Raw genomic sequence first — 44,173 nt, 5'->3', positions numbered from 1 at the left:
GCGCACCGTGGGCTTATGGCTCACGGCCGTCTACTCGATTACCTGCCGTTTTTTTTGTTCGGTTTTTTCAATACTCTATAGTTGCAAGCTTTGTTTTCTTCGTATTCTATTCTATGCTCCGAAAGAAGTTGAGAAATTATTTCCATTGTTTCTTCTTCATTTAGTCCAATTTTTTCTCCAAGGTCAATTTCATTATGTTTACCATTATCTTCTTTCAGTAAGTTATAATATCTGTTTTTGTTTTCCATAATTTGCTTGTTTTTTTGTTGCTATCATCATATGTGGGCTAAAAGGTAGAAGGTAAGGGTCATTTTCTGTTAACTGGATTAGCTCTAACAATGTGTTTTTTCGTTTTTCGTTTGACAAATTGATGAAAAAATCCTTGTCAAGCCAAGCTAAACCTTCAACAGCGTAAGTGTTGAGATGGACTAATTCTTGACTGATAAACTCTTTTTTGAGTTGTGATGGTTTGTAATAAAATGCTTCGGCTAACAGCCAGGGAAAATCATCTGGTGGATTATGAATTCCAGAAGTCAATTCTTCCTTGCACATTTCAAAAAATGTTTTTTTATGGATCAAACCATTTAAAAGTCCAACTAAAGTTGAGGCAGTATAATTTATTGCAAATGCCAGTATAACTCCGTCTATTTTCAAAACACGCTTCGCTTCTTGAATAGTTAAATCTCTATCTTCTTTTTTTTGAAGGTGGTAAAGCGGACCGTGTAGAATAATTAGGTCGGCATAATTATCAGGGAATTCCAATTTTCGAGATTCCCCCAAATGAATGGAAAACTTGTTTTTTAGTCTATTTGCTCTTGTTTTCGCAATCTTTATGTGTTTAGGAACTGGTTCTACTAAATGAACTAAATGTCCCTTTTTTGCAAGCCATTCTGAATATTTCCCTGTCCCACCACCAACGTCAATGATTTTTGAAGAAAAATTCGGAGTGTATTTTTCAATGAGTGACTTAATTCGTTCAAATTCAAATACTCCCATACCTTTTTCAAGTCTGGTTTCTTCCGACACTTTATTATAAAAGTTCTCTATATCTCTGCTTATTAACTGTTTATTATTCATTTTTAATTCATTTTTTTTATCACAGTTGAGCTATTTAGGTATAGCGCAAAGTGATAATGCAATTGATTTGAGGTCAATTGTTTTGATTAACATTCAAGGAAATTAAATGGTAATATTATCTGGGTATTGAAATTGGTAAACTTCAATAGAGTTATTACTCGGCTTCTTTACCGAGTTAGTCCTTTTGATAAGGATGCAGATAATATGTTATGAATAATAAAACAGGTTGCAAATATAAAAATAAAGAATTGATTTGTTGGTACAGTTGTCTTTTAAAATGGCAGGTAACTCGAATATCTCCATAAGTCCTATGAGGCTTATCTACCCAGATTAAGAGGGATAAACCTCACAAATAGTGAGAATTTATCAGGCTTATTTTTTCTTAAAAACATTTTCACCTGCCAAACCTTAATGATAAAGGCCTCTACTATTCAATGCTAATCATTCCTACCTTAAACACCAGAATCTCCTCCTCTGCATCCACCTCAGAGGTAAGGGTCCTTTTCACCTTCAATCTTTTGACGACCCACTTTTCCATCCAGCCGCTTCAGAACAATTCAAGTATTTCATAATCTTCGGATATACCGTGGCATTACCTACATGATTCAAGACCGGTCATAGAATTCCAGCGCCAATATCCCCACGTGCCCCAGCAAGGAGTAACTGATAGGAAGAAGCCCTCGTCATTCACCTAAAGACCATCCACTTTACCTCCTCCAAGATTAAGAAATTAATTACAATTTAAAAATACCGTGATTGGGGTAATTTTAGCTGTCCGAAGTCGGGATGTCCGATGTCGGATGGAGGGATGTTGGATGTTGGGTGCTGGATGACGGATGTCGGGATGGCCCATGTCCGAAGTCCGAGGGAGGGATGTCGGATTTTGGGCGCCGGATGGCGGATGTATAGATTTCGTGGTATCTTCGGGTGGCTCTGAAATCGGATCTCTGAAAAATTACCCCGATTAGGGTATTGCGGGTGGACATGATTTACAATAGTTTTGCAAAGACCTATTTATAATATCATGAATATCCGCAGTGATGCCAGAAGCCTGTATTTCTTTGCTATTTGGGCAGGAAGACAGAAGACCGAAGACCGAAGTGGCCTTAAATCTAGATTTTAGCCATTATTATAGTAGTCGAGGAAGCTAACTGGCAAGATAGCGGATAACCAAAATAAATATTCTAGAGAATTATGATTCTTTCTTTGTAACTTAACATATATGTGAATAAGTTTGCAACTATTACGCTGGAAAATCAGTTTATCTTTCGAAGGGTGAAATTCTACTCAGTGACGCTGGAAGGCGAAGTAAGTGAGGCGGAGAAATTTTTCGGGAAGATGGAAACATTTGCTGCGGAGGAGGATTCCAGCAGGTTTATTGCCGTTCTCGAGGAAATAGGCGATTATAGAGGGGCTAAGGAACGGTATTTTAGAAAAGAAAAAGCCTTTGAAGCTCTTCCCCCTAAGAATAAAGCCGTAAAGGAGCTTCAATTGGAGGAGTTTGAACCCGTTGAAAACTGGAGGCTTTATTGTCTTCGTTTGTCGGACAGTATAGTTATTTTGTTTAATGGAGATATTAAAACAGCCAATACCGCACAAGAATGTCCAAATGTATCTCCATTTTTTTATCAGGCGGAAAAATTTACTAGGTTAATAGACCAGGCTATACAGGAAGGAGATATCGAAATTCTTCCAAATCAATTAAGGATTGAACCAGGATTTGAATTAATGCAATGAAAGACACACAAAAGACTTCTGCATTTGAAAGGTTAAGGGCCAAAGTTAAGCCTCATGACAGAGAATTCGCTTCCCTTTCACTGGATATCGTGGATCAGATCCACGAAATATTGGATTCCAAAAACTGGAACCAAAAAACATTGGCGGACAAAATGGGGAAAAGAGAGTCTGAAATTAGCAGATTGCTAAGCGGAACCCATAACCTATCTATCCTTACATTAGCCAAAATACAAGTGGCTATAGGTGAAACCATCATCTGCACACCAAAAAGATTTGAAACCATTTCTTCTTCCCAGGTTTACTTTATTCCTGAAAACACTTCCATGACTTATGGAGAAAGGCCAGCAGGAGAAAGCAATTACGTAATGGTGGCATGAATGTAATACCGGACAAGATCCAAATTGTGGATGTAGAGCTTTTGGAGTTCTCGTTTAACCGAGTAGGTGAAACAAATAGCTCAATAAAACAGGTTCCAAGCCTGGAAATTGGAATGCACCATGAACTTTCGAAAGAGGACCGTATCTTGAAGTTTGTTTTTGATGGGAAATTGGAACTCAAGAACGAGGCACAAGATATCCTATGCAAGTGTAATTTCAAATGCAGCTTTGTCCTTAAGGTCGAGAATTTGGATGACTTTAAGAGAGAAGATGGGGAAACCATTAAGTTTGATCCCATTATCGGCTTAACCTGTACTGGGATTACTTATTCAACGCTCAGGGGCATTGTATTCTCAAAACTCTTAGGTACACCCTTAGAGCACTACATGCTGCCGGTAATAGATCCTAAGTCCTTGATGAGGTAAATACTCCCCTGCTTTCAAAAAAGGAAAAAATTTACGCTTTTTGTTACTTCTGGGATTCTTTTCTAATTTTCCAAATACTTCCCATTATGGAATAGTTTACATAAAAGATTAAACTTGCTATTAAAACATCCATCAAAATTATAAATGTCGCCTCTCCACTTTCCATTCCTAAAGCTTGCCAAATACCAAATAAAATTAAATGCCATAATCCTGGTCTGAAAATTAGCGCAGAAATTATTACAGTTAATATTAAGGCATAAACAGAATTGTCCATGAGGTGGTATATCTTTCCACATTTAATAACTCTATGGAATCTGAATTAGTATGTTTACCTTATAAACACATTAATGTCAATAAAATAAACACCTATATGGATGCATTGGAAAAAGATCTGCATGATCTAAAGAATGCTGTGAGACTAAGCCTAAAACACTCTCCCTATGCCACTCCAGATTAGCCGGTGATGAATCCGTTCATTGGGCAATTAGATNTGCATTGGAAAAAGATCTGCATGATCTAAAGAATGCTGTGAGACTAAGCCTAAAACACTCTCCCTATGCCACTCCAGATTAGCCGGTGATGAATCCGTTCATTGGGCAATTAGATCCGTTGCCCCCTTGCAGGGGCGAAAAATTTTTCGCCCCTGCAAGGGGGAATTCCGCATATACACTTCTTCCTCATCTCCAATTTTGACGGTGCCCACTCCCGCAGAAAAAGCGGGACAGGCTGTGGGTTTATGGCTCACGGCCTTCTACTCGATTATATGCAATTTCCTTCTTTCGATCAGGTCACCCGTTAAATTTTTATATTTAATTCAAGTTTCCCGCCAAAACCAAGCTCTATGATTTTTTGGAGTGTTGAAATTCGAGCTTCCTTAATATTGTTCTCAATTTTCGAAATGTAGGATTTTGTAGTTCCAACTTTTTCTGCAAGCTGTTCCTGTGTCATTCCCATTTCAATCCGAGTATCGTGAATTAAAGCTCCGATTTTGAATGCTTCATAACCTGCTTCCAGTTCGTCACGCTCTTTTGTCCCTCGTTTACCGTAGTTCTTTTCTTTAAACTCTTCAAGAGTCATTAAATTTTTATTTTTCGCTTTCATATTCTGATTTAATTTTAAGTGCCTTTTCTATTTCTCTCTTGGGGGTCTTTTGTGTTTTCTTGTGAAAACCGTTTGCTAATACAACCAATTGTCCTTGGTCAAAAAAACAGAAAATTCTAAAAATGTCGCTTCCTAACTGAACTCGAATTTCATAAAGACCATCGGTATTCTCTATGTGTTTGAGATATGTTTCCGAAATTCTTTGTAGGTCCTCAATCAAATCAAATGTCCAAACAACCTTTGCCTTTACTTTTTCGCTTTGTTTCGAAAAGAAGTCTTGAAAGTAATCCTTGTAAAACGTTATCTTCCTATGTTTCTGATTTTTACCCACAATACAAAGTTACAAAAGTTTCCCTAAAGTGAAACCACTAGTCTTAAAATTATTCCTTAAATCAGCTTTACAGAGCTTCTAATATTGCATATAACTCCAATATCTCCATAAGCCCTATGTGGCTTATTCCTCCAAATCCAGGGGCATAAGCCTCATAAATGGCCTGGATCTAGCAGGCTTATTTTTAAAGGATTACTTAAGGCAACCCGTCAATGAAAGGCAAATAGACCTCTCCTATTCATTGCGGTGCACTGTCCGCACGCAGCCAATCACATCCCTAACCCTCCCCGCAATGGCCATGGCCAACATGCGGGGAATCTACTTTCTACCATCTACCTATATGCACCCTTATCATAACCTTGATCTTCCAGCCGCCACTCCGAAATTCATATGGTGCGTCCCTCTGGGACTTATAGGAAGGCGGGTGTTGCTGCCTGCCGGTTGCCACCGGCGGTTATTATATCGGCCGCTCCTAGCGGAGCTGTGAACACCCTTTTCCCGTTGAGTGATTGTTTCAGACTTCGCACCCCACTGAAAGGAGAGTCTCCGAATGGTACTTTACCAATTTTCTTGTTATTTCTTTGGGACTTGGCGCTTTTGTGGCTAAAACCTGTAATGATACCTACCTGAGGTTTTTGAAAAAGGCAAAACATTGTACCTTTAGATGATTTAAGGTAAAGTTTACACTTTAAAAGAAACTATGAGCAATGACAAAGCAGTCATATTTGACATGGACGGGGTATTGGTCGACTCTGAAGGATTTTGGAAGCAGGCTGAAAATGAAGTTTTCTCCTCACTAGGAGTTGTATTAACGGAAGAATATACCAACCTTACCAAATCGATGACCACAACCGAGGTAGCAGAGTTCTGGTTTGAAAAATACCCTTGGAAGCAAAAGACTTTGAAAGATGTGGAAGAAATGGTGATTCTACGTGTCATCGAACTGATAAGAACCCAAAGCTGTGAAAATCAGGGGGTAAAAACCTTTATTGAAAAGCTAAAACCTGATCCAGCTATCTATCATAGAGCCGCCTCAAGTCTGAACATCGAACCTAGAAATTGCATAGCAATCGAGGATTCTCACACCGGTATGCTGGCTGCAAAGCGCGCAGGTATGAAGGTATTTGCATTTACAAATGGCGATTTGGAAATCAATTGTGAATTGGCAGATTGCCGTATCAATTTCTTTGAAGAAAACGGCTTTGAGTTGGTAACCAGATATCTTTAATTAAGAGTTAAATAAAAAATCACCCCAACCTGCAATTCCCTTTCAAATTCCGGATAGCGGTTTAGGGTAATTTATCCTTTTGTGAAAAAGGCTTTTAGATTGCCATTGGCATTGATAATATCATTCGAATTAATTAAAATCTCATTGAAATCACATAGGTTATCCGTTGGCACATATCTAAATCCCAATGGCATCTCTAAAATCAAAAACTCAAAATTAGCAGTTTGCCTAACTGAACTAAGCAAGAGATAAGCTATGGGATTATCAATAACATGTTGAAGGCTTGCCTGGGGTAACACCGTAAAGCTCATCCATCTATCCTTATCGATTTTAGAAAGCGTATCGATTCCTAACTTAGAGTCCATTCTTGGAGTCAAAAGTTTGATAGCAATGAGTTTGTCAATTGTATTTGGGACATAGAATTTGCTTAAAACATTGTTGAATTCATTTGCAGAGAGATTTACATACATTTCCCGGCATAATTCTCTTTTTGCTTCAAAATTCTCTTGGTCTTTATTATTGAAATCTGTCCTCGCTTTATTGTTGGTAAACAATTGTCCCATTTTGATCACATCCTGATCCATTTTTTTGGGTGACAATACTTTACAATTATTGGCCAACATTTCTTCCCATGCCAAATACCCAAACGCACCCCAGAAAGTTAAATATGATTTAAATTTCTTTTCTAAATCGGTATCACTATCGTCATGAATCCTTTTAATTACTCGATCTTGATAAAAATTATTTTCAAATATATTATACATTTTGATCAATCTTTCGGTGACTAAGCCATTGAACCATTAAAAATAATTTATGAATTGAAAGTACGTAACTCAAATTTACAAACCCCTACTTTTTAACAACAAAAGCCAAATCTAACAAACAAGATCACTAGTGCCCTACTGCTTCCCTTGGACTATGCGTTGAAACCAGGCTGCAAAATCACCGGGTCGTGATCCATTACTTGTCGATAGTCAAATTGGCAATGTAACTTTCAATATCTATGGTTCTATTTCTTGACAGGTTGAGTTTGGGCCGATCTGCAATCTGACGCCACATTGTGCCTTCCCTATGGTAGTTGAGTTGGCTTTGAGAATTCGATCTCTTTATCTCGATATTCCATCCATTCACTTTGAGCGATCCTTAGCTTTTCTTTATGCCTTGAAGCTCCTTGTCAATTTGGTGTGTTCTATCGACCTGTTGAACAACTCTCCTCCCTATCTTCAAGCTTTGCAAATTATTATAAACCCAAAATTTGCTTATTTGTCTCTTTATCAACTCCTCCCCCTGCAAAATCATCAAAGACCTTTGAAGTAGCTGTAATCAAATGGTTTTCAATGAAGGGGGCGCCTTCTGTAGCTCCCTGAACCGGATCTTTTAGACAACATTCCCATTCCAAAACTGCCCATCCATCAAAACCATACTGTGTAAGTTTCGAGAAAATAGCGTTAAAATCCACTTGACCGTCACCAAGGCTTCTAAATCTTCCTGCACGGTCCACCCAGCTTTGATAGCCTCCATACACCCCCTGCTTCCCGCTCGGGTTAAACTCGGCATCCTTTACATGGAACATCTTTATTCTTTCGTGGTAATAATCTATGAACTTTTTGTAATCCAGACATTGCAGCACAAAATGTGAAGGGTCGTAAAGTATATTGGCGCGCTTATGCCCGCCCACTTTGTCCAGGAACATCTCGAAGGTTACCCCATCGTGAAGGTCCTCTCCCGGATGGAGCTCATAGCAGACATCCACTCCGGCTTCATCGAAGGCGTCCAATATTGGCATCCAACGTTTTGCCAGTTCTTCAAAGCCCATATCCACCAAACCTGCAGGCCTTTGAGGCCATGGATAAATAGTATGCCACAGCAATGCTCCCGAAAAGGTAGCATGGCCGGTCAGGCCAAAGTTGGCCGAAGCCTTGGCAGCAAGCTTCATCTGGTCAACCGCCCAAGCGGTCCTGGCTTCCGGGTTGTTTTTGACACTGTGAGGAGCAAACCCATCAAAAACTACATTATAAGCAGGGTTCACAGCCACCAACTGACCCTGCAAATGAGTGGAAAGCTCCGTTATTTCAAGTCCTAATTCTTTTAGGACACCTTGTATCTCCTGGCAGTAATCCTTGGATTCGGCAGCCTTTTTCAGGTCTATACAGCGGGCATCCCAGGTGGGAATTTGCACTCCCTTGTAGCCAAGACCGGCCACCCATCTCCCTATGTTTTCCAAACTGTTGAAAGGGGCTTCATCCCCCATGAATTGCGCTAAAAATATAGCGGGACCTTTAACTGATTTCATCCGATTTCAATTTTTACTGTTCAAACTTTATCCTTTTGTTTTCCTTTCTCTACCACAGGGCTATTGCCCGATGAAGACTAGCACCACCCTTATCCCCCCCGCTGTGGCCATAGCCACCAACCGGGGAATCACCTCATTACCATCTACCCACACGCACCAGGCCGGAAGCCAAATAAACTCTTAAACTCCGCAATTAAGAAACTCTTTGCTATACTAAAGGAACCTTATAACCTCAAACCCTCCTACTTTGAACTTCCTCAATCAATTTAAGTAGAACTAGCGCCTTATCCAACCGGTCAAAAGGAAATGGTTCAGGAAAAGGCAGTTTAGAAGCCTGTCTGGCGCCAAAGGCAGGTTTATTTCCCGATAACCGTTTCGCGGATCGGGAATTGCATGTATAGCATTTGACACCAATGGTATAATAACTTATGTCAATGATCGATATAAAACCGGTCACCCAGATTTCTTCTGTATCAGCATATTTGGCCAATGAGGATATTTCCCAAGAGGAATTTCGTGATTTGGTAAATTATATGAGGAGTGCAGCTGATTCCATTGATACTTACACGCGTGAACTCAATGAAGTTTTAAGCCAATTAAAATGAGTTGCTCGGTTTTGAGCCTTTATAATCTGAGCAGAGAGTCTCCGACTTGAGGGAACGTTTGAAAATTACTGCGAAGTTCGCTTATTGAAGAGAATTGAAAAGGCCTTCAGACTTGGTCTACGCTTGAAGGGGTAAATTGGCATTCCGGAAATTCCATAGCCACCTCTACCCCCACATCAGGTAAATTTCTCATCGTAACAGTACCGCGGTTTTTGGAAATATAGGAACTTGCAAGTTTTAGGCCTATTCCCGTGCCGGTTTTGGACTCCCCTATCAATTGCCCATTATTGAATTTATCAATTATGGCTTCAGGTACAGGTTTGCCTTCATTCATTAGGATTATTATGACTCTGCCTTCAACTTTTCTACAAATAATAGAAATATACCCCCCTGCCGGGGTAAATTTCACTGCATTTGCCAGTACATTTCTAATTCCGATCATGACCATCTGTGTATCTGCCATGATATAGGCTGAAGTTTCTGCCTTAACATCTACTATTAAAGATTTTTCCTTGATAGCCACGTCCAAAAACTCGAGAACCGTGTAAATCAAACTGTCCACTTGGATGCTACTGGCATTAAGCCTTTCGCCGTCCATTTGCTCCATAGCCCAGTGAAGAAGATTTTCAAGTGACATGTTTAACTGCTTAGCCTGCAAACTTAGCTGGGGCAATAGTTCCTTGAGTTCCTCTAAGGTAAATTCATCCTGACTGGCCATTTCGGTGACCGTCGCGATGGATCTTACAGGTCCCTTGAGGTCATGGCCCAACACTTTGAAAATTTGCTGTTGGTGGATATTGAGCGCCTCGGTGTGCTGGGAAAGCTCATTGATTTCTTGGTTTCTTTTTTCCAGCAGGCTATAAAGAATACGCGTATTTTCCCATTTCTTTAAAATGAGATATACCAAGCCCAGGGAGGTAGCCAAAAAGACAAATAATAAGAGGATTATATAGCGCTGTTTGACTAAACTCCTTTCTTTGAAGTCCAGTTCTTGGTTATAAAGTGATTGCTGTTTATCCACAATTGCATTGGCCTCCAGTCGGGCAATCTCCAAACTATTCTCCTTTCTGCTTAGTGAATCTTTCAATACAGCATGTCTTTTAGTATAATTCAAGGCTTCCTTAAAAGAATCCATATACTCGTAAAGTTGGGAAATAGCATATAATGCATTAACCCTATTTTGCAAAGAGCCGGATTGATCCGCAAGATCAAGTGACCTTTTGGCATATTGTAAAGCTTGCCCATAATCTTTGGTATAGGTATAATAGCGGGTTTGGCTAACCAACGCATAGGAGAGCACATCGTAATCATCATCAAGCTCTGCTAGATACAGACCTTTGTCAAAATAAATTTTAACAGAATCCATCAAGCCCTCCCTGCCAAAATTATTTCCCAAGTTGAGATACAGGTTAGCCAAATCGGTAATGTTGCCCGCATTTTTCAGTATTTTGATAGCCTCATGATAAATGCTTAGGGTCTCTTCCAGATTACCTAATTGTAACTTAGCATTAGCTTGATTTAACATAAAATTGGCTATAACGACTGGCTCCTGGTTATAATCACTGGATTGAATCGCCCTTAGGTGATAATCAAGAGCGGTAGCAAAATCTTCCATCTCATAATAGACCAACCCCACATTGTTGTAAACACTCGCCAGTTTATTTACATCATTAAGCGCTTCAAAAACTTTGGCCGCCTGTAAATAAAAACTTATAGCTTCCGATAAATTCCCTTTTTGGTAATGATAAATACCCAAATAAGAATAGCCTTTGGCTATACCTTTGGAATAACTAATTGCTCTACTAGAGTTAAGTGTCCACTGTGCATAAAAAAGTAAACTGTCAAGATGGGAGCCCCTGAATTCATACGCCAGATCTGCAATACTGTCGATTTGAGTCGTATCTTCTAATAACTCTGAAGGGGATAGATCATTTTGAATCTGGTAGCTGAAGGAATGCTGGGCAGAAGTCAACGTTACCACCAATACCAAAAGAATGATTAAAGGTGCTAACTTAACCATAATTACACTGATGTAGGGTCAAATTAACAAATTAATAGAATTTAAAAGAAGAATAGTTGATTATTTTTTTTACAGAAACATTCACCTCCCCGTGCCCTTCATAGAGATGAATGAACCTGACTCTTACAAAGCCTATCCCATCATCTATATTTATATATGATTATTGGTTGCGGTCCAAACAAGTGGCCAATAAACTCCCTGGCTGACAAAATATCTGAGGATAGCAATCCGGTCATCGTCTCTACCTATGCTGAGCAATTAGAACTATACTGTTCACGAATTGGAAAAGTTAGGAGGTTAGGGAGTCTAATCTGCGTTTTAGTTTTTGTAGATTTTGCTGTTTCTTTTGCTCCCGATAATCCGTACCAAAGGCAGTATGGTAAATATGCCTCTTCAAAAAGTCTATTTGAATTTTAAGCCAGGTTGTCAAATTCAATTCTGGGTCAAAATGCCTCATTTCATTAAATAGCCTTTCGCTTTTGTCTTCAAACCCCTCAGTCCCCAGATAATCCAAGTCGGCATCTGCCAATATTTTTTCCATAATAGTAACTGGGGCTTGGGGTATTTTTGTAGCCATAATCATCCCGCAAACTTTTTCTACCTGCTCCGATGAAAAACCAAATTCGGGAAGGTCTTCCCTTACCATGCCACATCCTAGTTCCTCATGGTTTTCTCTTTGAATTATAAAACCTGCATCGTGATACACGGCTGCTGTTTGGATAAGCAAAAGTTCCTCCGGTCCTAAATTTTCATGGTTTGCTAACAGGAGGCAGTTTTGTAACACATCAAGGGTATGCCCGACGTTGTGATATAAAAGATAGGCTGGAAGATCCCGTTGAAGTTTGGGAATAATCTGGTCATAGACAGTTTTGAAATTCACCATTTTTAATGCTGCTCTGCCTTTCTTTTGATCAGTCCACCTTTTACTTCTTTAATGCTTTGTATGTAAAAAAAGGCCTCAGCATCTATCTCATTGACAGCCTCCTTAATCCTATGGATTTCCAATCGGGTGACAATAGTCATAATGATGTCACATTCATATTTTAAATGAAAGTTTTCAGGCAGATAGCCCCTTTCTCCTTTATACACGGAAATAGCTTTCCCGAAATTATTGACTATTAGACTTTTAATTTGTTCGTGTTCTTTGGAGATAATGGTCAGGGCAGTGTATTCCTCAAACCCATCCACCACATAATCGGAGGTTTTCATGGCCGTGAAGTAAACCAATATGGAATACATGGCGGTCTCTATACCAAACTTAAAAGCCGCTCCCAAGATGATAATCGTGTTTAAAGCCAAGATTATCTCTCCTGATGTGAATCCGGATTTTTTCTTGGTGTAATATCCTATCACTTCCAGCCCATCTATTACTCCTCCCCCTCTTATTACAAATCCAATCCCCATCCCAATAAAAAAGCCTCCAAATACTGCTATCAAAACCTTGTCTGTAGTGAATATGGGGATTTCAATAAAATACATTCCGGCTGCCAACAGCAATACCGCAATTAGAGCTTTCAAGCTGAATGTTTGGCCAATTTTACTATAGCCTATAATCAGAAAAGGAAGGTTGAAAACTATCAAAAGAATGCTGATATGTACATTGGCAAATCCTTTGACCAATATGGAGATGCCCGTGATTCCCCCATCTAGAAAATTATTGGGTACCATAAAACCCTGAAGTCCTACTACTGCAAAAGCAACCCCAATTATCGTAAAGGCTATCGATTTAAATGAAAAAATAGACTTCCAATTAATTTTTTTCAAATCACTCATTATTCTTAATTTAAATCTTTGCCCGGAACAGTCCCGATCATCCAAAACTCGGCTGGATTGCCATGATGTTTTTTAAATATAGACTCTTAATTTCCTACTCCAAAACTTCGTAGACCACCACAGGGTCCTTTTTATTCTTTAATTTCAATACATTGGATTCTTTGCAATTGAAAGATTCCTTTACCTTCTGATAATTGGATTCGGTAATGAGAATTTGGTTTTTGTCTGCAGCGGCCTGCAGCCTGGCTGCGACATTTACAATATCCCCTATAACCGTAAAGTCGAACCTTTTGAGGGTGGTGGAACCGATATTACCAGACACCATCTCCCCAGAATTGATACCTATAGACACCTGAGGCTTAAATTCAGCTTTACCTTGAAATCCCGGCAATCCATCCAAGGTTTGTCTAATGGCCAGGCAACTGTCAATTGCTCTATCCAAATGATAATCACCGGTAAACACCGCCATGATTGCATCGCCTATAAATTTATCTACCACCCCTCCTTCCTTGATTATCTCCTGTACCATGATGTCAAAATAGCAGTTCAACAGCTCCACTACCTTATCCGGTGACTCATTTTCACTGATGCTGGTAAAACTGCATATATCGATAAAGGCCACTGTTCCTTCCACACTTTCATTAAGAAACATGGCTTTTTCTATTTCCACCCCACCCATAAAATTTAAGACGGTTTCATCCACGTACATCTTGAGGATATTGTTTTCCTTAACAGCCTTAAGGGTTTCTCTAATCATCAACACATGCTTCAGGGTCCTATCAATAGTAAGTTCCAAATCCGCAAAATTCACGGGTTTGGTCACAAAATCAAATGCTCCTCTGTTCATAGCCAGGCGGATATTGTCCATATCCCCATAGGCGGATACAATCACGGATTTTAGGAGAGAATTCTGTTCATTGAGCTTGGAGAGCAGAGTCAGCCCGTCCATTTCGGGCATATTGATATCACTGAGAACCAAGTCTACATCTTTATGGTCTTTAAGCTTCTCCAAGGCATGTCTGCCATTGATTGCAAAAATAAATTCATATTCACTTTGTCGGATTTTTTGCCTGAATTTCTGTTTGATTAAAATTTCCAAATCCTCCTCGTCATCTACCACTAATATCTTTGCCATTTCTTTTTCCTTATCTTATTGCAGTAAATTGTTGATCTCTTTTTTAAGGGATTCAAAGTCTATGGGTTTGGTGAAAAATCCCGTGGCTCCTGAATCCATGGCTTTATCATGATTTTCTTGGTCGCCATAGGCTGAAATCATGCTTACCTGTAGCTCAGGGTAGCGAGCTTTTACTTCTTCCAATAACTCCAGGCCACTCATGCCCGGCATGTTGATATCGGAAAACATGTACATTACCTTTGGAGGGTTGCTTTCCTCGAGAATATCCAAGGCCTCCCTTCCGGAAAAAGCAAAAACAAGCTCTAGGTTGCCAGTTTTGATTTCCTTTCTGAACTTTTGCCTAAAAAGCGTCTCTACATCCTTTTCATCATCAACTATTAGTATTTTCATATGTCTTTATATGTTATCATAAGGTAGAGTAATTGTAAATACGGTTCCTCGGCAACTCTCTTCCAATCCGATTTCCGCGTTGAATTGATCGTTTGAATCATTGTGTCCTACTTCTAAATTACCTCCGTGTGCTTTAATGATATCATAACTAAGCGACAACCCAAGTCCTGTTCCTTCGCCGGTAGGCTTGGTGGTAAAGAAGGGTTGAAAGATTTTAGCCTTAATGGCCTGGGGTATACCTATGCCGTTATCCCTAATGGTGATCATCACATTCCCTCTGCCATGATCAGAATAAAGAGCGGTGGCTACTTCAACTTTAGGTGTATAGTCCTGTATTCCCTTTTCCTGGAGGTTTTTGGCTTGCTGATTGACGGCATAAAAGGCATTGTTGATAAGGTTAAGAAAGACTCTACCTATATCCTGGGGGACAATGTTTATACTTGGAAGATCTGGATGGAGGTCCAACTTAAAACTTGCATTGAAGGATTTATCCTTTGCACGTAAGCCATGGTAAGATAGCCTGAGATACTCCTCAGCAAGGGCGTTAATGTCCGTAAGGGATTTCTCTTCAGAATTATTCCGGCTGTGCATCAGCATTCCCTTGACTATGGCATCGGCACGTTTGCCATGGTGGTTTATTTTTTCCAGGTTTAGTTTGATATCTTCTACCAAAACCTTTACCTCCTCGATGTCCCCCTTCTGAAGTTCTTCTTTCATTTCATCAAGAAGTTCACTGCTTACTTCGGAAAAGTTATTGACAAAATTGAGCGGGTTTTGGATTTCATGCGCTATTCCAGCAGTAAGCTCTCCGAGGGAGGCCATTTTTTCGGCATGGATGAGCTGTGCCTGAGTGGATTTAAGTTCTTCAAGAGTTTTTTCAAGTTCTTCCTTTTGCTGGGTAAGTGCCGAGGTCCGTTCACGGACCTGTCTTTCCAACATTATTTTCATCTGCTCAGTGGCTTTAAACTCCTGTTCCCTAGCCAAGGATTTAATCTTTTCTCTTTCAAGGGCTTTTCTTTGCCTGTTGTTATTGATCCACATGGCAATGCCCCATGCAATAGCACAGAATATGGCCAAAAGGAAATAGTCATCCCAACGCTTGTAAAACTGTGGAAAAATAAATTCGACTACTTCAATTATTAGGGATAATAATAAAAGAGGCAACCAGGCGAATACAAGCTGTCTGCCTTTGTCCAATTCTTTAAACCGGAGAATAGCATAAATTACAGCCCCTACTAATAAAATTGAGAGCACTTTCCCAAATACATCCCCTAGCAAGGTGGAAACATCTAAAATCCATACCGTGATGGATACAATTAGCCCCCACTTTAGGGTTTTCTTCCATCTTAGTGGAACTTCATAAGTCAAAGAAGAAGTCCTGAGATAGGAAATAAGAATAATGGCGACTATAATTTCTACATTCATTATAACTTCCGATAGGGATATTAGCTTTTATATTCAATCTTCGCTTTGTTGCCTGTATTTGCTTTCTATCCCATCCTCCCTCTACAATCTAGCTTCGACACATTGAAGGAAGCCCCCTGGCATCATTGCTGATAATCCATATTTTTTTCTGTCGATAAATTTGCATGAAAATAACAAATAAAGCAATAGTTAAAGTTAAACAATCTATTACCTTTTGCGCTCATTGCCACTTTCCTTCAGTCTGGGATTGAGTGACACTTTCCTGCCTTCCGAATTTCTCCGCATTCTCATATTGACAAGTTCAACTGTCAGGGAGAAAAAAACAGCAAAATAGATATAACCTTTAGGTACTTCCACATGGAATCCTTCTATCAGTAACATAAAACCAATTAAGATCAGAAATGAAAGGGCCAAAATCTGCAAAGTCGGTTGCCTGTTGATAAAGGCACTTATTTTACCCGCAAACAGAATCATAATCCCCATAGCAATCACCACCGCTACAATCATAATCTGTACCTTATCCACGAGGCCCACAGCTGTCAAAATACTATCAAATGAAAAAACGGCATCCAATAGGATTATTTGGAGTATGACCCTAAAAACATTGCTTGTCACGTTAGTTTTAATCACCTCGGCTTTCCCTTCCATCTTATGATGGATCTCCAAAGTGGATTTGAAGATGAGAAACAGACCACCGCCAATAAGAATTAAATCCTTGCCACTGAATTGAAATCCCATCAGACCAAATAACGGGTCGTTGAATTTTATAATATAGGTAATTCCCAGAAGTAAACCTATTCTAAAGATCATGGCAAATACAAGCCCTATTACCCTTGCCTTTTCCTGTTTGGATTCAGGCAGTTTATTGGATATTATGGAAATAAAAATAATATTATCAATACCCAACACCACCTCGAGAAAGGTAAGCGTGGCCAAAGCTATCCAAGTTTCTGTGAGTAGATAGATTTCCATATGTGCAGATTAATTGCAAAGACTACCTATAATTACAAAAGGTTATTCTAATTCCCTCATCACTTTGCAGGGGTTGCCATAGGCTAAGACATTATCAGGAATATTTTTGGTAACTACACTTCCGGCTCCAATGGTAACGTTGTTTCCAATAGTAATACCCGGGCAAATAATTGAATTTCCACCTATCCATACATTGTCCCCGATATCAACTGGCCTGGTAAATGTTTTATATCTGCTTTTATTTCCTTCCTGCGCTATTCGTTCAGACGCTATTAGAGGATGGGAAGCCGTGTAAATCTGCACATATGGGGCAATCAATCCGTTTTTCCCTATACTGATTTTATTGTTATCTAAAAACATACAATTAGTATTAACAAACGTATTTTCACCAATCGAAATATTTTCTCCATAATCGCAATAAAACGGAGCCTCAATCCAAATACCCTTACCCACAAAATCAAAAAGCAGCTTTAAAATCTTCTCTCGTTCTTTAATGTTTTCCGAATTTAGGTTATTGTACTCCAATAATAATTTTCTTGCCTTATGGTATATCCTAATTAGTTCGGGATCCCTGGAATCGTAAAATTCTCCATTAAGCATTTTTTCCTTTTCTGTCATCTGGGTGATTTCTAATTATATAAATTCCTTAAATGGTGCAGCTTACTAAAGCTTGCCCTGTAAGAATGCAACCCAGGGGTTGATCCTAAAAATGCACTATTACTCAAGGTTGGATTTTTCCTGAATCGATACAATTTTGCCTTTCTTATTTCCCAAATATCTACTATCGGGTTCTCCAATCAGAAAGCCATAGGGCCGGGTGGTATTATTTTGATTGAGCAGTATTCTTAATGCTGCCATCATGGGTATGGCCAGTATAAGACCTGCCAACCCAAACAGTATGCCTCCCAGCAACAAGGATAGTATGGCGAAAAACGGGTTCACCTGCACCTGCCCCCCTACGATATTGGGTGTGATGAAATTTCCTTCTAAAAATTGTACCACCTGAAACCAAGCAATAATACCCAAGGCATACCAATAGTTATCCATAGTAGCCAATGCAAACAATGCTGGCACTATCGAACCGATAGCGATCCCAATGTATGGAATCAGTAATAGAATAGCAGCAAAAAACCCAAAAAACCATGCATATTTGATTCCCATAAACATCAACCCGAGGGAATTCAATACGGCCACTATACCCATTACTATCAGAAGACCCAATAGATAGCTTTGTATTACTTTATATATTTCTTGAATGACTCCCCTGGTATTTTCCTCAGGCTGACTGGAATTGGCTCGGATAATAAACTCTACAAAAAAATCCCTATAATAGAGCATGAAAAAAATAAAAATCGGCAGCAAAATGATATTGGCAATAGTGCCTCCTGCAGACCCAAAAAATGCCACCAAATATCCTCCTGCATTGGACGCGGCCTTTTGTCCCTCCTCACGTACCCGCAAGGTTAGGCTACCCCTCTGTATCCCAAAGGTAGATTCTACCCATTGGGTGATGGAATCATAGATCTCCACAAAGTTTTCACCCAAATCTTGCCCGTCTTGCCCAATCACTATGGCTTGGTTGACAAGCAAGACAAATAAACCTGTAACCATTAAGATCAATACCACTACTGATATAACCGCAGCCAGGGTTCTGGGAAGCCTCCATCTTTCCAGCCGGTGACAAAGTGGGAAAAGCAAAACCCCAAAAATGATTGCAAACAACAGGGGGATAATCAAGCCTTTTAAAATGTAAAGAATAGCCACGACCATAAAAAGTATGAGCAGGCTTGCGGCAATATTCAATGATTTGGATTTCATAGGTAGGTCAAGTAGCCAAAGCAAAACTTATCAGGAGAATCAAATGTTTACCAATATAAATCATATGTTAAGACATTACAGTTAATCCTTCAATATTTAATAATCCAACTAATCCAAAACATTGGATAAAATGAAAACAGCCATTATAGGAAGTGCTAATTTCAGGGATTGGGACGCTTTCAAAAATAGTTTAATAGGATTAAATATCTCACAAATTATTATAAACGGAGACAGGGGAGCGGCGAGGTTTGCAAAAAGATATGCCAAAATAAACAGGTTACCTTTGATGCATATAACCCATCACAAAAATTTGGGCCAGCTTGAAAAATCCCAAAACCATTTGGAGATTATCGATGCCTGTGAGTGTATAGTGGTTTTTTGCAACGGAAGTTCTTCTGAACTTTCCCCAATAATCCAGCTGGCAAGGCAAATGGGTAAAAAAATCAGCTTGGTTATCGTGTAATTCTGCCACAAATTCAATCAATATTTTCAGAAGGAGGCAGCTTTATACCCATTTTGGCCGCCCGGATTTTCCATTGGGTCCTGGCCAGATCCTGCATATCCTGAATGGCATCACTTTCATCCTGTATTTCCAACCCCAACAAAGTTTCCAAAATATCCTCCATAGTGACTATTCCACTCATTCCTCCATACCCATCCACCACCATGGCAATGTGCTCCCGTTTATTTAGAAGTAATTCCAATACATCAGGAATGGGATCAGTTGCCTGCACTATGGTGATAGGTCTTTTGAGTTGTTTGAGCTTTAGGTCAAACTCATCCTGCACCAGTTTTTCAAAAGCGTCGAATTTGAGGATATAGCCTGTAATGTTATCTATATTTTCCCTATATAATGGAATTCTAGAAAATGCCTTCATCTCTTTTTTTACAAAAAAATCTTTTAAAGTTGTCTCCTCATCCAACACCAGGGTGACCGTTCGGGGGGTCATTACATGATGGACCTGTATGGTTTTGAACATGATAAGGTTGTGAATTATTTTGGACTCACTTTCAGCAAACCACCCCTCTTTGGTGGCAATATGGGTCAAGGCAGCCACTTCTTCCCTACTGGTGGTACTTTCATTACCACCGCTAAAAACTTTCGTCATCTTCTCAGACATAATGACCACCGGATACAGGATCCAGATCATAGCGGCCAAAACCCCTCCCATGTAAGGGGCTATTTTCTTCCAATAAGCAGCCCCCAAAGATTTGGGGAATATTTCAGATAAAACTAAAATCAGGATCGTGAGGATTGCCGAAATAATTCCAAAAAATTCATTTCCATAAATTCTGACGGCCTCTGCCCCCACTCCGGCAGCCCCAACCGTATGAGCTATGGTGTTAAAACTCAATATAGCCGCCAATGGGCGGTCAATATTTGTTTTCAGCTCTTTTAATCTTCCAGCATAACTTTTTCCTTCCTGTATTTGGGTTTCAATATAGGATGGGGATATACTTAACAAACTTGCCTCTAATAAGGAGCAGACGAACGAAATCCCGAGGGCTAACAGCAAATAAAACAATAAGAGCGTCATATGTATCGATTACCATATAAATTTAGTAAATAATCGAGGTTTATTTCACAAAAAAAAGGAATCCCATACGCTCTTCGCTTGAAACCAAAGCTACACCCTCCACGTCGCTTGCGGTTTTTAAACCCTTAAACCAGGCCGAAGGCCGAATAACCTTCTGAACCGAGGTTTAGAAGCCTGCCAGGCTGCGAATGAATTGGAAAGTTTAGAAGGTTAGTATGAAAAGTTGAATGGCTAAATGTGGGTTACACTGCCTATCAAAATTGACTAGCAGCTTTTTTATTATAAAGGTTCTTTAGGTCATTAAACCTTTAAATCACAGAACGAGGACTTTTATTTTCATCTATGGCAACTAAGGTGAAACCTCCCTTTATGGCTAGGTGACGGCTATCGCTATACATTTCTTCCACAAAGATTTCCACTTCGACATCCAAACTGGTGGTGCCTACCCGTGTAACTCTGCCGATTAATTCTATCAGTGTATCAGCAGGGATGGGGTGGTTGAAATCTATCTGTTTGGAGGAAACGGTTACCATTCTTTTTCTGCTGAACCTTGTAGCAGCCATAAAGGCCACTTCATCCATTAGATACATGGCCATGCCTCCAAAGAGGGTATCGTAATGGTTAGTAGTATTGGGAAACACAACCTTGAATACCCTGGTTTCGGAGTCAGCAATCCTTCGAGCTAAATCCATCAGGCCACCTCCCTTTCCACAGCCAGAAAATGAGTGACATTACCTCGAAGCCCAATTAAGGGCAGGATGTGTACCAAACATTCATAGGCTTCACCGCTTTTGCGGTGGTTGGTCAGCTGCATTTCAAATTCGATTTCCTGATCCAGATTTTGTCTGAAATCCTTTATCCTTTCCTTCCTAGTACTCGGTCCCTGTAAAAATGAGGGTTTTTTCCCTAAAGCATAACTGGACGAATAACCTGTCATAATCTCAAAACCTGAACAGGTCCACATGATGTTGGTATTTACATCTGTGAGGACAAGAGCCTCATAAGGCATATGTAACACATTTGACCAATTCAGGTCCCATGCAAACCTATGGCCTAATCTTTTTAGCTCCTGGACATCTTGTTGTCTAACTTTTTCATTCACCCTATTCATGGCAATTACATCATAACAGTGTAAAAACGGGACCTTCCCCGAAGGAACATTGGGAAGTGCCTGTAGAGAAATATTATTGGAGTAGTCTGATTGCGCAAATACATCCAAACTTTGGATGGTCCTGCACTTTGGCCTAGCGGGAGGAAAGGGTTTAACTTTTTTGGGGCTATCAATCCACGAATAACCTAATTGGGATGTTGACATTGCTTTTCAAGTTGATTTTTGAAATAATTTTTCAAAATTCCGCAACGCCCTTTGGCAGATAAATAATAAGAGGATTTGGCTAGGCCAATCCTGACTATTACCCCAATCCACGAGGGCATATGTCAATACAAAATAGGCAAGTCTCCTGGCTTGTAACTTTTTGCCGGCCTTCTCATTCCAAATAAATGGGACAATGGCTGATTTCGGTCAAAAACACGTGTTACATTACAGTTGCGGGACAGCTCATGATTTGCACATGATTCCTTTTTAATCGGCATTTCTGCCAAACCTGTTTTGAGTTGATGAAATTTCAAAAGGAAAGTTATAGTTTTCTTTTCATTATACAAGAGGATAACAACGGAAATCTTGGTCTTGCGCCGAACCGGCACTCTTGTGAGAATATTTTCAGACTTCGCACAATTGAGTTGAGAGTTTCCGACTCGGAGGTAAGTTTCGAATTCACCCACTTTTACAAGTCTTATAATTTCTTTATACCTTGGGGTCTTTGTGGCCAAAAACTTGACAAAGAAACAAAGATGCGCTACACCTAACCACCATTCTAACCTTCACTTTTCTTAAAAGTCAATCCCTGCTCTTCGAGCGATTTTCGAAATGCAGGCAAGGAAGCCTTTCCAATGCCGTGGATTTTCAAAATTTCTTTTTCCGTAAATTCGGATAGTTTATGAATGGTATCAATTCCGTGATGAAGGAGGGCGTTTCGCGCAGGGTTGCTTAAAGACGCCAAAAACCCTGAAGCTGGCTCTTTGAGTTTTTCACAGGTGGGACACGTAGGACAGTCACTACTTTTATAGAAAGTGTGGCCATTCTTACAGGTCTTCTTTTGCTTCTCTGTTGCCATAACTTTCGGTTTTCTTAGTGATATTCATTTGCATCTGTCCGTTAGATTGGATAAGGGGTTTGAACCCTCCATAGACCATTCTACCCGCATCAAAAATCACCTTATCGGGATTAGTCAACGGGGCAATTAAGGCTGCAACTCTAGGGTCTTCAGGTACTTTTAAATTGGCAAAATCACGGACCTCCTTGGAAGGAAAAGCAACCCAACCGAATACTATTATCTCATCTTCTTTAGCTTCTACGCTTGTGACAAAAGATTTTGTTCCCTCAAAAGTCAAATCATCACCGACGAATTCCCAATAAGCAGTTGCTCCATACTCTTTCCATAAATCTGCTACTTTGCCAGCCACATTTTGGTATTCGCCCAAATGAACTTTGGGAATTGGAAGAACAAAGCCATCTATGTAATCCATAATTATATAATCTTTATATTTAAGTCTGTGAAATAGGTTGGCCGAAGGTCGAATAATCTTCTAAACTACGGTTAGGAGGTTAGAATCTTACTTAATTGAGTAGAAAGTAGATGTCCCGAGGAGCGCCAATGGAAAATTTACGAGGCGCTTCGGGACGGTAGAAATGTTTAGGGATGAAGGCACAGTGAATCACCTCTATCCCTAAACCTCCCCACGTGGTGGCCTAGGCCACCACGTGGGGAATCTACTCTCTACCATCTACCCATCTGCGCTCTCCCGATTCGCTTCACTTCTCGGGACAAGTTCTGCGTGTAGCCAACCCTAAAGCTGCGGCCTTTGCGCTTTCTCTTTGCGACCTTTGCGTGAAACTGCCGCGATGAAGCCGCCGCTTTGCGATTTTTAAACCTCTAAACCAGGCCGCAGACCGAATAAACACCTAACCGTACTATTCTATCGGCGCATGAAACATCCACTGTATTCCAAATTTATCCGTACAGCTGCCATAATGCTCACCCCAAAACATATCTTGAAGCTCCATGCTAACCTCCCCTCCCGATGACAAGGAGTCAAAATACTTGCGTGCCTCCTCCTTGCTATCCACATGGAGGCTGATATGGACATTGTTGCCTGTGTTGAGCTTAAACCCCATGGATTCTGGGGCATCAGTGCCCATCAGCAAGTGGCCGCCCACAATGGGGAGGGTCATGTTCATGATGAGGTGTTTGTCCTCCTCAGCTATTGGAGGGGCGCCTTCCGAAGGGGGCATGTCACCATAACGGTGGATCCCCTCGATGAAATCATTGCCAAATACTTCCTTGTAAAAATTGAATGCCTGCTCGGTCTCCCGCGCAAAATTCAGGTAAGTGCTAACTGCTGCCATATTAGTTTATTTAGTGGTTTCGCAAATGGTTTTCAATATCTGCAATGCCTTAGGCCAGGTTTCCTCAAAATAAGCCTTATATTCTCCGATCGTATCCACAGTCACCCTGACGGTGGTGGCAGAATCTCTCTCCTCAAAACGGTATTCCTCCACAGCACCCTTCCATGTCTCGATTTCGGGGCCTTCCGTCACTTCCACTCCTTTGTCCAGCATACCCAGCATCTCCACGCCCACAATTTCTCCTGGCTTGGCCTTGGTTACCTTTGCCACCATACCACTCTCCCTACCCTCGGCATCAGGTCCAATAAAATAAAGCGTTTCCCCAACTTCCCATTTGCCCTTATAATAGGAACCTGGATGGAAGGCGGCCGTCCATTCTCTATAGGTATCAGGGGCCAGCATAATTTCATACACTGCTTGGGCGGGGGCTTCGATTTGAACATCAAAATGCAACCTATGTAGTTTTGAAAGCGATTCAGTATATACTTTGAAGTTTTCCAAAATCGCCTGCCAACCCTGCCGCTGCATTTCGATCGAATGGGAGGATTCTGCCTCAAACTCCTCAACAATCTCCACATGGTCTTTCATCTGTTTGAAATGCACCTGAACCTTCCGTCCATCATCTAGGTGGAATTTGATCATTTGCATGGGGACTACTTCCTCAAATTCCCCCTTGAAATCAAATGCCTGACTGCCATCTTTTGCAGCCATGTGGTACGAAAATTCACCGCCTGACCTCAGTTCAAGCTTTGCCTTTGGACAGTGCCAGTCCTCACTGGCAAAATTCCAATTTACGATGTGCTCTGCCGAAGTCCATGATCCCCAGACCTGGCTCAAAGGAGCTTTGATTGATACAGTTAATTTAACTAGTGCAAGCTTTTCCATAGAAGTAATTATTTAAGTCAAACCAATCTTTCCAATTGCCCTTTCCTTTTGACGATGTTTTTGTAATCCCACTGAATATTCCGGGCCTTGATCAGCCAATGCTGCAGCTTTTCTGAGTCAATTTCAGTCACGGTGCGATACCGGCACTCTGCTGCTTTAAACTTGCCTTCAGGCTGAAGTCCTGGCTCTTCAAAACTCTGTCCGCTCCAAAAAAGCAAACGTACACAGTTTTTCAATTTAGAATAGCCTACTATGGGATTGCCCTTGAGAAACCATACCGGATGGCGATGCCAGATTTTGCTCTCCGCATCAGGTAATCCTTTTTGGATTTCCCTATGAAGGTGGTCGGCAATTATCCTGTCCTCTCCTTCCAATGTTTGGTTATAAAGCTCAATTTCAGTAGGCATAAAAGTAAAGGGGTTAATGTTATACCAAAGTTAAAAAGTATTGAATCGCCCAGTTCTGTGTCAATCCGACATTCTAGGGGGCTATTGCGACAAAATTTCTTAGACCAAATTCATCGCATTTTCGGCAACACCATACTTATGTTTGTAATCCAAGGGAGACAGACCCACATATTTTTTGAAAACCTCCCTAAAGGCTTTATTGTCAGAATAGCCTACATCATACATAATTTCACTGATGCTTTTTCGGGATTTTTCCAGATTCCGTTTTGCTGCCTCTACCCTCACCCGTTGTACGTATTCCAATAGGGTATTGCCGGTGGCATGCTTGAACCTCCGTTCCAGTGTCCTCCGGACAAGGTTAAACTTGGAGCTAAGGTCATTTACTTGGATTTTTTCGGTAAAGTTCTTCTCCACAAAATCCTGAACGTTCCTCACTACCTCATCGGCATGGTCCTTTTGTCCAGTGAAGATGATGAATTCGGATTGGGAATTCCGCCCCATATCTATTTGAAAAATTTTGGAACAGTAAATGGCTGCCTGCCGGTTAACGAACTTTTCAATGACATACAAAATCAGGTTGGCAGAAGAAAAGGCGCCGCCTCCGGTATAGATACCCTGTTCGTCTGTCATAAGGCTGTCTGGAGCGAGGTGTGTTTGGGGAAAAAGCTTTTGAAACTGACTGGCTGCTTTCCAATGGGTCACACATTTTCTACCATCAAGGAGCCCGGTGCTGGCCAAAATAAATGCCCCAAGGCAAAGGGAAACCACCTCTGCCCCCTCGCCCACCCTGGCTTGGATCCAAGGAATAAAAGCTTTGTTTTCCTGGATAGCCACTTGCAGGTCGCCCTGCACGGGTGGGATAATTATTAAGTCTGTATGCTCAAATTGATCAAGTGTTTTTTCAGCTTTAATAGTATAGAGCTCATTTTGGAGTTTGACCTCCTTTTCCACACCGACCAGTTTCACCTCAAAAGCCGGTGGCAGCTGCTGGCTTTCCAGGTAGTGGTTTGCCTCCAACAAACCCAATCTTGCATTTTCCAGACTGCCCAAATTGACTTGGTTTAAAAGTAAAATGGAAACTCTTTTCATACTGCTTATTGATTGACGGTCAGATTATAAAGTTAACATTTTATCAATTGGTTTAGAAGCCTGCCGGCAAAGGCAGGTTTATTTCCCTATAACCGCTTCGCGGATCTATGAATAGGTTGATGGGTTTAACGGATTAAGGGATTAACGTAAGGTACTTCCTCTCCTTAATCCTTTAATCAGTCCAGAAGGGAATCCAGCGCAGCTATTCCCTTCTGGACATTAAACCTATCAACCAACCCGTGGTTGTCAAGTGTCCAGTGAGGCTGAGAAAAACCAGTAGAGCCAATCTAAGCATTGCGTCCTTTGCGCTTTATCTCTGCGCCTCCGCGTGAAACTACCGCGTGAAACCAACGCCTCATCCTCCTCGCCGCTTAGCGATTTCCAAACCCCTAAACCAGGCCGAAGGCCGACTAACCTCCTAAACTACGTAGTTAAGAAACTAGGGCAATTCAACTGGTACAAACCTCCCAAACAATTCTTCCTGAAACCATTGTTGATTTACTTCGAGGTATTCCTGGTGGCGTGTGCGGTAGGCATAGTTTTCCATACATTCAGCATTCTCCCAAATTGAAAATGTAGCTTGTTCCACTAAGGGAGTTTGCCCGATCCCTTTGGTATATATAAGCCCAGGCGTATTCTGAAGTGCTTTGACTGTTACCTTCACGGCTTTTAGAAAACTTAGCATATATTTCCAGCTTATACGGGCCCGCGTGATAGTTATGATGGGGCCGCCTTGATATTCAGCTGAGGGAAAAAAGGGGTTGACTCCATTCCAACTGCCATGTACCCGTGCACATTGCATCCAATGTGTTTCATGTGATTCAGACATATCGGCTAATTCACGGAAAGTGGGGTGTTGTTCCACATTTTCTGCTGCCTCAAGATCCGTCCAGTGTATTAACAAGGCATAAGAGGAAAAGTCCGGCCAGATTTCAAAGCCAAAACCTGCTCCTGTTCCCATCAAACGAACAAAATTGGTCCCATCGAATTTGCTTTCCAGCTTTTTGGACCTACCAATTTGCTTAAAAATCCAGAAGCGGTTTTTTGGGGGAAATTTAAAAAATGTGATTGAAGCAAGGTTAATTTTTTGGCTCTCCATGAAAAATCAACACCTAAAACACAATTTGGTTTTCGTTATTTTAGAAGGGTTTTTTCCGGATAACCGCTTTGCGGATCGGGAAGTATAGAACCTGCCTGGCGCAGACTGGGTTTAAGGTATACCACGACAATACCCTCAGGCTTCCCTTCGATTTCGCTCAGGGACCGCCGTAAGCAATCACTATTACATTGCGGTCTTTGCGCTTTTCCTTTGCGCCCTTCGCGTGAAACTTCCGCGATGCAGTAAAGCCTCATCCTTCTCCCTTCTTGCGATTTCTAAACCCCTAAACCAGGCCGAAGGCCGAATAAACTCCTAAACCATAACCTACCTTTAACCTTGATATTTATTGCCCCTATCTTTAAAGCCTTATCTTTGAAAAAAAAAAGTCAAATGAGAAAGTTAATTTTTGCTTCCCTGCTGGTGGCAGCTATTGGCTGTAAAAATGACTCTGACGTGAGTCATCTTTCAGCAGAGGAAGAAACCACAAATCCTAAAAACATCATATTATTAATCGGCGATGGAATGGGTGTTACCCAGATTTCCTCCCTTTATGCTTTTGAGGATAAGATTGCCAGCTTTGACCGGTTTAAAAACATAGGGTTTATTAAAACCTCATCCTCAGATAACCACATTACTGACTCTGCAGCCGGTGCCACAGCCTTTGCCAGCGGCATCAAAACTTACAATGCAGCAATTGGAGTAGATGATGACACGGTGGCAGCGGAAACTATTGTGGAGATATTATCCAAGAAAGGCTGGAGAACAGGCTTGGTGGCTACCAGTTCTATTACCCATGCCACTCCTGCGGCCTTTTATGCCCACGTAGCCCACAGAAAAATGGAGGAGGATATAGCCAAGCAGCTTTTGGATTCAGATGTGGATATCGTAATCGGAGGAGGTGAAAAATATTTTAATGCCAGAGAAGATGGTATCAATTATTTGGACAGTCTAAGGTCAAAAGGTTACCATGTTAAAACAAAAAGTGATCAAGAAATAGAGGTGCAAAACCCAGCCGAGAAAGAAGCCCACCTGATGGCCTCAAGTGCCATGCAAAAAATATCTGAAGGCAGAGGAGATTTTTTGACAGAGGCTTCCCTTTATACCATCAATAAGCTGCAAAATACGAATGATAATTTTTTTGTCATGATTGAAGGCTCCCAGATAGATTGGGGTGGACACGCCAATGACCATGATTATATTGTGGATGAAATGCTTGATTTTGATAAGACCATCAATGCCGTTTTGGATTTTGCCGAAAAGGATGGGAATACTTTGGTAATAGTGACTGCTGACCATGAGACCGGAGGGTACGCACTATCCAGCGGCAAGGATGGTTATAAAACTGTGACGGGCACCTTTACTACAGGTGGACACACGGCAGCTATGATTCCTGTATTTGCCTTTGGCCCAGGCTCTGAAAACTTCCAGGGGGTATATGAAAACAATGAAATCTTTCATAAAATGCTGGAGTCGGTAAAATAGATTTCAGACCGAAGAGTGGGTTTAGAAGCCTGCCTACCGGCAAAGGCAGGTTTATTTCCCGGTCTTTACTAATGAAATTTGTACCCCATTCCTACTGACCATACCCATTGATCTTGGGAATCCATATGGAAAAAGGGAACGAAGAAGGCCAATTTCCTATAATCTACTCTAGGGGCAACACCAAGCCTGGCCCCCAGTTTTCCCTCATAGACATATAGAGAGGGCAATGCTCCTACCCCCACCTTCCAATCAGGGTTGATATTTAAAAATAGACTTGGGCCACCTACATTGACCGCATAGAAATCAGGGCCTACAGAAACTCCCAGCATTCCTTCCAATCCAAAATCCACCATTGATTTTCCGGAAGTTTCCTGAGGTGCAGGCTCTTGGCCTAACACAAAACTTTGGGAAGAAATTAATAATAATGCAAGCAGAAGAAATTTCACATATGACATTTTACAGTTATTTTATTTAATCACTTATTTAACTTTTATCAACCAGCTTGGTAATCTTGTTGTTCTCAAACACAAAGAGAGACCTGCCGTTTAACCTAATCTCTTGCCCCTGTTTCATCTCTTCTGAGAGGTCTTTAGCCAATACCCCAAAGTATTCCAGATCTACCTCAGTTCTATCAGGGTAATGTCTGATTGCTAGGATGGTTTGCTTCCTTTCTGAAAAGTATTCACATGTCGCCATAGCCTGATTGCTGAATTCCTGCTTCCCCTTCAAAGCCATGGTCAATTCCCCATTTTGGTAATTCTGGAAAACTATGCCTTCCGAAAAGTCCTGGACCATCTTGCCCACATCGAATGAATTGTAGCCATCCAGGTAGTTTTGGATTATTGATTCTCTATCTTTCATATTATCCATTTTACGCCCTAACTCATTGATTTTTCGTTTAATAAGATAAAGTAAACCGAAGCGGAAGCCGGTTTCTATATTTAACTTACTATCAATTATCATGAAAGCTTTACTCAACCCCTTAACCCTTTTGGTGGTGATAATTGGCTGTCTGGTTAGTGTCGGGTGCAGTGATGACGATGATGCGCCAAGAGAGAAAGCCAAAATCTACACCTTAAATGCCCTTCCTGGTTTTAACAACCCTGGAAATGTGATTTTCCAAAAAGATGGAAGTAATGCCACATTAGTGACCATCCAATTGGAAGGCACCGAGGATGGAGCCATCCACCCCGCCCACATCCACGCAAACTCTGTAGCCGAAGGTGGGCCAATCGTGGTGGACCTGACATCTGTGGATGGAAGTACTGGCAGAAGTCAAACCCGAGTGACCATGTTTGACAATGGTACCCCGGTCACCTATGAAGAGCTCATCACCTACAATGGGCACGTGAATGTCCACCTGAGCATGGAGGATCTTGCCACCCTGATAGCCGAAGGCAACATAGGCAGTAATGCTCCATCTGCCCCCTCTCCTCCGAATGGAACAGGCTATTAATTCACTTTGGCCGAGCATCTTTTCTCGGCCAAACATACCTATTATTTAGGCATGCAATTTAAAGAGATGTAAGCCTATACCAGGCGTAGCCATAGCCCTGGATAGAAAAATCTCTAAGCTCGAATGGCCCTGAATCTTCTCCACCACCATTGAGCCCATTGCTAATTTTGTAACCCTTATAATCTTGCTTCAAATCCACTTTTTGCTCAGTATTGCTCAAATTATGGACAATTATTATGGATTGGCCTTTAAGGCTATATTTAATTGCCAAAACTTGATTGGAACCAGTAGGAATAACTTCCCAATCTCCCCTCCCGATTTCAGGACAGGATTTTCTTAAATTTATCAAGCGAGTTGTCCAGTTTAGCAATGAATTTGGATCTTGTTGCTGAGTAAGCACATTTACATCATGATAACTAAATTCCCCAGAAGATATTACGGGGTTTTCCAGTTCTTCAGCTGTAGAGAAACCAGCGTTTTTGTCTGCAGTCCATTGCATAGGAGTGCGTACTGCTTCTCTTTCTGGCAAACTCAAATCCTCCCCCATTCCAATTTCATCCCCATACCGAATTACAGGAGTTCCTGGCAATGAAAACATTAAGCTATATGCCATTTTAATCTGATTCTCGTCATTCATCATAGGGGCCAATCTCCTCCTGATGCCTCTATCATAGACTTGCATGGTTTCATCTGGTCCGAATTTTTCATAAACCTTGGCCTGTTGTTCATCTGACAGCCTTCCCAGATCGAGTTCATCGTGATTTCGTAAGAATTGGGCCCATTGTGAATTTCTTGGGATGTCTTTTGTCTCTTCGAGAGAAGATACTAAGGTCGAAACCTCCTCTGTAGCTAGGGAATAAAAAAGATGCTGATTCACAAAGAAATTGAACAACATATGCATCCCTTCTCCCTCATCTCCAAAATAATTTTTATTTTCTTCTGGCATTACATTGGCCTCGCCAAGTAATAAGGCATCCCCGCGACGCCATTGGATGAATTTTCTGATTTCTTTTATTAAATCATAGTGAAGTTCTGGATCTTCCACACCCGTATAGGGATCTTCAATAATAAATGGAACAGCGTCCAGCCTAAAACCCGAGAATCCCATCCATAACCAGTAACCCATCACCTTTCGCATTTCATTCTGAACCACTGGATTGAGGTTATTCAAATCGGGTTGAAATTCATAGAATCGGTGATAATAGTATTCTCCGGCTTCCGGATGGTATGTCCATGTTTGCTCTTGAACTCCAGGAAAGACCATTCCTTGATCATAGTCATCGGGCTGCTCTTCTGACCACACATAATAGTCTCGGTATACGGAATTTTTATCCTTTATTGCTTCCTGGAACCACACGTGCTGATCAGAAGTATGGTTCATCACCAAGTCAGTGATCACACGAATCCCCATTTCCTTTGCAGAATTCATAAACTCGACCAAGTCACCTCCTGTCCCGTATTCCGGATGAATCATGTAGAAGTCCTCAATATCATACCCGTTGTCTTTATTGGGGGATTTTTGAAAGGGCGCAAGCCATATTACATCAACCCCCAAAGACTTTAAGTACGGCAGTTTTTCCTTCAAACCAGCAAAATCACCAACACCATCACCGTCCGAGTCATAAAAAGAATCTACATCAAGATTATAAATGATGCTGTTCTTATACCAATATTCGTTTTGCTCCTCATTTTGAAAATTGTCATCAACTTTCTCATCCTGAGCGAAAACAAAGGTTTGAAAAATTAAAAGGTGGACAAGAAATATAAAATAAATTTTTCTATTCATTGAGCTTAGGATTTAAGTCGCGTCAAATATTAAACACCTGTCATTTTTTATATCTTATAAGGAAAAAAGCCATAATACCATTTAGAACCAAAGAAAGTCCATTGGTAGCAATAATGGCAACATCCTCCTGAATAATCCCATAAACCAGCCAAAGTGAGAAACCAATTATCATGACAGTAAACATACCGGGCGATACATCTTCCACACTTTTACTTTTGAAGGCTTTGATTAATTGGGGAAATACAGCTACCGATGTGCACGCACCAGCGAAAAGCCCCAAAATTGTAATCCATTCCATATTCAGGGGGGTAATTGAAAAATGAAAAAGTGAAATTAGTCAATAAAATATAATTTATCAATTATGTTATTTGCATATTCCATTAAAGAATAAAACATATTGTCAAAAATGAAGCCTAAAAAATTGAATTACTATCCATGTATTCCTAAATCAGATAACGATCGGAATACCGATGCACAAAGATTGGACTTATGAGTTGGATATTAATTTTAAAACAAATTCTTTTTGACTATCCTTATGCTTAAGAAAGTCCTCTATTGTAGGCCACAGCTCATAATCAGGGATAACCCCTCTTCCATAAGGCTGATCGGCCCTTTGTGGTGCATCATGCACCACATAAACAACCGAAAATTTGGATTTTATTTTTGAATTTGGCAATTCATATACAAGTCCTATATGTCCATTGTGCTCATAATATCCTCCTACTGTTTCTACCCCCACAGTAGTTAAATTCCTTGCATACCCTTTCATCAAAGAAGCGAAATGCGAGGCCGCAGAGGCGGTATTTTCATTAATCAACATATAAACCTGACCATGGTATGCTGGCGACTTCGGTTGATAAATGGGGTTATATTTAGGGTTTTGATAACTCCTCCCTTCATTGAAATCTTCAAAGTAATCATCCAAAAATTCGAGCCCCATAACCTTCGTGGCACTGTCGATCCTCGCATCCGTTGAAACACCCCAGAAAAAGTCATCATAAGGGAAGTCCTGTGGATTAAATATTATATGAGCTTCTAAATTTTCTTGGAAAGAGCTATCACTCAAATACCTGACAGGTTGTTCAAAAGTAGGGTCACTTCCCCCAGGATTGTTTCTTACATCAATAACTAGATTAGGAATTAATTTTTCATCCAAAACTGTAAATACACTATCCAAAAATTGGGTATATAGATCAAATTGTGGGTCATCTTTACCTGTGGCAAATCCAAAAAATCTTAGGTTAAGCAAGCCTGTTTTTGCATCAATCTGCTCGTAACTATAAGGAGGTTGCTTTTCGTAATCCAGCAAGTCAGAAATCGGTGCACTGTATTTATTTGAAAGGTTTTTTTCCCTTTCTTCAAATGTTACAGCCTGAAGAAACTCTGTTTGGGGTTCAATTTTCCCTGGAGCTAAAAATTTCACTTCGAATTTATCAGTTGCCCCATACTCAATTACATATCTCCAAGCAAAAGCATTATTTACACTTGCGGAAAGTTTATAACTGGTATTAAAACCATCAACAGGAAAATACTTCTGGAATGACTGCATCAATTCAAGGTCTTCCTTGCCATTAATATTTAAAATTTGAGATCCAGGGGGTATTTTTTCGGTAAGCCCATCAAAGATTATTTTGCCTTCAAGGTAGGTCAAATGATATGGGAAATATGTTTTCTGCTTTTTGAGTTCATTTAAATCATCTGTTCCAGGCTCGGTGTAATTATGCACACTCCCTTCGAAATCAGTTAAATTAGAGATTATTTTAAAAAATTCAGAAGTTTTTAAAGGTCGTTTAATTTGTTCAAATGCCCAGCGATAAAGACTATCTACCTCCTCTTCCGTCCTGTAAATATATAGCCCAGAATTAACATTCTTTCTTATATCAATAAAGACTTGTAAATCCTCCTCCATTTCAGAAATAGAAAGTTGATTGTTTAAGCCAAGGTTAAAAGTTGAGGTTGTCTGTGAAGCCAGCGGATTGAGAAGTGATGTTAATGCAAACAGAATTACCAATGGTAACTTATATTTAAATTCAAATTCCTCATGTAGGGCCTGGACTTTCTCAAATTGCTCTCTAAATGTTTTTGCAACCAAGAATTTTGGATCTTGAAGTTTTAAAATGTTTTTATATTTAGACATAAAATTTTTCATGATGTACGATTGTCCAGACTTTTAATTGAAATTTTGATTTAAATCCTAAATTGACTGCTAAGGGTATGTCAATACGTATCCAATGAATAAAATGTCCTAGTATTCGTTTAATTTTATATAAAAAATAACATTTAAAGGACTATTTAAAAAAATACATGTTTATACAAATAAAAATTTTTACATTCGTAAAATTAACCTATTTACCTTAAAGAAAAGGAGTTAGCTTGAAAAACCCGTTATCCATCCTTGGCAGCTTGCCGGAATCATCTACTATAGAAATGGATGCTAGAATTGATCTAGTAAACACATTTCAAACTTATCAGACAACATTTAAATTAAATATTGCCTGCATTATTTTTGATCTTGAGGGGAAAATAACCTATGTCAATGACAGGTTTTGCGAGATTAGCAAATTTACCCGGGAAGAATTGGTAGGGTCAAGTTACAAGTTGATCCAGTCCAAATACCATTCACAATCCTTCTATAACAAAATAGTACAACAGCTTTCCCTTGGAAAATCATGGAAGGGAATGGTGAATAGCCAGGCAAAAGATGGAAGTGATTATTGGAAGGACACCCTTATCATTCCTGTAGTTGACAAAAACCAAACTATTAAAGAATATTTATCTTTACGCCTTCCTATCGATCAATCAGCTTATTTTAAGAAAAACAGCAAACTCATCAATGAAATACTGTTTAACATCTCTCATAAATTAAGAAAACCTGTCACTCAAATATCTTCTGTTGCCTCCTACCTCGAGAGCGAAAGCATATCCCTAGAAGAGTTTCAAGACCTAGTAAAGTACATGAAAAATGCAGCTGTATCCATTGATACTTATACAAGAGAGCTAAATGAAGTTCTAAGTCAATTGAAATAAATGTCTATTACATTGAAAAGTAAAAATACCTGATAACAGGTATTGACTACTAATCAATGGAAATTTATTTTTGAAATTCAACTTTTATAAGGGGTTTTAAATTTCATCACGCAAGATATCGGGATATGGCATTTGAAGGAGAATATCGAAAAATAAAAGCTAAATCAGAATTTATAAGATCAGCTAACGAAGCTTGGTCAAAGGATTTTGAAATTCTTCAAACCTGGAGAAAAAAAGGACAGGAGAGTGAAAAATCACAAGACTATCTTGCTGCAATTGAATTTTATAAAATCTGTATCCAACACGGGAAAGGGAGCGATTTCCTGACTTTGGCCAATTATGTTCATGACATAAATCGGATAATAATTCTTTATACAAAAACAAGGCAAATCAGCCCCTTGACGCAGCTTTTAGAATCCCTATTATTGGACTACCCCAAAAGTCTGCATGTAGCCGAATGGCAAATCAGGCTAAAGACCATATCTAAAGATCATCCTACGCAGATGTAAAGCTGAAACTTGTCCAATCGGGATTTTTCAAACATGATGTACCTGCTGCTGTTGTAATAGGAAACCGCTTTCCTTTCTCATGAATATCCTACACCAACCAAGCACATCACTAATCAGCCATCTTGAATGTCCCAAATGCGGACGAACGTATCTTCACCAAGAATTGCATACTGTATGTGAAAACACCAATTGCCAATCCTCTCTTTTTGCCAGATATAACCTATCCCCTGGAGTTTTCAAAAAAGAAAGCCTCAGGGCTAACCCCAATAGCATGTGGCGGTACAGTCCGGTGTTGCCTATAGAGAAGGTTGAATATATGATTAGCCTCGGTGAAGGATTTACTCCGATTCTCCCCTTGCAAAACCTAGATGGACTAGAGGAAAACCGGGTCTATTGGAAGGATGAATCGGGCAACCCTACAGGATCCTTTAAATCTAGGGGACAGAGCACTGCCATTTCAAAAGCTCTCGAACTCGGCGTGAAAGCTGCTTGTATACCTTCAGCTGGCAATGCAGCGGGAGCTTTGGCTGCCTACTGCGCTAAAGCGGGTATCAAGGCGCATGTATTTATGCCCAAAGAAACACCTCAACTGTTCAAAGACGAGTGCGTACTCTACGGCGCCAACCTCACGGAAGTGGATGGGAATATTAAGGACTGTTCGAAATTAGCCTCCGAAGAGGGGGAGAAAAACGGGTGGTTTCCAGTTTTTACACTTAAAGAACCCTACAGGCTGGAAGGAAAAAAAACTATGGGGTACGAAATAGCCGAGCAGATGGACTGGATTCTTCCCGACGTGATTCTATACCCCACTGGCGGGGGTACAGGTCTTTTGGGCATATGGAAAGCGTTTGACGAAATGGAGACATTGGGGTGGATAGGAAGTGAGCGTCCCCGCATGGTTTCTGTACAGGCTACTAGTTGTGACGGCATCACACAGGCATTTCACCAGCACCAAACGGAGTCCGAGTATGTAGACAAAGGCTTTACTATTGCAAATGGCCTGAGAGTGCCAAAGCCTTATGCAGATGAATATATTCTCAAAGTGCTGAGAGAAAGCCAGGGTACCGCAATAACCATCAATGATGCAGAAATGGAAACCGGAATGAAGGAAATTGCAAAAAAAGAGGGGTTACTCGTATGCCCAGAAGGAGCTGCCCTGTGGCAAGCTTTCAAAAAATTAAAGGAAAAAAGCTGGATAAAACCTGGAGAAAAAGTGCTGTTGATGAATACAGGCAGCGGCTATAAGTATCTTGAAAACATAGAAATCAATTAAGTGTCCAATTTCTAATCAAACGTTAACCTAGGTTAAGAATACTTAATGCTTTAGTATCAGAACTGATTTCTGTCGAACTTGACCAAGGACAGGAAACTTTTACTAAATATTTTTCGAATGAACCAGGTGATAATGGCTTTTTGGATATTAACTTCCATAATTCCCCAGGATAGATTTTTGCTTAAAGGTTTTATAAGGGATGCAGATACTGGTGCACCTATCGTTGGGGCCCATGTAGTCTCCCGAAACCGTCAGGGCATTACCGATGCGGAAGGCAGATTTGAGATCGAGGTAAATATTGGAGATAAGTTAACCTTTACCCACATAGCCTATATGGCTCACTCGCAGGTGGTAGAGGACAGCAATCCTTTGAACATCCTGCTTCATTTCAATGAAACGGAGTTGGAGGAATTTACAGTCAGTTCCTTTCCTTCTGAGGAAAAGTTAAAGCAGCTGATACTTGACACACCGTATATCCCCAGCCAGTTAGAAAGCAACTTAACCAACAACTTGAATTTTGTAAAAAATATATACCGGCTTGGCAATCATCACACCCAAAACAGTATTGCAAACACGGCAAAAAGAATGGCAGCTGGCAATGGGGAAGCCACGTTTTTCTCCACCAATCCTTCTATGGGTATTATGGAGCTAATAAAGTCATTTAGAAAACAGAGCTATATTCCCATGGAAAAACCCGGAGCACCCAAGTACCGTTTGGATTTTGACAAACTCCGGAGGGCAAGGAATGACTCCACTGTGAGGTATAGTGATTATTTTGAATAAATTAGGAAATAAACTTCAGAGGATCAGAGAGATTTATTTGATTATCCGCCGAGATGCCAATAGCCTATTCTCCATTCATTGGGAGGACGGAATCTAAGCCTGCCTATGGCTGCAGAGGCAGCACCGAAGAGTTCTGCAACTTAACATCAGACCACTATTTTGGCAGTTTTAAAACAATGCTCTTTGCGTTTCTTTGCTTCTCAGCGGTTAAATTTAACACGTGAACTGATTAATCTTCGCTTTTTATGAAAATTGATGACATACAAAAACTCACCAAATCAAATGGACTCGCTGTTAAGGAAGACCTCGTCTTCAACGATATGGGCATTGACTTCAAAGTGGTCTTTGCCACAGCTGAGGATGGGAAGAAATGGCTCTTGAGAATCCCCAGGAGAAAGGACTTGGGGGAGCAGATCGAGGAGGAAAAAAAGATTTTAGAATTAGCCGGAAAGTATTTAAGCATCCAGGTACCAAACTGGCAAATTGCCAATTCAGAGCTTGTGGCTTATCCACTGTTGGAAGGAAAACCGGCTTTGACTTTTGACGCCCAAACCTATGAGGTGAGCTGGAACATGGACCAGAATAACCCTGCTTATATTACTTCTTTGGCAGAAGCGTTGGTCCAACTTCATAGTATCCCACGGAGTCAGGTGGAGAAATATGGCCTCAAGATCACTCCAGCTGAAAATCTACGTAAAGTAATGGCAGATCGATTGGAGTTGGTAAAATCAGAATTGGGTTTGAGTAAAAAGCTGGAGTCACGTTACCGAAAGTGGTTGGACAATGATCCGCTGTGGCCAGATTTCACAAAATTTATCCACGGGGACCTCTATGCGGGACATGTGATGGTAAATGAATCAGGGGAAGTGACTGGGATTATTGACTGGTCTACCGCACATATCGGTGATATCTCTGAAGATTTTGCCGGTCACCATAAGGTGTTTGGGGAGGATAGTCTCAAAGACCTCATTCAAGAATATGAAAAGCAGGGCGGAGATAATTGGGATAAACTCTATGAACACACTATTGAAAGAACTTTCGCAGCCCCCTTGGCTTATGGTTATTTCGCCATCCAAACCCAAGATCCCACCCACCTCCAAGGGGCCAAAGAACAGCTTGGAAAATAAATATTTTGTCAAAAAATCACTTTAAATCTCTGTGCTTTACTGGTCCTCTGTTGTTAAAAATTTATCGGCATCTATATGGAATTTATAACCTGTAAATCAAAACCTTTCTAAGCCAGGCGGGTTTTTTACGAAACTCAACATTTCCCACTAAAACTAAATACATTATGTCATTAAGACTAGGAGACGTAGCCCCAGATTTCACAGCGGAAAGTACTGAAGGCACCATACAATTTCACGACTACCTTGGCGACAGCTGGGGAGTTCTCTTTAGCCACCCTGCCGATTTCACACCGGTTTGCACCACCGAACTAGGTGCTACCGCCAGGTTGAAAAAGGAATTTGAAAAAAGGAACACCAAGGTGATAGCCTTAAGTGTAGATGGCTTGGAAAGCCATAAAGAATGGGTGAAGGACATCAATGAAACCCAAGGCACTGAAGTGAATTTCCCAATCATTGCAGATGATGACAGAAAAGTATCTGAGCTCTATGATATGATCCACCCTAACTCAACAGAAAATGCCACTGTAAGGTCTGTATTTGTCATCGGTAATGATAAAAAGATCAAGTTGATGATTACCTACCCGGCAAGTACCGGTAGGAATTTCGATGAGCTCCTCAGGGTAATTGACTCTTTACAATTAACTGCCAATTATTCGGTAGCAACACCGGCCAACTGGAAACACGGTGAGGATGTGGTAATTGCACCGGCGATTGCAGATGCCGACATCCCTGAAAAATTTCCCAAGGGGCACAAAAGAATAAAACCCTATCTGCGGACCACTCCCCAGCCAAATTTATAGTAACCTTGTAAAATAAACCCCAGAGGACCAGAGGCTCAGAGAGTTTTTCTTCAAAAAAATATTCTTTGCGCTTCTCTGTTTCTCTGCGGTTAATTATCAAACGTCATTTATTTAAAATCTCTGCGCTTCTCTGCGGTTAAAAAACCAAACGTCACTAAATTTAATCTTTGCGCTCCTTTGTTTCTCTGCGGTAAAACCCCAACGTCATCAAAAGTACTTCCTGTTTAGTATTTCGGAGAGCACCACTGCATCCTTCACCGTGTCAGGGTTTTTGAGGAGCTTTGCGTAAGGGTTAACGGCGCTTTTTTCCTCGGCCACATCTTCCACTTCTCCGATGATCTTTTCGTCTGAGCTAATGTCCACTTGTTCGTCAAGGGTAACCAGAGGTTCTTTTTCTACATTTTTTAGGCTGCCCTCTCCCCCTTCGTAATACTTCTTGTAAGGATTGGCAGGTTCATTTTGGGCTTTTGGCTGGGGTTTGGGTTTAGGCTTGGGTGCAGGAGTAGGCTGGGAATAGGCTGCCTCTTCATAAAGATCTTCTTCTTCAGGCAGCTCTCTGTTTTCCACTTCTCGGGTTCTCTGCTCCTGCTCCCTACGGATTTCCCTGAGCATATCCTCAAAGGACGCCGGTCGGCGCTCGCCTTCCTCCTCCCCCTCAAATCTTTCCTCTCCTTCTTGGGGCTTGTTTTTTTTCTTAAAAGCCGTAAACAGAAAGTAAATGATGACTAAAACAATATATATGAGAGTACCAGCGTCCATGCTTTTTATTTTAATGCTCTACTAAGGTAATTAAAATTTTGTTTACGCGCGAAAATAGAGGTCGGAATGGGTCCGTAATTAGATTGCATGGTTGTCATGGTTCTACTTAAAGTCAGTCACGGTCGGGGATGAAGCTTTCTTGAGGACAGGGCTGCTCGGGACAAGTTGTGCGCCTTAGTGTCCAATTGAATTCTTCCCTAAACTTGCTAATTGCCTCGAACTGTTTAATTTTGTTTGTTTTTGGAAATTATCATTCGAGTAAGATGCAGCTTACCAAGCTAGAAGTTAAGGGATTTAAGAGTTTTGGGGATAGGATTGTCATCCATTTTGACAAAGGGATCACGGGTATCGTGGGGCCAAACGGATGCGGCAAGTCCAATGTGGTAGATGCCATCCGCTGGGTGCTGGGTGAGCAAAAAACCAGGATGCTTCGGTCAGACAAAATGGAAAACGTCATCTTCAACGGCACCAAAAACAGGAAACCAACCAACCTGGCTGAGGTCTCACTTACCTTTGAAAACACCAAAAACCTCCTGCCCACGGAATACACGCATGTGACGATCACCCGTAGATACTACCGTTCCGGGGAAAGCGAATACCTGCTTAATGGGATTGCCTGCCGTCTGAAAGATATCACCAACCTGTTCATGGACACCGGCATCAACTCCAATAGCTACGCCATCATCGAGCTCAAAATGATCGACGAGCTCCTCAACGACAAAAACAACAGCCGTAGGGATCTTTTTGAAGAAGCTGCAGGGATCTCAAAATTCAAAACCAGAAAAAAAGAAACCCTCAAAAAATTAGAGGATACCGATGCGGATCTTGACCGTGTGGAAGATGTACTTTTTGAGATAGAAAAAAACCTTAAGCAACTGGAAAAGCAGGCCAAACAGACCGAAAAGTATTTTCAGATCAAAAAAGATTACAAGGCAGCCAGCATTGCTTTGGCCAAAAAGAGCGTCAGCAAGCAAACTGAAACTCTTCTTGAATTGAGCGGAAAAATCACCCAGGAGCAGGACCGCAAACTTAGCTACAACACCCAGCTTTCCGAAAGAGAGGCCCAATTGGAGCAGCTGAAAGCTGACCTGATCCACCGAGAGAAACTTTTGGCCAGCCGCCAAAAAGCGCTGAATGAGCAGGTGAACAAAATCAGGCAATTTGAGAGCGATAAGAAAATCAAGAACGAGAGGCTGCGTTTTTTGGAGGACAGGGCCCAGAAACTGCGGGAACAAATAGACCAAGACCGGAAGAGCAACGACAGAGCTGGTTTTAGTATTCGCTCCCTTCAGCAAGAAATGGAAAGCGCAGAAAAGCAGCTCTTGGAAAAAGAAATGGTGGTGGAAAACCTGAAAGCAACCTATGAGGAGCAGAAGGAAAACCATGCCATGCTTCAGGAAAAGCAAAAAGTGCTAAATAAGGATTTTACCGAAAGAAAGGATACGATCTACCAAGTTTCCAAAGAGCTTGAAATTAAGCAAATCCAGCTATCTACCCTGAAGCAGGAGTTGGAAAAAACCACTTTGGATGACGATTCACAGGAAGCAAATTTGGCCGACTTTGAGGATAAGATATTAATCCTCAAAGAAGATCTTGACCAAAAGTCAGAAGAATTGACCCGTATCAAATCTTCTGAAGCACAACAACTTGCCAAAATTGAAGAAACCACCCACACCATTGACCTGATCAAAGAGGAGGTAACGCAGATCAGTAGGAAGCTGGATGCCAAGCAGAATGAGTTTAACCTTACTAAATCACTGGTAGAAAATCTGGAGGGTTTCCCAGAGGCCATCAAATTTCTCAAGAAAAACAGCAGCTGGGGAAAGGATACTCCCCTACTTTCGGATATTCTGACTACGGATGAAAACTACCGCGTGACGATAGAAAATTACCTTGAGGGGTATATGAACTATTATGTGGTGGATACGGAAGACCAAGCCGTGGCTGCGGTAAACCTGCTCAGTGATTCAGCCAGAGGAAAGGCCAATTTTTTCATTTTGGAGCATTTTGAAAAATTCAAGCCTTCTATAAATAAGCTTTTCCCAAATGCCATAGCCGCCACTGAGATCATCGAATATGATGTCAAGTATGCCAAACTGATCAGCTACATTCTGGACGATGTCTACATCGTAAGGGGCGAATATAGGGATATCCCAAAAGATGAAAGCGCGGTTTTCATTACCGAAAGCGGGAAAGTTACCAAAAGAAAATTCAGCCTCAGCGGTGGTTCGGTAGGGCTATTTGAGGGAAAAAGAATTGGTAGGGCCAAAAATCTGGAGAAACTTGAGCGTGATATCAAGGAACTTAACAAAAAAGTAAGCCAAACCAGAGCAGACTTGGACCGCAAAGTAGGTGACCTGATGAAGCTCAAGGAAGTTTCGTATAAAGCCCAAATTGAAACCCTCCAGCAGGAAATCAATGAAGTCAACCAGGATTACATATCTGTGCGTACGAAAAAGGAGCAGCTCTTTGAAATGCTCTCCACCAACGCCAACAAGAGGGAAGATATTCTCGAAAGGATAGAAACGCTTAACGAAGAGGTGGCCGATCTTGGACCTAAACTCCAGGCAAGCAAGGCCGGGTTTGAGGACCTGGAATACGAGTTGGCGGAGTTGACCGAAAACCTGCAGATGGAAAGTGAAAACCTCACCGTGCGATCCAATGCCTACAACCAGGAAAACATACAATACCACCAACAACTCAATAAGGTAAACAGCTTGGAGCAGGAGATTACTTTCAAGCAAAATGCTTTTGAGGGAAGTAAGAAGAGGATTGATGTTTCCCAGACCGAGCTAAGTGGAATCGACCAGGAGATCAGGTCCGTTTTGGACAACAATGAGGTCAAGGATGATGAGCTTATTGAACTTTATTCCGAAAAAGAAACCATTGAAAACGGTGTAAATGAAGCGGAAAAGGAGTACTATGCTGCCCGTGGTGATATAGACGCCATCGAGAAGGGCATGCGTGAATTCCAAAAGCAAAAGGAAAACATCGATACCATCATCATGGAACTTCAGCAGGCCCTAAACGAGGTTAAACTCAAAATGAGCAGCATGAAAGAAAGGCTGAGCGTGGAGTTTGAGATTGATCTGGACAAACTGATGGAAGAAAATCCGGAGGTTCATGAGGATTACCTGGAGAAGGATGAATCCACCATCCGCGCTGAAGTAAGCAAGGCAAAGGAAAAATTGGACAAGATTGGACCCATCAACCCAATGGCCATGGAGGCTTACAATGAAATCAAGGAGCGCCATACCTTCATCACAGAGCAAAAAGAGGATCTGATCAAAGCCAAGGAATCGTTGGTTTCCACCATCAAGGAGATTGATATGGTAGCCAGGGAAACGTTTTTGGATGCCTTTGATAAAATAAAGACGAACTTTGTAAAAGTCTTCAGAAGCTTGTTTACCGCAGAAGATGATTGTGATTTGAGACTTACGGACCCGTCCAACCCTTTGGAGTCCACCATAGAAATTATGGCCAAGCCAAAAGGCAAGCGCCCCTTGACAATCAACCAACTTTCAGGCGGGGAGAAAACCCTCACGGCAACTTCTCTCCTATTTGCCATTTATCTGCTCAAGCCGGCGCCATTCTGTATTTTTGATGAGGTAGATGCCCCGCTGGATGATGCCAACATTGACAAGTTTAACAATATCATCCAGGCCTTCTCGGAGGAGTCGCAGTTCATCATCGTCACCCACAACAAACGCACGATGGCCAGCACGGACATCATCTATGGCATCACCATGATTGAGGCCGGAGTATCGAGAGTGGTACCGGTGGATTTGAGGGAGTTGGTGTAGGAAAAAGGACGAGGTTAGAAGTTAGAATTTCGGGTCAGTCACGGAATTAAATGATGAATGTTGAATGATGAAGTTTATTCACGTTCCAATGATGCCCCATCCGAAGAGCGAAGCCCCGAGGGAGGGCCACGAGAGTAAAAACGGTTAATATCAGAAATGCCTACAAATCACTCCAAA

48 protein-coding genes and 1 riboswitch are annotated in these 44,173 nt (G+C 41.0%); of the genes, 15 read left to right on the top strand and 33 right to left on the bottom strand.

The window, feature by feature from the left end; translation table 11 throughout:
* Positions 1-38 precede the first annotated feature (38 nt).
* From KI659_RS17625 to KI659_RS17615, 3 genes are all read right to left on the bottom strand, one after another.
* Positions 39-248: a hypothetical protein gene (locus KI659_RS17625; protein WP_213946704.1), complete on the bottom strand. Its 210-nt coding sequence runs from the start codon at positions 246-248 to the stop codon at positions 39-41.
* Positions 223-1,077: a class I SAM-dependent methyltransferase gene (locus KI659_RS17620; RefSeq protein ID WP_213946703.1), complete on the bottom strand. Its 855-nt coding sequence runs from the start codon at positions 1,075-1,077 to the stop codon at positions 223-225. Before KI659_RS17620 ends, KI659_RS17625 begins: the two co-directional genes overlap by 26 nt.
* Positions 1,078-1,844: 767 nt before the next feature.
* Positions 1,845-2,063 carry a hypothetical protein gene (locus KI659_RS17615; protein ID WP_213946702.1) on the bottom strand — a complete coding sequence of 73 codons (219 nt, stop codon included), beginning with the start codon at positions 2,061-2,063 and terminating at the stop codon, positions 1,845-1,847.
* A gap of 304 nt (positions 2,064-2,367) precedes the next feature.
* Between KI659_RS17615 and KI659_RS17610 the strand changes: the two genes are divergently transcribed.
* From KI659_RS17610 to KI659_RS17600, 3 genes are read left to right on the top strand one after another with little or no spacing between them, the layout of a single operon-like run.
* Positions 2,368-2,814, top strand: a complete 447-nt coding sequence (locus tag KI659_RS17610) for a hypothetical protein (protein ID WP_213946701.1) — start codon at positions 2,368-2,370, stop codon at positions 2,812-2,814.
* Positions 2,811-3,191 carry a helix-turn-helix domain-containing protein gene (locus KI659_RS17605; protein WP_213946700.1) on the top strand — a complete coding sequence of 127 codons (381 nt, stop codon included), beginning with the start codon at positions 2,811-2,813 and terminating at the stop codon, positions 3,189-3,191. The genes KI659_RS17610 and KI659_RS17605 overlap by 4 nt, the downstream gene beginning before the upstream one ends.
* On the top strand, positions 3,188-3,616 hold the full coding sequence (locus tag KI659_RS17600) for a hypothetical protein (RefSeq protein ID WP_213946699.1): 429 nt from the start codon (positions 3,188-3,190) through the stop codon (positions 3,614-3,616). Before KI659_RS17605 ends, KI659_RS17600 begins: the two co-directional genes overlap by 4 nt.
* Positions 3,617-3,659: 43 nt before the next feature.
* Here KI659_RS17600 and KI659_RS17595 read toward each other — a convergent pair whose 3' ends face one another.
* The 3 genes from KI659_RS17595 to KI659_RS17585 all read right to left on the bottom strand — a co-directional run bounded on the left by KI659_RS17595 (position 3,660) and on the right by KI659_RS17585 (position 5,048).
* Positions 3,660-3,890 (bottom strand): hypothetical protein, encoded by a 231-nt coding sequence (locus KI659_RS17595; protein ID WP_213946698.1) that lies wholly within the window; start codon positions 3,888-3,890, stop codon positions 3,660-3,662.
* Between the two features lie 521 nt (positions 3,891-4,411).
* The gene (locus KI659_RS17590; RefSeq protein ID WP_194975639.1) at positions 4,412-4,717 is read right to left on the bottom strand and encodes a helix-turn-helix domain-containing protein; all 306 of its coding nucleotides are present in this window, start codon (positions 4,715-4,717) and stop codon (positions 4,412-4,414) included.
* Entirely contained in the window at positions 4,701-5,048 is a 348-nt protein-coding gene (locus KI659_RS17585; RefSeq protein ID WP_213946697.1) for a type II toxin-antitoxin system RelE/ParE family toxin, read from the bottom strand. Before KI659_RS17585 ends, KI659_RS17590 begins: the two co-directional genes overlap by 17 nt.
* A 700-nt stretch (positions 5,049-5,748) precedes the next feature.
* Between KI659_RS17585 and KI659_RS17580 the strand changes: the two genes are divergently transcribed.
* Positions 5,749-6,276 (top strand): HAD family hydrolase, encoded by a 528-nt coding sequence (locus tag KI659_RS17580; RefSeq protein WP_213946696.1) that lies wholly within the window; start codon positions 5,749-5,751, stop codon positions 6,274-6,276.
* Between the two features lie 71 nt (positions 6,277-6,347).
* On the opposite strand, the gene KI659_RS17575 is transcribed toward KI659_RS17580, so the two are convergent.
* Together KI659_RS17575 and KI659_RS17570 are read right to left on the bottom strand one after the other, a co-directional pair.
* The gene (locus tag KI659_RS17575) at positions 6,348-7,040 is read right to left on the bottom strand and encodes a hypothetical protein (protein ID WP_213946695.1); all 693 of its coding nucleotides are present in this window, start codon (positions 7,038-7,040) and stop codon (positions 6,348-6,350) included.
* A 476-nt stretch (positions 7,041-7,516) separates the two neighbouring features.
* The gene (locus KI659_RS17570) at positions 7,517-8,569 is read right to left on the bottom strand and encodes a sugar phosphate isomerase/epimerase family protein (protein WP_213946694.1); all 1,053 of its coding nucleotides are present in this window, start codon (positions 8,567-8,569) and stop codon (positions 7,517-7,519) included.
* 434 nt (positions 8,570-9,003) lie between these two features.
* On the opposite strand from KI659_RS17570, the gene KI659_RS17565 reads away from it, so the two are divergent.
* Positions 9,004-9,174 carry a hypothetical protein gene (locus KI659_RS17565; RefSeq protein WP_213946693.1) on the top strand — a complete coding sequence of 57 codons (171 nt, stop codon included), beginning with the start codon at positions 9,004-9,006 and terminating at the stop codon, positions 9,172-9,174.
* Positions 9,175-9,280: 106 nt separating this feature from the next.
* On the opposite strand, the gene KI659_RS17560 is transcribed toward KI659_RS17565, so the two are convergent.
* From KI659_RS17560 to KI659_RS17520, 9 genes are all read right to left on the bottom strand, one after another.
* Positions 9,281-11,194 carry a tetratricopeptide repeat-containing sensor histidine kinase gene (locus KI659_RS17560; RefSeq protein WP_213946692.1) on the bottom strand — a complete coding sequence of 638 codons (1,914 nt, stop codon included), beginning with the start codon at positions 11,192-11,194 and terminating at the stop codon, positions 9,281-9,283.
* Between the two features lie 289 nt (positions 11,195-11,483).
* The gene (locus KI659_RS17555; protein WP_213946691.1) at positions 11,484-12,077 is read right to left on the bottom strand and encodes an HD domain-containing protein; all 594 of its coding nucleotides are present in this window, start codon (positions 12,075-12,077) and stop codon (positions 11,484-11,486) included.
* Positions 12,078-12,079: 2 nt separating this feature from the next.
* Positions 12,080-12,967 carry a YitT family protein gene (locus KI659_RS17550; protein ID WP_213946690.1) on the bottom strand — a complete coding sequence of 296 codons (888 nt, stop codon included), beginning with the start codon at positions 12,965-12,967 and terminating at the stop codon, positions 12,080-12,082.
* 94 nt (positions 12,968-13,061) lie between these two features.
* Positions 13,062-14,102, bottom strand: a complete 1,041-nt coding sequence (locus KI659_RS17545; RefSeq protein ID WP_213946689.1) for an adenylate/guanylate cyclase domain-containing response regulator — start codon at positions 14,100-14,102, stop codon at positions 13,062-13,064.
* Positions 14,103-14,117: 15 nt separating this feature from the next.
* Entirely contained in the window at positions 14,118-14,492 is a 375-nt protein-coding gene (locus tag KI659_RS17540) for a response regulator (protein ID WP_213946688.1), read from the bottom strand.
* 6 nt (positions 14,493-14,498) lie between these two features.
* The gene (locus KI659_RS17535) at positions 14,499-15,917 is read right to left on the bottom strand and encodes a sensor histidine kinase (protein ID WP_213946687.1); all 1,419 of its coding nucleotides are present in this window, start codon (positions 15,915-15,917) and stop codon (positions 14,499-14,501) included.
* Between the two features lie 207 nt (positions 15,918-16,124).
* Positions 16,125-16,889 carry a TerC family protein gene (locus tag KI659_RS17530; protein ID WP_213946686.1) on the bottom strand — a complete coding sequence of 255 codons (765 nt, stop codon included), beginning with the start codon at positions 16,887-16,889 and terminating at the stop codon, positions 16,125-16,127.
* Positions 16,890-16,931: 42 nt separating this feature from the next.
* On the bottom strand, positions 16,932-17,507 hold the full coding sequence (locus KI659_RS17525; RefSeq protein ID WP_213946685.1) for a sugar O-acetyltransferase: 576 nt from the start codon (positions 17,505-17,507) through the stop codon (positions 16,932-16,934).
* A gap of 99 nt (positions 17,508-17,606) precedes the next feature.
* Positions 17,607-18,707 carry an AI-2E family transporter gene (locus KI659_RS17520; RefSeq protein ID WP_213946684.1) on the bottom strand — a complete coding sequence of 367 codons (1,101 nt, stop codon included), beginning with the start codon at positions 18,705-18,707 and terminating at the stop codon, positions 17,607-17,609.
* 130 nt (positions 18,708-18,837) lie between these two features.
* On the opposite strand from KI659_RS17520, the gene KI659_RS17515 reads away from it, so the two are divergent.
* On the top strand, positions 18,838-19,170 hold the full coding sequence (locus KI659_RS17515; RefSeq protein WP_213946683.1) for a hypothetical protein: 333 nt from the start codon (positions 18,838-18,840) through the stop codon (positions 19,168-19,170).
* A 13-nt stretch (positions 19,171-19,183) separates the two neighbouring features.
* On the opposite strand, the gene KI659_RS17510 is transcribed toward KI659_RS17515, so the two are convergent.
* The 10 genes from KI659_RS17510 to KI659_RS17465 form a co-directional block, all read right to left on the bottom strand.
* Complete coding sequence (locus KI659_RS17510; RefSeq protein WP_213946682.1) at positions 19,184-20,245, bottom strand: CNNM domain-containing protein; 1,062 nt, start codon at positions 20,243-20,245, stop codon at positions 19,184-19,186.
* A 308-nt stretch (positions 20,246-20,553) separates the two neighbouring features.
* Entirely contained in the window at positions 20,554-20,937 is a 384-nt protein-coding gene (locus tag KI659_RS17505; protein ID WP_213946681.1) for an acyl-CoA thioesterase, read from the bottom strand.
* Positions 20,937-21,560: a PAS domain-containing protein gene (locus KI659_RS17500; protein ID WP_213946680.1), complete on the bottom strand. Its 624-nt coding sequence runs from the start codon at positions 21,558-21,560 to the stop codon at positions 20,937-20,939. Before KI659_RS17500 ends, KI659_RS17505 begins: the two co-directional genes overlap by 1 nt.
* Before the next feature lie 118 nt (positions 21,561-21,678).
* Positions 21,679-21,868: riboswitch (cobalamin riboswitch) on the bottom strand.
* Between the two features lie 251 nt (positions 21,869-22,119).
* Positions 22,120-22,419: an RNA polymerase alpha subunit C-terminal domain-containing protein gene (locus KI659_RS17495; RefSeq protein WP_213946679.1), complete on the bottom strand. Its 300-nt coding sequence runs from the start codon at positions 22,417-22,419 to the stop codon at positions 22,120-22,122.
* Positions 22,388-22,831, bottom strand: a complete 444-nt coding sequence (locus tag KI659_RS17490; RefSeq protein ID WP_213946678.1) for a DUF1428 domain-containing protein — start codon at positions 22,829-22,831, stop codon at positions 22,388-22,390. Before KI659_RS17490 ends, KI659_RS17495 begins: the two co-directional genes overlap by 32 nt.
* A gap of 445 nt (positions 22,832-23,276) precedes the next feature.
* The gene (locus KI659_RS17485) at positions 23,277-23,711 is read right to left on the bottom strand and encodes a VOC family protein (protein WP_213946677.1); all 435 of its coding nucleotides are present in this window, start codon (positions 23,709-23,711) and stop codon (positions 23,277-23,279) included.
* 6 nt (positions 23,712-23,717) lie between these two features.
* Positions 23,718-24,596 carry an SRPBCC family protein gene (locus tag KI659_RS17480; protein ID WP_213946676.1) on the bottom strand — a complete coding sequence of 293 codons (879 nt, stop codon included), beginning with the start codon at positions 24,594-24,596 and terminating at the stop codon, positions 23,718-23,720.
* A gap of 17 nt (positions 24,597-24,613) precedes the next feature.
* Positions 24,614-25,003, bottom strand: coding sequence for a DUF1801 domain-containing protein (locus tag KI659_RS17475; protein WP_213946675.1), 390 nt, complete (start codon positions 25,001-25,003; stop codon positions 24,614-24,616).
* A 99-nt stretch (positions 25,004-25,102) separates the two neighbouring features.
* Positions 25,103-26,092, bottom strand: coding sequence for a GlxA family transcriptional regulator (locus KI659_RS17470; protein ID WP_213946674.1), 990 nt, complete (start codon positions 26,090-26,092; stop codon positions 25,103-25,105).
* 439 nt (positions 26,093-26,531) lie between these two features.
* Positions 26,532-27,053, bottom strand: coding sequence for a DUF3291 domain-containing protein (locus KI659_RS17465; RefSeq protein WP_213946673.1), 522 nt, complete (start codon positions 27,051-27,053; stop codon positions 26,532-26,534).
* 528 nt (positions 27,054-27,581) lie between these two features.
* Here KI659_RS17465 and KI659_RS17460 point away from each other — a divergent pair.
* A complete protein-coding gene (locus tag KI659_RS17460) occupies positions 27,582-28,673 on the top strand; it encodes an alkaline phosphatase (protein ID WP_213946672.1) in 1,092 nt (363 codons plus the stop codon).
* A 68-nt stretch (positions 28,674-28,741) separates the two neighbouring features.
* Here KI659_RS17460 and KI659_RS17455 read toward each other — a convergent pair whose 3' ends face one another.
* Both KI659_RS17455 and KI659_RS17450 read right to left on the bottom strand, forming a co-directional pair.
* Complete coding sequence (locus KI659_RS17455) at positions 28,742-29,128, bottom strand: hypothetical protein (RefSeq protein ID WP_246535463.1); 387 nt, start codon at positions 29,126-29,128, stop codon at positions 28,742-28,744.
* Positions 29,129-29,156: 28 nt separating this feature from the next.
* Positions 29,157-29,534 (bottom strand): nuclear transport factor 2-like protein, encoded by a 378-nt coding sequence (locus KI659_RS17450; RefSeq protein WP_213946671.1) that lies wholly within the window; start codon positions 29,532-29,534, stop codon positions 29,157-29,159.
* A 100-nt stretch (positions 29,535-29,634) separates the two neighbouring features.
* Here KI659_RS17450 and KI659_RS17445 point away from each other — a divergent pair, with 100 nt between their 5' ends.
* Positions 29,635-30,129, top strand: coding sequence for a CHRD domain-containing protein (locus KI659_RS17445; protein ID WP_213946670.1), 495 nt, complete (start codon positions 29,635-29,637; stop codon positions 30,127-30,129).
* 58 nt (positions 30,130-30,187) lie between these two features.
* On the opposite strand, the gene KI659_RS17440 is transcribed toward KI659_RS17445, so the two are convergent.
* The 3 genes from KI659_RS17440 to KI659_RS17430 all read right to left on the bottom strand — a co-directional run bounded on the left by KI659_RS17440 (position 30,188) and on the right by KI659_RS17430 (position 34,064).
* Positions 30,188-31,915: an alpha-amylase family protein gene (locus KI659_RS17440; RefSeq protein ID WP_213946669.1), complete on the bottom strand. Its 1,728-nt coding sequence runs from the start codon at positions 31,913-31,915 to the stop codon at positions 30,188-30,190.
* A gap of 40 nt (positions 31,916-31,955) precedes the next feature.
* Entirely contained in the window at positions 31,956-32,213 is a 258-nt protein-coding gene (locus KI659_RS17435; RefSeq protein WP_213946668.1) for a SemiSWEET family sugar transporter, read from the bottom strand.
* A 189-nt stretch (positions 32,214-32,402) separates the two neighbouring features.
* Positions 32,403-34,064, bottom strand: a complete 1,662-nt coding sequence (locus KI659_RS17430; RefSeq protein ID WP_213946667.1) for a S41 family peptidase — start codon at positions 34,062-34,064, stop codon at positions 32,403-32,405.
* 224 nt (positions 34,065-34,288) lie between these two features.
* On the opposite strand from KI659_RS17430, the gene KI659_RS17425 reads away from it, so the two are divergent.
* From KI659_RS17425 to KI659_RS17400, 6 genes are all read left to right on the top strand, one after another.
* Positions 34,289-34,942: a PAS domain-containing protein gene (locus KI659_RS17425; RefSeq protein WP_213946666.1), complete on the top strand. Its 654-nt coding sequence runs from the start codon at positions 34,289-34,291 to the stop codon at positions 34,940-34,942.
* A gap of 125 nt (positions 34,943-35,067) precedes the next feature.
* A complete protein-coding gene (locus KI659_RS17420) occupies positions 35,068-35,451 on the top strand; it encodes a hypothetical protein (protein ID WP_213946665.1) in 384 nt (127 codons plus the stop codon).
* Positions 35,452-35,530: 79 nt separating this feature from the next.
* Positions 35,531-36,724 (top strand): threonine synthase, encoded by a 1,194-nt coding sequence (locus tag KI659_RS17415; RefSeq protein ID WP_213946664.1) that lies wholly within the window; start codon positions 35,531-35,533, stop codon positions 36,722-36,724.
* A gap of 117 nt (positions 36,725-36,841) precedes the next feature.
* Complete coding sequence (locus KI659_RS17410) at positions 36,842-37,507, top strand: peptidase associated/transthyretin-like domain-containing protein (RefSeq protein WP_213946663.1); 666 nt, start codon at positions 36,842-36,844, stop codon at positions 37,505-37,507.
* Positions 37,508-37,752: 245 nt separating this feature from the next.
* Positions 37,753-38,634, top strand: coding sequence for a macrolide 2'-phosphotransferase (locus KI659_RS17405; RefSeq protein ID WP_213946662.1), 882 nt, complete (start codon positions 37,753-37,755; stop codon positions 38,632-38,634).
* Positions 38,635-38,798: 164 nt separating this feature from the next.
* Positions 38,799-39,434, top strand: coding sequence for a peroxiredoxin (locus KI659_RS17400; RefSeq protein ID WP_213946661.1), 636 nt, complete (start codon positions 38,799-38,801; stop codon positions 39,432-39,434).
* 207 nt (positions 39,435-39,641) lie between these two features.
* Here the strand turns inward: KI659_RS17400 and KI659_RS17395 are convergent, their stop codons facing one another.
* Positions 39,642-40,193, bottom strand: coding sequence for a hypothetical protein (locus KI659_RS17395; RefSeq protein WP_213946660.1), 552 nt, complete (start codon positions 40,191-40,193; stop codon positions 39,642-39,644).
* Positions 40,194-40,456: 263 nt separating this feature from the next.
* Between KI659_RS17395 and smc the strand changes: the two genes are divergently transcribed.
* On the top strand, positions 40,457-43,996 hold the full coding sequence (gene smc / locus KI659_RS17390) for a chromosome segregation protein SMC (protein WP_213946659.1): 3,540 nt from the start codon (positions 40,457-40,459) through the stop codon (positions 43,994-43,996).
* Positions 43,997-44,173 lie beyond the last annotated feature (177 nt).

This window comes from Litoribacter ruber (assembly GCF_018449405.1).
GTDB lineage: Bacteria > Bacteroidota > Bacteroidia > Cytophagales > Cyclobacteriaceae > Litoribacter > Litoribacter ruber.
The sequence above is the reverse complement of the archived record's forward strand: the minus strand, read 5'-3'. Positions and strand labels throughout refer to the sequence as shown.

Excerpts from the sequence above, each read along its gene's own strand:
- KI659_RS17415 (WP_213946664.1), top strand. The coding sequence starts at position 35,531 with ATGAATATCCTACACCAACCAAGCACATCACTAATCAGCCATCTTGAA.
- KI659_RS17570 (WP_213946694.1), bottom strand. The coding sequence starts at position 8,569 with ATGAAATCAGTTAAAGGTCCCGCTATATTTTTAGCGCAATTCATGGGG.
- KI659_RS17540 (WP_213946688.1), bottom strand. The coding sequence starts at position 14,492 with ATGAAAATACTAATAGTTGATGATGAAAAGGATGTAGAGACGCTTTTT.
- KI659_RS17490 (WP_213946678.1), bottom strand. The coding sequence starts at position 22,831 with ATGGATTACATAGATGGCTTTGTTCTTCCAATTCCCAAAGTTCATTTG.
- KI659_RS17525 (WP_213946685.1), bottom strand. The coding sequence starts at position 17,507 with ATGACAGAAAAGGAAAAAATGCTTAATGGAGAATTTTACGATTCCAGG.
- KI659_RS17565 (WP_213946693.1), top strand. The coding sequence starts at position 9,004 with ATGATCGATATAAAACCGGTCACCCAGATTTCTTCTGTATCAGCATAT.
- KI659_RS17620 (WP_213946703.1), bottom strand. The coding sequence starts at position 1,077 with ATGAATAATAAACAGTTAATAAGCAGAGATATAGAGAACTTTTATAAT.
- KI659_RS17615 (WP_213946702.1), bottom strand. The coding sequence starts at position 2,063 with ATGTCCACCCGCAATACCCTAATCGGGGTAATTTTTCAGAGATCCGAT.
- KI659_RS17505 (WP_213946681.1), bottom strand. The coding sequence starts at position 20,937 with ATGGATTTAGCTCGAAGGATTGCTGACTCCGAAACCAGGGTATTCAAG.
- KI659_RS17625 (WP_213946704.1), bottom strand. The coding sequence starts at position 248 with ATGGAAAACAAAAACAGATATTATAACTTACTGAAAGAAGATAATGGT.
- KI659_RS17405 (WP_213946662.1), top strand. The coding sequence starts at position 37,753 with ATGAAAATTGATGACATACAAAAACTCACCAAATCAAATGGACTCGCT.
- KI659_RS17555 (WP_213946691.1), bottom strand. The coding sequence starts at position 12,077 with ATGGTGAATTTCAAAACTGTCTATGACCAGATTATTCCCAAACTTCAA.
- KI659_RS17450 (WP_213946671.1), bottom strand. The coding sequence starts at position 29,534 with ATGAAAGATAGAGAATCAATAATCCAAAACTACCTGGATGGCTACAAT.
- KI659_RS17465 (WP_213946673.1), bottom strand. The coding sequence starts at position 27,053 with ATGGGAACAGGAGCAGGTTTTGGCTTTGAAATCTGGCCGGACTTTTCC.
- KI659_RS17435 (WP_213946668.1), bottom strand. The coding sequence starts at position 32,213 with ATGGAATGGATTACAATTTTGGGGCTTTTCGCTGGTGCGTGCACATCG.
- KI659_RS17485 (WP_213946677.1), bottom strand. The coding sequence starts at position 23,711 with ATGGCAGCAGTTAGCACTTACCTGAATTTTGCGCGGGAGACCGAGCAG.
- KI659_RS17480 (WP_213946676.1), bottom strand. The coding sequence starts at position 24,596 with ATGGAAAAGCTTGCACTAGTTAAATTAACTGTATCAATCAAAGCTCCT.
- KI659_RS17545 (WP_213946689.1), bottom strand. The coding sequence starts at position 14,102 with ATGGCAAAGATATTAGTGGTAGATGACGAGGAGGATTTGGAAATTTTA.
- KI659_RS17440 (WP_213946669.1), bottom strand. The coding sequence starts at position 31,915 with ATGAATAGAAAAATTTATTTTATATTTCTTGTCCACCTTTTAATTTTT.
- KI659_RS17500 (WP_213946680.1), bottom strand. The coding sequence starts at position 21,560 with ATGTCAACATCCCAATTAGGTTATTCGTGGATTGATAGCCCCAAAAAA.
- KI659_RS17535 (WP_213946687.1), bottom strand. The coding sequence starts at position 15,917 with ATGAATGTAGAAATTATAGTCGCCATTATTCTTATTTCCTATCTCAGG.
- KI659_RS17400 (WP_213946661.1), top strand. The coding sequence starts at position 38,799 with ATGTCATTAAGACTAGGAGACGTAGCCCCAGATTTCACAGCGGAAAGT.
- smc (WP_213946659.1), top strand. The coding sequence starts at position 40,457 with ATGCAGCTTACCAAGCTAGAAGTTAAGGGATTTAAGAGTTTTGGGGAT.
- KI659_RS17550 (WP_213946690.1), bottom strand. The coding sequence starts at position 12,967 with ATGAGTGATTTGAAAAAAATTAATTGGAAGTCTATTTTTTCATTTAAA.
- KI659_RS17580 (WP_213946696.1), top strand. The coding sequence starts at position 5,749 with ATGAGCAATGACAAAGCAGTCATATTTGACATGGACGGGGTATTGGTC.
- KI659_RS17495 (WP_213946679.1), bottom strand. The coding sequence starts at position 22,419 with ATGGCAACAGAGAAGCAAAAGAAGACCTGTAAGAATGGCCACACTTTC.
- KI659_RS17420 (WP_213946665.1), top strand. The coding sequence starts at position 35,068 with ATGGCATTTGAAGGAGAATATCGAAAAATAAAAGCTAAATCAGAATTT.
- KI659_RS17560 (WP_213946692.1), bottom strand. The coding sequence starts at position 11,194 with ATGGTTAAGTTAGCACCTTTAATCATTCTTTTGGTATTGGTGGTAACG.
- KI659_RS17430 (WP_213946667.1), bottom strand. The coding sequence starts at position 34,064 with ATGAAAAATTTTATGTCTAAATATAAAAACATTTTAAAACTTCAAGAT.
- KI659_RS17410 (WP_213946663.1), top strand. The coding sequence starts at position 36,842 with ATGAACCAGGTGATAATGGCTTTTTGGATATTAACTTCCATAATTCCC.
- KI659_RS17395 (WP_213946660.1), bottom strand. The coding sequence starts at position 40,193 with ATGGACGCTGGTACTCTCATATATATTGTTTTAGTCATCATTTACTTT.
- KI659_RS17605 (WP_213946700.1), top strand. The coding sequence starts at position 2,811 with ATGAAAGACACACAAAAGACTTCTGCATTTGAAAGGTTAAGGGCCAAA.
- KI659_RS17445 (WP_213946670.1), top strand. The coding sequence starts at position 29,635 with ATGAAAGCTTTACTCAACCCCTTAACCCTTTTGGTGGTGATAATTGGC.
- KI659_RS17575 (WP_213946695.1), bottom strand. The coding sequence starts at position 7,040 with ATGTATAATATATTTGAAAATAATTTTTATCAAGATCGAGTAATTAAA.
- KI659_RS17470 (WP_213946674.1), bottom strand. The coding sequence starts at position 26,092 with ATGAAAAGAGTTTCCATTTTACTTTTAAACCAAGTCAATTTGGGCAGT.
- KI659_RS17595 (WP_213946698.1), bottom strand. The coding sequence starts at position 3,890 with ATGGACAATTCTGTTTATGCCTTAATATTAACTGTAATAATTTCTGCG.
- KI659_RS17455 (WP_246535463.1), bottom strand. The coding sequence starts at position 29,128 with ATGTCATATGTGAAATTTCTTCTGCTTGCATTATTATTAATTTCTTCC.
- KI659_RS17510 (WP_213946682.1), bottom strand. The coding sequence starts at position 20,245 with ATGACGCTCTTATTGTTTTATTTGCTGTTAGCCCTCGGGATTTCGTTC.
- KI659_RS17600 (WP_213946699.1), top strand. The coding sequence starts at position 3,188 with ATGAATGTAATACCGGACAAGATCCAAATTGTGGATGTAGAGCTTTTG.
- KI659_RS17520 (WP_213946684.1), bottom strand. The coding sequence starts at position 18,707 with ATGAAATCCAAATCATTGAATATTGCCGCAAGCCTGCTCATACTTTTT.
- KI659_RS17590 (WP_194975639.1), bottom strand. The coding sequence starts at position 4,717 with ATGAAAGCGAAAAATAAAAATTTAATGACTCTTGAAGAGTTTAAAGAA.
- KI659_RS17475 (WP_213946675.1), bottom strand. The coding sequence starts at position 25,003 with ATGCCTACTGAAATTGAGCTTTATAACCAAACATTGGAAGGAGAGGAC.
- KI659_RS17460 (WP_213946672.1), top strand. The coding sequence starts at position 27,582 with ATGAGAAAGTTAATTTTTGCTTCCCTGCTGGTGGCAGCTATTGGCTGT.
- KI659_RS17515 (WP_213946683.1), top strand. The coding sequence starts at position 18,838 with ATGAAAACAGCCATTATAGGAAGTGCTAATTTCAGGGATTGGGACGCT.
- KI659_RS17530 (WP_213946686.1), bottom strand. The coding sequence starts at position 16,889 with ATGGAAATCTATCTACTCACAGAAACTTGGATAGCTTTGGCCACGCTT.